The sequence below is a fragment of the Streptomyces sp. NBC_01591 genome (assembly GCF_035918155.1).
In the GTDB taxonomy this organism is placed as follows: domain Bacteria; phylum Actinomycetota; class Actinomycetes; order Streptomycetales; family Streptomycetaceae; genus Streptomyces.
In genome coordinates this window covers 7,649,498-7,706,830 of record NZ_CP109327.1, presented here as the reverse complement: position 1 = coordinate 7,706,830, position 57,333 = coordinate 7,649,498, and the positions used below count along the sequence as shown (strand labels likewise).

Below are 57,333 nucleotides of genomic sequence, written 5' to 3'. Positions count from 1 at the left end.
GTGTCCAAGTACTTGAACACGCCTCATCGCGTGGCCCCGGCGACCTCGGACCGGGTGCGTCGGGCGATCAAGGACCTCGGCTACGTCCGCAACGAGGCGGCGCGGCAGATGCGTACGGGGCGGAGCAACACCCTGGCGTTCGTCGCGCTGGAGCTGAGGAACCCGTTCTTCGGCGAGGTCGCGCACGCGGTGGAACGGCGGGCTGCGGAGAACGGGCTCTTCCTCGTGCTGGCGAGCAGCGACGGCGACCCGGTGCGGGAGTCCCAGTACATCGACATGTTCGTGCAGCAGCGGGTGCGCGGTCTCATCCTCGCGTCGGGGACCACCCGGCCGGAAGACCTCGAACTCCTGGCGGCACGCAGCATTCCCACGGTGCTGGTGGACACCTACGCCCCGTCGGACCGCTTCTCGTCGGTCGCGGTGGACGACGCGCTGGGCACCCGGCGGGCCGTGATCCATCTGATCGAGCAGGGGTGCAGGTCGATCGCCTTCGTCGGCGGGCCGGAATCGGTCCGTCAGATCGGTGAGCGGCTCGACGGTGCGCGGAAGGCCGTGCGGGAGCATCCCGGCGTGACGCTGGAGGTGATTCCCACCGATGAGCGCATCGTGACGGCGGGGCGGCACGTCGGGGAGACCATCGCGGCGCGCCGTCCGGCCGAGCGGCCGGACGGCATCGTCGCGGCCAACGATTCCGTGGCCCTGGGCCTGATGCAGTCCCTCGGGAATCGGACCGGGCTGCGTGTCCCCGCCGACATCGCGCTGGTCGGCTTCGACGACATGGAGTTCGCGGCCACCACGACGGTGCCACTGACGACCGTACGGCGGCCCCGCGACATCTTCGGGCGGACCGCGGTCGATCTGGTCCGGGACCAGGCCGAGGCCGAGGGCCCGCTGCCGGTCCGCACGATCGTGATCCAGCCGGAGCTCATCGTCAGGGAGAGTTCCCTGCGTCGCGGGGTTCCGGGCACGCGGTAGCGGCAGTCGCCGGGGCTTTCGGGCTCCGGCCCCTGCCGCTGCCGCGCGGGCACGGCGGTCGGTCACACGGGGTGTGCCTGGAGTTCGAAGTGCGCGGTGGCACCGGTGTGCCGCAGGTCGAGGCTGTGGACGGTGGTGCCGGTCGCGTCGTGGCGCACATGGGGGTGGTCGTTCACCCGCGCCTGCCATGCGGTCGCGTCGTAGTACAGCCGCAGGGCGGCGGTGTCGCCCTGGATCAGGACTTCGCCGGGTGAGGTCACCGTGATCGGGGCGAAGGAAATGAACCGCTCGGTGATGTCGAGCGGGGCCTCGGCATCGAACCGGTCGCGAAGGGTGAGCCGTCCGTCGGTGAAGGTGAACTCCCGGACGAGGGAGGTGAGTCCGGCGACGGGGTAGGCGCGGGAGATGTCGAGCCGGAACAGGGCGTGACCGGGGGCGTGTTCGGCTGCCAGCACCCGGGCCGCGGCCTGCCGGGAGGCCCGTTGGACGGTGCCGTTCAGCAGGGGGACGCTGTGGCCCTGGGACCCGGTGCACAGGATGTCGTAGCGGTCGGGGCCGAAGTACTGCCCGTTGTAGAAGCCCGTGCCCAGCTCGGCCAGCAGCGGTTCGCCGTCCACGGCCACGATGAAGCTGCCCAGGTCGTTGTGGTTGTGGGGCTCCTCGTTGTGACCGCCCTTCGCGGCGAAGCCCACCTCGCGTCCATCGGCCCGGGTGCGCACGATCATCCACTGCGCGTCGGGGAAGTAGGTCCCGCAGTCGGGCTCGGCGGACGCCGGGGCCGGAGCGGGGAGTTCATTCGCCCAGACCACGTCGCGCAGGGCCGGTCCCCAGCGGCCCAGCCGGTCGACCGGCTCGGTGTCCAGCAGGCGCTCCGGAAGCATGCCGATGCCTGGAAAGCGCCTGCTCAGCCGGGCTACGAGACCTGGCGGGAGGGTGTGGGTCGGCGGGCTGTCGGCGAAGGCGGCGATGGCGGTGCCGGAGAGATGGACGCGGTGGGGGAAGCGGGCGATCTCCTCGATCTTTCCCGTGGGGTCCTCGAACAGGTCGATGTGCCCGCCCGTGCGCCGGTGCAGGGCGTCCGCGTAGATGGCGAAGAAGCCGAAGCCGTAGTTCCAGTAGCTGAGTCCCTCGGGGCAGGCGCCGTCGTCCCCGTACCCGGCCAGGAAGCAGTCCATGGCGTCGATCATCCGGGCGGTGATCTCCACGAGGGCGTCCGCGCCGTCCGGCGACCTGACGCTGAGCGGCGACTCGGTGACGGTCAGCCGCAGGGTCGCTCTCGGCACGGATCCCGCGCCGTTCACCTGGTCGGTGCTGAACGCGCCGGACAGGGTGGAAACGGCCGGCCCGACGGTGCGCGTGGAGCGGGACGGACCGTTCACCCGGTACACGGCGGCGGCGCCCCGTACGCCGCTCTCCCCGGAGGCACTCGTCGTGGAGAGGATCTCCCCGGCCCGCTGGCTGCTGCGTACGCCCGGCGTGTCCGTCGACGAGCTGGCCTCCTTGTGGGCGGACATCGCCTACACGGGCGACCTGTGCCGGATGTTCGACGCCGCCACCGGCACCCTCATCGGCGACGACTACCACCACGGCCGCCCCTGGCGAGTGAAGCTCGGCCGCTTCCGGGACGCGCTGGCCGGCGCGGGCGTGCAACTGCGCGTCGAGCCGCGGTCGACGGCCACCGGGACCGCGGACGCCGAAGGGATCCTCCTCGACAGCCACGAGGACACCACCGGCGCCGCCCTGATCGACGCGGTGCACCTGTCGGCGGAGGTCGGCCTGCGCTTCGACTGCCGGTAGCCGCCGCCCTGTCCGTCAGCCGCAGGTCCGCACCCGACAGCCTCAGCCAGCTCACCGAGACGAGGACATCCGCCATGCCCGCCACCCCCTCCGCACCCGCCCTGCGGATCACGCACCCGACCACCGAGTACGAGCGGAACCCGCTCGGTCTCGACGAGCCCCGCCCGCGCCTGAGCTGGCGTCTGGAGTCCGACGAGCCCGGCCAGGCCCAGACCGCCTACCGGATCAGGGTCGCCACCGATCCCGCCCTGCTCACCGCCCCCGACGTCTGGGACAGCGGCACGGTCGCCTCCGACGCTTCGGTGCTGGTCCCCTACGACGGCCCCGGACCGAGGCCGCGTACCCGCTACTTCTGGGCGGTGCGCGCCTGGGACGCGGCCGGCCGTGCTTCCGAGTGGAGCGAGCCGTCCTGGTGGGAGACCGGTCTGTACGAACCCTCGCAGTGGTCCGCGCAGTGGATCGGCGCGCCCGCCGCGCTCACCGCGGCACCGAAGCTGGACGAGTCCTTCCGGATCTGGCTGCCGGGGAACGGTCCGGCGGGCGGTGACGCCTCGGGGGCCCGCTGGTTCCGCGCCGTCGTCGAGGTACCGGAACCGGCAGCCGTCCCGGGTGCCCGTCTGGTGGTGGCGTCGGACGGTGGCTGCACCGTGTACGTCAACGGCTTCGAGACCGACCACACCGACACCGACGCCCCCGTGGTCACCGGACGTTCACCGCGCGTCGTCGAGGTCGCGGAGCGGCTGAGGCCCGGCGCCAACGTCGTCGCGATCGCCGCGCATCCCCCGGCGGACGGCACCGCGGGTGTGGTCGGCGTCCTGGAGCTGACGACGGCGGACGGTGTGCGGCTGGTCCCCACCGACGGCACCTGGAAGGCCACCGACCGGGAGCCGTCCGGCGACTGGCACTCCCCCGGGTACGACGACGGATCCTGGGCCGCCGCCACCGCCCTGGCTCCCTGGGGCTCCGGACCCTGGACCTCCACCCCTCCCGCCCACGCCCCCGTGACCCAGCTCCGCCACGAATTCCGCCTCGCCGAACGCCCGGTGGCGCGGGCCAGGCTCTACGCCACCGCCCTGGGGCTGTACGAGGCACACCTCAACGGCCGCCAGGTCGGGCGGGACCGGCTCGCACCCGGCTGGACCGACTACGCCCGGCGGGTGCAGTACCGGACGCACGATGTCACCGACCAGGTGCGCCCGGGCCCCAACGCGCTGGCGGTGAACCTCGCGTCCGGCTGGTACGCGGGCAACATCGCCTGGTTCGGCCCGCACCAGTACGGCGAACAGCCCGCGCTCCTCGCCCAGTTGGAGGTCACCTACGAGGACGGATCGACGGATCACATCGTGTCCGCCCCCGGCTGGCGGGCCGCCGGGGGACCGATCACGGACGCGGACCTGATGGCGGGCGAGGAGTACGACGCCCGCCGGGAGGCCGAGGGCTGGACAGAGCCCGGTTTCGACGACTCCGGCTGGCTCCCGGCGGCCCCCGTCGACGGCGTCGGCGCCGAGCCGGTCGCCCAGCTCGACAGCCCCGTGGAGGTCGTGCGGGAGCTGACAGCGCGAGAGGTGACCGAGCCCCGGCCCGGCGTCTTCGTCTTCGACCTCGGGCAGAACATGGTCGGGGCCGTCCGCCTCACGGTCTCCGGCCCGGCCGGCACGACCGTGCGGCTGCGCCACGCCGAGGCGCTGAACCCCGACGGCACGCCGTACACGGCGAATCTGCGCTCGGCCCGTGCCACCGACAGGTACACCCTGAAGGGCGGCGGCGTGGAGACGTACGAGCCGCGCTTCACCTTCCACGGCTTTCGCTACGTGGAGGTGACGGGGTATCCCGGCACCCCGTCCCCGGAGGCCGTCACCGGTCTCGTCATGCACGCCTCGGCACCCTTCACGCTCGACTTCGACACCGACGTACCGATGCTCAACCAGCTGCACAGAAACATCACTTGGGGCCTGCGCGGGAATTTCCTGTCCGTCCCCACCGATACTCCCGCCCGCGACGAACGCCTCGGCTGGACCGGCGACATCAACGTGTTCGCCCCGACGGCCGCGTACGCCATGGATTCGGCGCGCTTCCTCACCAAGTGGCTCCAGGACCTGCGCGACAGCCAGTCGGACGACGGCGCGTTCCCCGACGTGGCACCCCATGTGGGCCCGCTGGGCCGAGGGGTGGCGGGCTGGGGGGACGCGGGGGTCACCGTGCCGTGGGCGCTGTACCGGGCCTACGGGGATGTGCGTGTCCTGGAGCGGAGCTGGTCCTCGATGCTGAGCTGGCTCGATTATCTGGACCGGCACAGCGACGGCTGTCTGCGCCCCGCGGAGGGCTACGGCGACTGGCTCAACATCGACGACGAGACGCCCAAGGACGTCATCGGCACCGCGTACTACGCCCACAGTGCCGACCTCGTCGCGCGGACCGCCGAGGTGCTGGGCGAGGACCCGGCGCCGTACCGCGCGCTGTTCGGCAGGGTGCGGGACGCGTTCCGGGCGGCGTACGTCTCCGCGGGCGGCCGGGTCAAGGGCGACTCCCAGACCGCGTACGTGCTCGCGCTCTCCATGGACCTGCTGGCCGGGGAGGACCGGAGGGCCGCCGCCGACCGGCTCGTGGAGCTGATCGAGGGCCGGGACTGGCATCTGTCGACCGGTTTCCTCGGCACCCCCCGCCTGCTCCCCGCGCTCACCGCGGCCGGCCGCACCGATGTCGCCCACCGGCTGCTGCACCGTCGTACGTTCCCGAGCTGGGGCTACCAGATCGAGCGGGGCGCGACGACGATGTGGGAGCGCTGGGACTCGGCCCGTCCGGACGGCACCTTCCAGGACGCCGGCATGAATTCCTTCAACCACTACGCGTACGGTTCGGTGGGAGAGTGGATGTACGCACATGTCGCCGGGATCGCGCCGGGCGGGCCGGGGTTCAAGCACCTGGTCGTCCGGCCCCGGCCCGGCGGCGGGGTGAACGAGGCGCGTGCCCGCTTCGACTCGCCGTACGGGCCGGTCGGAACCCACTGGAGCACAGCCTCGGGCACCTTCCGGCTGGAGGTCTCGCTGCCCGTCAACACCACCGCCGAGGTGTGGATAGCGGCGGTCGCCGCGACGGACGTGTCGCACGGCTCGGCGCGGTTCCTGCGGATGGAGGACGGCTGCGCCGTCTTCACCGTCGGCTCCGGCACGCATCGTTTCTCCCGCTGAGCGGCGCCCGGTCGACGGGAGGGGCAGGGGCACGCTTCGGTGCTCCTCGCCCCTCCCGGCCGGTCAGCGGGTGACGCCCAGCGCCGGAAGCACCGTCTCCGCCACCCGGTAGGCCTCCTCCAGCAGCGGGTTGCCGGAGAGGATGAAGGTGTCGACGCCCAGCTCCTCGAACTCCTTGAGGCGCTCGACGACCTGGGCCGTCGAGCCGACGACGGCCGTACCCGGCCCCGGGCGGAACAGGCTCATGCCCGGCCACATGTTGGGGTGCACCTCCAGCTCCCGGGCGTGCGCGGGGACCCTGCCGCCGTGCTGGCGGAACTGCCGCTGCCAGCCCACTCCGTCCTCCCCCGCCCGGTCGCCGAGCTGCCGGGCGTACGTCGCGTCGCTCGTCACGTCGAGGAGCCGGTCGGCCGCCGCCCATGCCTCGTCCTCCGTGTCGCGGACGATGAGGTGGAGGCGAAGCCCGATCCTGAGCGTGCGGCCGTACGCGGCGGCCCGCGCCCTGACCCTGTCCAGCTTCTCCTTGAGCAGGTGCGGGGGTTCGCCCCAGGTGAGGAAGACGTCGACGTGCTCGGCCGCCATCTCGATCCCGGGGTCGGACGAGCCGCCGAACCAGAGCGGGATGTGCGATTCCTGGACCGGTCTCAGCTCCTGGAAGGACGCGCCCGCGTTCTTCAGGTCGTAGAAGCGGCCCTTGTGGTCGAAGACCTCACCGGCCGTGAGCCGCTTCACGATCGACCAGTACTCGGCGCTGAGTTCGTACCTCTCGTCGTGCTCCACGTGGAGTCCGTACTCCTGGAGGGACTTCGTCGAGCCGTTGACGACGTTGAAGCGGAGCCGGCCGCCGAAGAGGTTGTCGAAGCTGAGGGCCATCTTGGCGAGCAGGGTGGGCGAGATCAGACCGGGGTGGACGGCCAGCAGGGGCTTGAACGCGGTGCTGGTGGAGGCGGCCAGCGCGCTGCCGAGCGGCCAGACGTCGTACAGGTCGGTGGCGAGCAGCGCACCGTTGTAGCCGAGGCGTTCGACCGTGCCCGCGAGCTGGGCGAGGTAGCCGAGGTCGACCGGGCGCCGCCCTTCGGGCTCCCAGGGGTAGGCGCCTTCGCGCGGGATGACGTACCAGAGGACTTCGGTCGCCATGTCGTCACGCCGCCTGGTCCGCGCCGGCACCGGCCAGGGCGTGGGCGACGGTGACCGGGCGGTCGATGAGGCCGGTGCGGTGGAAGATGTCGGCCGCTTCCTGCTGCTCGGCGATGAAGGCGTCGGTGACGGGCTCGATCCTCCAGGGCAGGGTGCGCAGCGCGGTCTCCCAGTCGTCGGCGGATCCGCCGAGGTCGGCGGCGGCGATCTCGGCCGCCTGGCGGGGGTGGGCCGCCGCCCAGTCGTCGGCGCGCTGGAGGGCGCGGGTGAGCGCCTCGATGACCTCGGGGCGGCTCTCGGCCAGGTCGCGGCGGGCGAAGAAGACGGAGCGGTCGGTGATGACGTCGCCGGTGCGGACGAGGGTGCGCAGTCCGCCGGTGCGGCGGGCCGCGGCGAGCTGGGCGCCCTGGGCCACCCAGGCGGCGATGGCGCCGGTGCGCAGCAGTTCCTCGCTGTTGTCGTCGCCGCGGACGGCGGTGATGTCGTCGGCGTAGGAGAGCCCGGCGTCGTCGAGCGCCTTGGCGATGAGGTGGGTCTGCCAGGAGCCGATCGCGAGGTGGACGGCGGCGCCCTTGAGGTCGGCGACCGTGTGCACGGGGCTGTCCTCGGGGACGAGGAGCGCGCCGTGTTCGGGGCGCGGGGCGGAGACGGCGGTGTAGACGATGTCGTGACCGGCGGCCTGGGCGGTGACCGGCGGCGTGGAGCCGGTGCCGCCGAAGTCGATGACGCCCCGGCTGAGGAGTTCGCCGGTGCGGACGCCGTTGGTGTACGGGTGGAAGACGACGCTCTCGCCGAGCGGGGCCAGTTCCTCCTGGGCGAGGCCGAGCCGGGAGAGGTGGTACAGGTGGTAGAGGGACGGGTTGCTGCTGTGCACACCGATGGTGATGGTCATTCAGATCACTCCGACTTCGGTACGTTCAGGGGTCTTTGCGGGGTGCGGGGTCGTCTCCAGGTCGTCGAGGAGCCGTCGGCGCAGGGCTGCGAACGCGGGGTCGCCGGGCTCGCGCGGCCGGTCGACGGTGACCGGTTCATCGGTGACGAGCCGGCCGTCGCGCAGGACGGCGACGCGGTCGGCGAGCCGTACGGCTTCGTCCACGTCGTGGGTGACGAGGAGGACGGCGGGCCGGTGCTTGCGGCACAGCTCCCCCACCAGGTCCTGCATCCGGAGCCGGGTCAGGGCGTCGAGTGCGGCGAACGGCTCGTCGAGCAGGAGCAGTTCGGGTTCGCGGACCAGGGCGCGGGCGAGGGCGACGCGCTGTGCCTCGCCGCCGGAGAGGGTGGCGGGCCAGGCGTCGGCGTGCCGTTCGAGGCCGACTTCGGCAAGGGCCCGCAGCCCCTGCTCGGAGCGGCCTCGCGGCAGGGCCACCGTCACATTGGCGAGGACCTTCTTCGACGGTACGAGGCGGGGTTCCTGGAAGACGACGGTGCGGGCCTCGGGGACGAGGACCTCTCCCCCGTCGGCACCGTCGAGTGCGCCCAGGATGCGCAGAAGGGTGGTCTTGCCGCTTCCGCTCGTGCCGAGCAGGGCGACGAACTCGCCCCGCGCGATGTCGAGTCGGAGTCCGTCGAGTACGGCGCGGTCGCCGAACTCGCGGCGCAGTCCGCGTACCCGTACCGCTGGTTGAGGAGTCCGGTCGGTCATCGGGTGGCTCCCTGTGGGGTGCGCCAGGGCATCAGTACGCGTTCCAGCAGCCGTACGACGATGTCGGCGGTGAGGCCGAGCAGCCCGTAGACGAGGATGCAGACGGCGAGGATGTCGGTACGGGCGTAGCTCTGTGCCTGGGACATCAGATAGCCGATGCCGGCCGTGGCGTTGATCTCCTCGGCGGCGATCAGGGCGATGACGCTGAGTGTCATGGAGAGCCGCAGCCCGGCGAGCAGGGACGGCAGGGCTCCCGGAAGGACGACTTCGCGTACGAGGGCGAACCGGCCCATGCCGAAGCTGCGCATGGCCTCGATGAGTTTGGGATCGGTGTTGCGCACCCCGCTCGACGTGGACACGTACATCGGGAAGGTGGTGGCGACGGCGATCAGGAGGATCTTCGCGGTCTCGTTGATCCCGAACCAGACCATGAACAGGGGCACCAGGGAGAGGAACGGGATGGTGCGCAGGGTCTGGATGGAGGAGTCGAGGAGTTCGTCGCCGAGACGGGTGAATCCGGTGGTGATGCCGAGGACCAGTCCGGCGGCGAGTCCGATGAGGAGGCCGAGTCCGGAGCGGGTGAGGGAGGTGGTGAGCGCGTCGGGCAGTTGCCCGTTGCCCCACAACTCCCCTACCGCGCGCAGCACTTCGGCGGGCGAGGCGAGTACGTCGGGGGTGAGGACGCCGGTGGCGGATGCCGCCCACCACAGGACGAGGAGGGCGACGGGGCCGAGCGTCCGGACAGTGGCGGAGTAGGTACGGCTGCGGGCCCTGCGCCGCTGGGGGCGGGGCCGGACGAGGCCCGGGTGCAGGCTGGTGTCGCTCATTTCAGCTTCTCGATGTCGAGGAGGTGGGCGGCGACGTCGACCTTGTCCGTGGTGACCTTCTGCTCGGCGTAGAAGCCGGCGACGTCCTCGAAGCGTTTGATGTCCTCGGCTCCGATGGGGTCGACCGTGCCGCCCTTGCGGGTGAATTCGGTCTGGACCTCCTTCGCCCTGCCGGTGACGGCGGTCGGTCCGACGTCCGTGAAGACGTTGAGGTACGCGGCCGGGTTCTGCTTCTCCTTGGCGCTGGCGTCGTGGAGGTACTGGTAGAGCGCCTTGACGATTCCGGGGTGCTGCTCGGCGAAGCCGGTGCGCACGGCGTTGAGGCTGTAGTTGTCGGAGCCGATCGCGGCGCCGTCGGCGACGAAGTGCGCCTTGCCGCTGCCGATCTCGGCAACGGCGTACGTCGCCCAGACGGCCCAGGCGTCGACCTTGCCCGCATTGAAGACGGCGGCTGTCTGGTCGGGCCGCAGATAGACCCGCTTGACCTTGTCGGCCGGGATGCCGGCCTTGGCGAGTGCCTTCAACAGCAGGTACTCGCCGGTGCCGCCCTGGTTGACGGCGACCTTCTTGCCGACCAGGTCCTTGACCGATCCGATGCCGGAACCGTTCTTGACGAGGATGCCCTCGCCGACCGCGTCCGGGTCGACCGCGGTGAAGAACTTGAAGCCGGGGCGCTGGGCGAGCGAGGTGATGCCGGAGGTGATGGAGCCGGTGGCGATGTCGAGCTGGTCGGCGTTCATCGCCTGGGCGGCCGGGGCGAAGGGGCCCGCGCTGCCGGTCCAGCGCACCTTGGCGCCGGCCTTGGCGAGCGCCTTGTCGAGGCTGCCGTCCTTCTTGCCGAGGGCGAGTACACCGGAGTTGCCGGGGTCGGGGATGCGGATGTCCACCGTGCCCTTGGCACCGGAACCGCCGCTGTCGGCCTCGGACGGTCCGCAGGCGGTGAGGGCGAGGAGTGCGGTGGCCATGAGGAGCGCGGGGGCGGCGGCCGTGCGCAGTGGTCGGGGAAGGTTCATGGTGTCGGGGGTCCTCACAACTCAGGGGCAGAAGCGCGGTGGGCGGGACGGGAGGCGGCCAGTGCGGTGGCGCGGCGCAGCGGTTCGGGGTCGGCCCAGGCCGCGATGTCGACGGGTTCGGGCAGGAAGCCGTGGGCGCGCAGCCCGGCCTCCTGCTCGGCGAGCAGGGCCAGGCGGTCCGGGGAGAGGTCGGGGTGGAGGGCCAGATGGGTGCCCGGCCGGTAGGCCCCGGCGACTGAGTCGGCGCCCGCGCCGGTCTCGGCGCCGAGGATCCGGGCGACCTCGGCGGGCTGTTCGGTGGCCCAGTCGGCGGCCCTGAGCAGGACGGCGAGGAAGCGGTCGACGAGGCCGGGGTGGTCCTCGAGGAGCTCCCGGTGGACGGTGATGGGGCGCGGGGTGCCGTTGTTGACGCGGAAGCGGCGGTCGGCCAGCTCGTCGAGTTCGACGGCGACCTCCGCACCGGCCCGCCGGGCGGCCTCGACGGCCGGCGCACCCTTCACGTACACCGCGTCGACGTCACCGCGCCGCAGCGCCGCCAGCTCGGCGGCCCACTGGCCCCGGTGTTCGGCGGCGGGTACGTCGACGAGCGTGGCATCGTCCAGCGCGAGTCCGGCGGCGGCGAGCGCGCCCTCGAAGCCGCGCAGGGCCATGGCCCGCCAGAAGTCGATGGCGATGTCGTGCAAGGGAACGGCGAGCCGCAGCCCGCGCAGGGCCTCGACGCCCCGGATTCCGGAGCCGGGACCGACGAGCACCGCCTGCCGTTCCTCGATCCAGGTGAGACCGATCAGCCGGGTCCGCTCCCCGCGCGAACGGGCCCACAGGGCGGGCACGTTGCCGCCCTCGCGGAACAGGCCCGGCAGGGCGTGGGTGAAGTGGGCGGCCCGGTCGGCACCGGGTGCGGCGTCCTGGAGGGACCGCACCGTGATGCCGTCGGGGGCGAACTCTTCGGTGAGCCACCGGCGGTCGGCGGCGATGCCGGTCGCGGTGGGGACGGGACAGCGGGTGAACCAGAGGGTTCTGGGCAGGACGGCGTGCGTCATGGGGTCTTCCCGAGGGGTCGGCGAAGCGGAGGGTGTCGCGGCGCGTACGCCGGGATGCGGACACCGGGTACGGCCGAAGGCCCCGGCCGCGCCGGAACGCGGCGGAGAGGAAAGGGAAACGCGAAGGGGAAGAGGAAGCGGTCAGCGACAGGCGGCGCTGGAGACCCGCGCCAGGTCGATGTGACGGCGCAGCGTCAGGGCGAGCAGGACCGGAGCGGCATGGTCTGGAGTCGCGATGCGGCGACCGGCCATGGCACTGCTCCCTTCTGCTCATCGGTGCTGACGTGCTGCAGACTGCCACGGACTCGAACCGGCCCACAACTCGCTTCCCATCATGTGGGATTGAGTATGAACGGAGTGTTTCCGAACCTGGAGTCCACACTTCTCAACTCCCGTAATGTGGCAACCACATGCCCTGCAAACCCCTCACGAGCGGAGAGTGGACCGATATGACCGAGGCCGCGGCAGTGCGTACTCCCGGTGGAGCGCAGGCGGTACAGCGCGCCCTGGACGTACTGCACTGTTTCCACGACAACGGCCCCGACCTCAGCGCCTCCGACCTCGCCCGCCGCCTGGGACTCTCCGCCTCCACGGCACACCGCCTGGCCCGCACGCTGCTCGGCGCGGGCTTCCTGGAGCAGGACGCCCGTACGTCCCGCTACCGGCTGGGACCCGCCGTGACCGAGCTCGGCAGGCTCTCGTACCACCAGCGGGGCCTGCATCTGGCCGCCCCCGAGCTGACCGATCTCGCCGAGCGCACCGGCGCCACGGCCGACCTGGCGCTGCGCAGCGGCCCCCATGCGGTGATCGTCGCGGGCGGTTCGGTCACGCCGAAGGTGGGGCTGCGCAGACCGCTGCACTCCACCGCGCTCGGCAAGGTCCTGCTGGCCTGGGCCCGGCCGGGCGAGGGCGGGCCGTCCTCGCTGCCTCCGCTGCCCGCGTTCACCGACCGTACGATCGTCGAACCGGCGGCACTGGAGGCCGAGTTGGCGAAGGTTCGGTCCGACGCCTACGCGCTCAACGACGGCGAGTCGGCCCACGGGGTACGGACCCTGGCGGTCCCGGTCCTGGACGGCGCCGGTCATGCCCGCTTCGCCCTGGCGGTCCGGGCCACGCCGTCCGTGATCACGGACGCGCGCACCGACTGGTTCCTGGCACAGGCCCGCTCCTGCGCACGGGCCCTGGAGGTCCTGTTGCTCTCCCCGGCTGAGCGCCGGCCGCCCACGCCCTGAGCCGCCGGGGCTGTCGGTGCCGCGTGGCACGATAGGAATCGTCCGGGGCAGGAGCCGGGCAGGGCGGCAGCCGGGCTGCGCGGACAGAGGGACGTACATGACACAGGCCGGAGCGACGGAGGACGGAACGCCCACGGGAAGGGCCGCCCGGGAGCTGCTGGCGCGGGCCGAAGGGCTGCTGGAGACCGCGCGCGCCGTGCGGGCCGATCACGCCCGCGCCGCCGAGGCCGTGCACACCGCGCTGAAGCCGCTGCTCGACTCCCTCGTGAGCCGGGAGCTCGCCGCCATCCCGGCCTCCAGGCTCAAGGACGTCACCGAGGGCAGGCTGCGGCTGGGCGCGGTCGAGCAGGCCGGTTTCACCACCGTAGGCCAGGTCCACGAGGCCAACCGCTACGAGCTGCGCCAGATCCCCGGGGTCGGCGCGCAGACCGCCGACCAGGTGCTGGCCGCGGCCGGGCAGATCGCCCACGCGGTACGGGACACGGTCGCGATCCGGATAGATGTCGATGCCCCGGACGACGCCATGACCGCGCTGGTCGTCGCACTGCACCGGCTGGTCGACGCGGGTCCCGACGTCCGGCGGGCCGTGGATGCGGCGGGCCGGCTCGTCGGGCACCTCGAACCCCTGCTGGCGGCCGCGGGACCCGCGCGCGGTCGGCTGCGCATGCTGTTCACCGGGCGGGAGGCCCGCTCCCGGGCGCTGGAGGCCGTCGCCGAGGTGCGGACCGCCGTCGCCGAGGCGGAGGGGCGCGAGCTGCCCCTGCTGTTCGGGCAGGTCTCGGTCGATCTGCTGCGGGACGCGGAGTCGGATGTCGCGGCGTGGGTGGATTTCGAGCTGCGCTCCGCCGAGTACTACAGCCTGCTCGCCGAGATGTCCGGCACCGGCCCGGACCGGGACGCGGCCGAGGGGTTCCTGCCGTCCGGGATGGCGGACCGGGTGCGCGGTCTGCGGCTGGACGACGCCCATCTGCGGGTCTCGCTGCGCGGCTACCAGTCGTTCGGCGCGCGGTTCGCGCTCGCGCAGAAGCGGGTGATCCTCGGTGACGAGATGGGGCTCGGCAAGACCGTGCAGGCCATCGCCGCGCTCGCGCATCTGTCGGCGCGGGGCGAGACGCACTTCCTGGTGGTCTGCCCGGCGAGCGTGCTGATCAACTGGGCGCGCGAGATCCGCGCCCGCTCCACCCTGCGCACCCTGCCGGTGCACGGCCCCGAGCGGCAGTCGGCCTTTGGTGAATGGCATCGCGGCGGAGGGGTTGCCCTCACCACGTTCGACGCCCTGCACACGCTGCCGGCCGCCGCGGACTGCGGCCTGCGGCCCGGCATGCTGGTGGTCGACGAGGCCCACTACGTCAAGAACCCCGCCACCCGCCGCTCCCAGGCCGTGTCCGGCTGGACACAACACACCGAGCGGGTGCTGTTCCTGACCGGCACGCCCATGGAGAACCGCGTCGAGGAGTTCCGCAGCCTGGTCCGTCATCTCCAGCCGGAACTGGCCCCCTCGATACACACCCCCCATGGCGCCGCCGGTTCGCTCGCCTTCCGCAGAGCGGTCGCCCCGGCCTATCTGCGGCGCAACCAGGTGGATGTGCTGACCGAACTCCCGGCGCTGGTACAGGTCGACGAGTGGGAGGAGTTCAGCGCGGGCGATCTCGATGCCTACCGCGAGGCGGTGAGCGCGGGGCAGTTCATGCGGATGCGCCGGGCCGCGTATGCCCGGCCCGCCACGTCCGCGAAGCTGAACCGGCTGCGCGAGCTGGTGGCCGAGGCCGCGGACAACGGCCTGAAGGTCGTGGTGTTCTCCTACTTCCGCGATGTGCTCCACACGGTCGGACAGGCCCTGGAATCACCCGCGTTCGGCCCGCTCTCGGGGAGCCTGTCGGCCGCCCGCCGCCAGCGGCTGATCGACGATTTCGGTGCCATGGACGGCCATGCCGTTCTGCTCAGCCAGATCCAGGCGGGCGGAGTCGGACTGAACATGCAGTCGGCGTCGGTCGTCATCATCTGCGAACCGCAGATCAAGCCGACGATGGAGCACCAGGCGGTGGCCCGCGCCCATCGGATGGGTCAGATACGGACCGTCCAGGTGCACCGGCTCCTCGCGGCCGACAGCGTCGACGAACGGATGCTGGACATCCTGGCCCGCAAGGAGCGGCTGTTCGACCTGTACGCGCGACGCAGCGACGTCGCCGAGACGACGCCGGATGCCGTGGATGTGTCGGACGGGGCGTTGGCCCGGCGCATCGTCGAGGAGGAACAGTTGCGCCTCGCGACCGGAAGAGCCGGAACGGCCGCGACGACCGAGGCGGACGGGGCGGACGGGGCGGACATGGTGGAAGAGGCGGACAGGGCCGCCCGGGAGATGCCGGGGAGCTGACGCCGTCAGGACGTGCGGGCCCGACGGCTTCAGGTCCTGCCGACCGGCGGTGTCAGGAGCCGTGTGCCGCCGTGTCGTGCGCGGCCGTGTCCTTCGCCGAGCTTCCCGGCGCCGCTTTGCCGTGGTCCATCACATGGTGCGGGTCGTACCCCGGCACGGTGCCGTCCGGCTTGGCGACCAGCAGCAGTCCGGCCATGCCCATGTCGGAGTGGCTCTGCACATGGCAGTGGTACATCCAGGCGCCCGCGCCCACGTGTTCGCCCGCGATGACCTGGAAGCCGAAGGAGTCCGCCGGTCCGACGATCTTCGTGTCGATGACCCGGCTCGGGTCGTCGGGGCCGGTGAGCAGGCCGGTCCGGTTGTCCGCCCAGCGATGACCGTGGATGTGGAACGTGTGGTAGTACTCGCCGTGCGTGATCATGACGACTTCGAGCCGGTCCCCCACCGTGGCCTCGAAGTTCGGGCTCTCGTGGGCCGGTTTGTTGTTGATCGTCATGTCGTTGAAGACGATCGTGATCGTCTTGTCCGGCAGGATGTCGCCCTTGCGCCGGACGACGAGCGGGCCGTAGAGGCCCTTGCGGATGCCGCCGGTGCCGTGATCCGTGCCGACGACATGGTCGTGGTAGTGCCAGTAGCCCGCGCTGCCCGGCCGCCAGGTGCCGTCCTTGCGCCGGCCGGGGGCATGGGTGCGCCAGGTGTACGTACGGGTCCCGCCCGGTTCGACGATGCTCTTGTTCATCCGGGTGCCGTCGCTCGCGATGTCGTAGTCGACGCCGTGCGCATGGAGACTGACCGGCACATCCGTCGTGTTCTCGAACTCGATGTGCAGGGTGTCGCCCTCGTTGATCTCGATGAGCGGCCCCGGGACGGACGCCTTCCCCTTCTCCAGCCCGTACCCCATCCGACCGTCCGCCAGCTTCTCGGCGTACAGCTTGAGATGGCGGACCGCACCGCCCGCCGGGGCGGTGTCGAGCGCGGGCTCCGCCGAGTTGGCCTCGATCGAACCGAGGGACAACGATGTCAGGCCGGTCGCGGCCGCCACCCCGCCGCCGACCAGCATCCGCCGGTTGAAGCTCCTTCTGTCCATGCCGAACTCCCCACTGCGCCAAGGAATTTGGAGCGTCGACTCGCCCCGGACGGCCCACACCGTAGCCGGAGGATCTCCGTTTATCCACAGCCAGGACAAAGTTCGTGCAATTGCCGCCATGGCTATTGGCGGACCACGAAAAGAGGTCTAGCTTCATGCGCTGTTGCAGTGACCAAAGAGGGGTGGGTGACCACATGCAGCGCGCACCACATCACAGGTCCAGATCGCGACGCGGACTCGCGGCGGGCCTCGCGGCCGGCGCACTGACCGCTTCCCTGCTCGGCGCCAACACGGCTGAGGCCAGGCCCTATCCGGAGCCGCCCGGCTCCCTGGCGACAACGTTGTCCCTGCCGTCGCCGCCGGGCGGTGCCAACGTCAAGGTGCTGGTGTTCCATGCCTCCGCCACCGATGAGTCCCCGACGGTCGACGCCGGGATCGCGGCGATCGAGAAGATCGGCCTCACCGGCCCGGAGGCCGGCCGGTTCAGGACCGTCGCCACCGACGACCCCGCGGTCTTCACCAACGGCAAGCAGCTCGGCAAGTACAACGCCGTCGTCTTCCTGACCGGCGGCGGCGATGTCCTCGACCCGGAGCAGGAGGCCGGCCTGGAGGCGTACATGGAGGCCGGCGGCGGCTTCCTCGGCATCCATGACGCCGCGCGCACCGAGCCGTACTCGGACTGGTTCACCGGCCTGGTCGGCGCCCGCCCGGCGGCGAACAGCCCGGCCTCCGTGCAGCGCGCCACGGTGGAGATCGGCGACCGGCAGCATCCGGCGACCAAGAACCTCCCGCTGGAGTGGAAGCGCCCCGACAAGTGGCTGAACTGGACGAAGAACCCGTCCGGCGATGTGCACACCGTGGCCCGCGTCCGCGAGATCACCTACAAGCCGGGCGCGAGTGCCAACGGCTGGGACCACCCGGTCTCCTGGTGCCGCGACTACGACGGCGGCCGGTCCTTCTACACGGCGATGGGCGGTACGGTCGACAGCTTCGCGGAGACCGACTTCCGCGACCATCTGCGCGGCGCGCTGAACTGGACGACCCGGATCTCGCAGGCCGACTGCAAGGCGACGATCGACTCCAACTACAAGGCCGAGCGCGTCACCCAGCCCAACCAGCCGGGCCGGAACGACCAGATCGGCGAGCCGCACGGACTGGTCACCGCCCCCGACGGACGCGTGCTGTACATCGGGCGCGGCGGCGCCGACAGCAGCAGGCCGGTCGTCACCGACTGGAACGACCCGGACATCGGCAAGGGTCTGGGGCAGATCCATGTCTACGACCCGAAGACCAAGAAGGTCACCCTCGCGGGTGAGTTGACGATCTTCGGCAACAAGGGCGGCGGCGACGAGCTGATCAAGGTCGAGGAAGGGCTGCTCGGCATCGAACTGGACCCGGACTTCGAGAAGAACGGCTGGGTGTATCTGCACTACACCCCGCACTCGAAGCTGGACCGCGACAAGCAGATGGCGGTACGCCAGGTCTCCCGCTTCACCCTGGACCTGTCCACGAACAAGCTGGATCTGTCCTCGGAGAAGGTGCTGCTCAACTGGCCCGTCCAGGTCCACAGCTGCTGCCACGCGGGCGGCGGGATGGCCTGGGACTCCAAGGGCAATCTGTACATCGCGACCGGTGACAACAACTCCTCCGGCTTCAGCGACGGTTACTCCGGGAACAACCCGCAGCCGAACTACAAGGGCGTCTCGTTCGCCGATGCCCGCCGCACCGCGGGCAACACGAACAACCTCAACGGGAAGATCCTGCGGATCCACCCGGAGGACGACGGCACCTACACGCTGCCCGGGGGCAACCTCTTCACCGGCAAGGAGCCCGACGAGGGCGGTGGCAAGACGCGGGGCGAGATCTATGTGATGGGCGTACGCAACCCGGCCCGGATCTCCGTCGACAAGTCGACCGACACGCTGTACGCGGGCTGGGTCGGCCCCGACGCGGGCTCGCCCTCCACCACCTGGGGCCCGGCCAAGTACGACACGTTCGCCGCGATCACGAAGGCGGGCAACCACGGCTGGCCGTACTGCATGGGCAACAAGCAGCCCTACCGGGACCGTAGTCTGCCGGACCCCACCAAGCCGCTCGGCTGGTACGACTGCGATCACCCGAAGAACGAGTCGCCGAACAACGACGGCCTGGTGAATCTGCCGCCGGTCACCTCCAACACCATCTGGTACTCGCCGCAGGGCGGTGGCGTGGACTACCCGCGCGACGCGAACGGCATCCCGAGCTACAAGGTCGAGGACCAGAAGCAGCTGCTGCCGTGGCTCAAGGGCGGCGGCCAGGCCACGATGAACGGCCCGGTCTACCGGTACGACGCGGCGAGCACCAGCGCCGACAAGTGGCCCTCCTACTGGGACGGCAAGTGGTTCGTCGGTGACTTCTACGACGACACCCAGCCCCGGCACGCCGTGCTCACCGACCCGAAGACGGTCGGCAAGGGCGGTCTGCCCACCCACGCCGAATCCCTGCGGAAGATCATCCCGGTCGGGGCCGACGGCATCCGCAACCTGATGGACTGGAGGTTCGCCCCGGACGGTTCGCTGTACGTCCTGGACTACGGGCGCGGCTTCTTCACCTCCGACTCCAAGTCCGCGCTGTGGCGTGTGACGTACAAGGGCGGCGGTCCGACCCCGGCCGCCGAGGATCTGGCCAGGAAGGCGGCAGTGCGGTGAGACATCGTCCGGTCCTCTCCCGAAAGCGGTACCGTCCAGCCCGATTGTGGCTCGCCCTGCTGGGTTCGTTCCTGATGGTGCTGGGCCTGACCTCGACGGCGGCGTACGGCCGTACGGCGCCCCCCGCCGATGCGGCGGCCGATCAGGTCCTCACCTGGACCGCGGGCGACCCCATCGACCACTATCTGTCCGCCCCGAAGACCGCGGTGGCCGGCAAGGCGACCATCGTCTTCGAGAACAGCGCGGCAACCGGCAACACCACAGGGATGCCGCACACCCTCACGTTCAGCGTCTCGGACCCGGAGTTCAACAACGACGTCACGCTGAACATCCTGGCCAACCCGGGCGACGACCAGGGCGGCAAACACACCGCCGAGGTCACGCTCACCCCCGGCCGGTATTTCTACCACTGCACCATGCCGGGGCACGAGGCGATGCAGGGCATCCTCACCGTGACCGAGGACGGCGGCGGTGAGGACACCACGGCGCCCGGCACCTCGGCGAAGGTGGACGGCGACAAGAACGCCGACGGCGCGTACATCGGTCAGGCGACGGTCACCGTCTCGGCGACCGATGACGGCTCCGGCGTCGACACCGTGGAGTACGCGGTGGGGGCGGACGGCGCCTGGCAGCCGTACACCGCTCCGGTCGTGGTGACCGAGGTCGGTACGCACACGATCCGCTACCGCGCCACCGACAAGGCGGGCAACGCGGCAGCGGAGAAGTCGGTCGACTTCGCGGTCGCCGCACCGCCGACGGACGACAAGACGCCGCCGGAGACCTCGGCGACCGTGTCCGGCGAGAAGGACGACCAGGGGCAGTACCTCGGAATGGCGACGGTCACCGTGACCGCCTCCGACACCGGGTCCGGCGTCAACACCATCGAGTACGCGATCGGGGCGGACGGCGCCTGGCAGCCGTACACCGCACCCGTGATGGTGCACGAGACCGGCACCCACCGGGTCCGCTACCGGGCCACCGACAAGGCGGGCAACGCGGCGGCCGAGAAATCGGTCGACTTCACCGTCGTCGCACCGCCGACGCAGGACAAGACCCCGCCGGAGACCTCCGCGAAGGTCGAGGGCGACAAGAACTCCGACAACGCCTACATCACCAGCGCCAAGGTGACGGTCACCGCGACCGACGCCGAATCGGGCGTGGACAAGGTCGAGTACTCGCTCGACGGCGGCCCGTACCTCGCGTACACCGCCACCGTCATCGTCGACCGCGTCGGCTATCACACCGTCGCCCACCGGGCGACGGACAAGGCCGGCAACACCTCCGTCGCGAAGCAGGTGTCGTTCACCGTCGCGGAGAGCGGGGGCGTACCGGCGCCGAACTGCCCGGAGTTCGACGAGCGGCTCACCGTCATCGTCGGCACGGTGGACACCGGGGTCCCCAACCGCATCACGGGCAACCGCTGCACCATCAATGAGCTGATCGAGGACGAGAAGGACTGGTCGTCGCACGCGCTGTTCCTCAAGCACGTCGACGGTGTCCTGGACAAGCTGCTCGCCGCGGGTGTGATCGACGCCCGCGAGCACAAGAAGATCTACCGGGCGGCCAAGCAGTCGGGGATCGGCAGGCCGGGCCAGGACGAGGGCTACAGGAAGCTCTTCGACGGCACGGCTGAGTCCTTCGCCAAGTGGCAGCAGGTCGGTGGCGGAAAGTTCGGGCTCAACGCGGACGGCACCCTCACCAGCTCCACCGCGGTGGACGGCATGGGCATGCTCTGGTTCTCGGGGCGGCAGTACGGCGACTTCTCGCTCAAGCTCCAGTGGCGCGACGACGCCCCGGGCACGGGCAACGCCAACAGCGGTGTGTTCGTCCGCTTCCCGAACGTCCACGACAACCCGGAGGAGTCGCGTCCGGAGTGGGTCGCCATCAAGTACGGCCATGAGGTGCAGATCCTCGACCGTCCGGACGGCGACATGTACAAGACCGGCTCGGTCTACGGCTTCGACCGGATCGGTCTGGCCGGCGCCGGGGTCACTCCCAAGGGCACCTGGAACGACTACGAGATCCGGGTGGTGGACCAGCACTACTCGGTCTACCGCAACGGTGTCCTGCTGAACGAGTTCGACAACAACGGCGGTCAGGTCTTCGAGCCGCCGCGCGGCGACGACCCGGGCACCGACGGCCGACGGTACGCCTCCGGTTACATCGGACTCCAGGTCCACAGCACCACGGATGTGGTCTCGTACCGCGACATCCGTATCAAGGAGCTGTAGCCCGGACCGGATCAGGTGGCCGTGGCCGCATGCTGAGGCATGTGGTCACGGCCTCCCGGGTGCCGGTGGCGCAACACCCAGAACACCGTGCAGGAGACCACCGCCCAGGCCCCGAGCACCAGATACGGAAAGATCCGCTGGTGGCCCTGGTAGTAGACGGCGGTGTGCTGGGCGTTGACGGACGCACCCGGCGGCAGCCAGCGTCCGATGTGCCCGAGCGCTGACGGCAGGAGCGGCCAGGAGACCGCCCCGCCGGACGACGGGTTCCCCAGGAGCACCATGACGCCCCAGGTCGGGATCATCGCCCAGCGCCCCATCAGGGTGTTGAACATGGTGAAGACCATGCCCGAGGTGAACATCGTGAACGCCAGGATCATCCAGGACTCGAAGAACGGCAGATCCACCGCGCCCAGCCACCAGTCCACCACCGCGGCGATGGTGAAACCGCCGAGCAGCGAGTAGCCGATGGTGAAGGCGATCCGTTCCAGCGGGATCAGCGCGCGGGCGTGCACGCTCAGCTGGATCGCGCCGACGAAGCCGATGATGACGGCGGCGAGCGAGATGTAGAACAGGGCGAGACCGCGCGGGTCGCCGCGTTGCAGGGGCTTGATGTCCCGCACGGCGACCGGCTCCCCGAGCTCGGCCCCCACCTTCACCGCGGACTCCGCGAGCAGTTGGGCGACGGCGGCACCGGAGGCACTCGCGACATCCAGCGACATACCACGGTCGCCGGCCTGGATGATCGCGAAGACCTCCTGCTTCTCCAGTGCTTCGCGTGCCTGTGCCCGGGTCGCGAACACATGGATGTCGAGCGAGGCGTCGAGCGCCTTGTCCATGCCGGCGACGAATTCCTTGCCGCCCTCCGTCGCCGGCCGGCTGACCACGGCGGCCGGAATCCGGTGCGGGGTCGGGTTGGCCATCGCGTAGGTGTAGGAACCGGCGAAGAGCCCCGCGGCGGCGGCGAGGATGAACACCAGGACCGTGGCGGGGAAGTACGGCGAGTCCTTGTACGCGGCCCATTTCTGGGCGCGGGTCAGCGGTCTGCCGTGTGCCCCGTGCGGGGCGGCGGGCTCCAGGTCGGGAGCGCTCATCCCGCGGCGTCCTCGTCGTGCCGGGCCCGGCTCGGCTGGACCCGCTTCGGCTCGCCCGGCATCTTGGGGTACTCCGGCGGGTAGGGCATGTCGCCGAGTCCGCGTTCCCGCTCGTCGCGGTCCGCCAGTTCCAGCAGCCCGTCGAGCCGGAAGGCGTGGTCGTCCATGTCCGCGTGCACATCGCCGGCTTCGGCGTAGCGCTTCGGCATGGTCCTGATGTCGAAGTCACGGGGTTCGGCGTCGTCGATCTCCTCCCAGCGCAGTGGGGCGGAGACCGGGGCGTAGGGGCGGGGGCGTACGGAGTAGGCGGACGCGATGGTGCGGTCGCGGGCGGTCTGGTTGAAGTCGACGAAGATCCGTTCGCCGCGCTCCTCCTTCCACCAGGCCGTGGTCACCCGGTCCGGCATGCGACGTTCCAGTTCGCGCCCGGCGGCGATGGCGGCCCGTCTGACCTCGGTGAACGTCCACTCCGGTGCGATGGGGACGAAGACGTGGATGCCCCGGCCGCCGGAGGTCTTGGGCCAGCCGCTCAGCCCGTGGTCGTCGAGCACGGACCGCAGTTCGTGGGCGGCCCGCACCGCGTCGGCGTAGTCCGTTCCTGGCTGCGGGTCGAGGTCGATGCGCAGTTCGTCCGGGTGGTCGGTGTCGGCGCTGCGAACCGGCCAGGGGTGGAAGGTGAGGGTGCCGAGGTTGGCCGCCCAGATGACGGCGGCGAGCTCGGTGGGGCAGATCTCGTCGGCGGGCCGGCCGCTCGGGAAGGTGATCCGTGCCGTGGGAATCCAGTCGGGGAGGTTCTTCGGGGCCCGTTTCTGGTAGAAGAACTCGCCGTCGACGCCGTCCACGAAGCGCTGGAGGGTGGTGGGCCGGTCGCGCAGGGCGCGGGTGATGCCGGGGCCCACGGCCAGGAAGTACTCGGCCACGTCCCTCTTGGTGTAGCCCTTCTCCGGGAAGTAGACCTTGTCCGGATTGGAGAGCCGTACGGCCCGCCCGTCGGCTTCGAGCTCCACTGCTTTCACCGCTGCACCCATGACGGTCACGGTAGGCCGGGCTCACATATGACGCATATCGGGAGACTTGCGCCCGGTCGTGGGTGAGAATCGGGCCATGGATCTGCCGGTGATGCCTCCTGTGAAGCCGATGCTCGCCAAGTCCGTGTCCAGGATCCCGCCCGGTATGCAGTACGAGGCCAAGTGGGACGGCTTCCGGGCGATCGTGCACCGGGACGGCGAGGAGGTGGTGATCGGCAGCCGCACCGGCAAGCCGCTCACCCGCTACTTCCCCGAGCTGGTCACCGCCGTCCGGGACAATCTGCCGCCACGCTGTGTGATCGACGGCGAGATCGTGATCGCGTACGACGGGCGGCTGGACTTCGACCGGCTCAGCGAGCGCATCCACCCCGCCGATTCCCGGGTGCGTCTGCTCGCCGAGCAGACCCCGGCCAGTCTGATCGTCTTCGACATCCTGGCGGTGGGGGACGATTCGCTGCTCTCCACCCGGCAGTCCGACCGCCGCGCCGTGCTGGAGGCGGCCCTGTCCGACGCGTCGGCCCCCGTCCACCTCGCCCCGGCGACCACGGACCCGGCCCTCGCCCAGGAGTGGTTCGAGCGGTACGAGGGCGCGGGGCTCGACGGTGTGGTGGCCAAACCGCTCGATCTGCCGTACCGCCCCGACACCCGGGTGATGTACAAGATCAAGCATGAGCGGACCGCCGACTGTGTGGTGGCGGGGTACCGCTTCCACAAGAGCGGCCCGGTCGTCGGCTCGCTGCTGCTCGGTCTGTACGACTCCGGGGGTGTGCTGCAGCACGTCGGGGTCTGTGCGGCTTTCTCGATGAAGCGCCGCGCGGAGCTGGCCGCGGAGCTGGAGCCGTTGCGCGTCGATTTCGCCGGCCATCCGTGGGCGGCCTGGTCGGATGCCGAGGCGCACGAGCACGCCCGGCTGCCCGGGACGCAGAGTCGCTGGTCCGGGAAGAAGGACCAGTCGTGGGTGGCGCTGCGCCCGGAGCGGGTCTGCGAGGTGGCGTACGACCACATGGAGGGCGACCGTTTCCGGCACACCGCCCAGTTCCGCCGGTGGCGGCCGGACCGCACCCCCGACAGCTGCACCTACGCGCAGCTGGAAGAGGTGGTGCGGTACGACCTGGCGGAGGTGCTGTCAGCCGGCGGACGCTGAGCCCGACGGAGTGGCGCACGGGTCTTCGCTCGTCGTCGGGTCGGGTTCCGGGGACTCGGTGGTTCCGGCCGTCCCGGTCGGGTCCGGTGACGGCGAGTCCGTCGGGCAGCCGGGGCCCGGCTCGGAGGTGCTGGGGTCGGGGCTCGTACCGGGGTCGGGGGTGGCCGATCCGGTGTCGGTCGGATCGGGAGAGCCGGTGCCCGGGTCGGTGGGGTCCGGGGAGCCGGTGGGGTCCGGGGATCCGGTCGGCGATCCGGAGGGCTTCGGGGTGGCCGACGGGGAGGGCTGGTGCGAACCGCCGGGCTGCGGGCCCACGATGATGCCGCCGTCCGGGGCGCCGGGGCCGCCGACCGGATGCTTCGGCTTGTTCGGTCCGCCCGCGCCGGGGCTCCTGGGAACCGTGCCCTTGCCGTCGGCCACCGGGTGGATGCCCTTGCGGTAGAACTCCAGCCAGGACAGCACGGTGCGCAGATAGGTGTCCGACTGGTTGTAGCTGAGGATCGCCCGGTCCAGATCGGCCTTCACCGACAGATCGCGCGTTCCGGCACAGAGGTAGTGCCCGGCGGCGAGTGCGGCGTCGTAGATGTTGTTCGGATCGCGGCGGCCGTCACCGTTTCCGTCCTTGCCCCAGTGGGCCCAGGTCGAGGGGATGAACTGCATCGGGCCGACCGCCCGGTCGTAGGTCCGGTCGCCGTCGTACGCGCCGCCGTCGGTGTCCGGGATGTTGGCGAATCCCGCGCCGTTGAGGACCGGTCCGAGGATCGGGGTGAGCGTCGTGCCGTGGGAGTCGACCCGTCCCCCGCCCGCCTGGCCGGACTCGACCTTGCCGACCGCCGCGAGCAACTGCCACGGCAGCCGGCATCCGGGGTCGGTCCGCCCGAGTGCGCTCTCCGCCTTGCGGTAGGCGGCGAGCACCGTGGCCGGGATGCCCGCCTCGGACCACGACCGGGCGGCGGCCGGGCTCTGCTTCGCGCCGGCCTTCGGCGGCTTCGGCGACTGCAGCGGCGGCAGTTCGGTGTGGTAAGAGTCGTCGTTGGGTACGTGCGACCACTTGACCTCGTCGGCCTCCGGACGCTCCTTCGGCGTCGTTTCGTGACCGACGAGTCCCGGCGCCTGGGACGCGGTGAGCGCGGCCATCGCGGCGACCGCGACCGCCGTGCCGCTGAGTCCGCGGCGCATCGTGCCGTTGAACCTCATGCGTGCTCCCCTCTCCCCCGGGTCACCGGGTGAACGTATCGATGGCGGAGATCCGCCAGGTGCCGCCGCGGCGAACGGCGTCCACGGCGAACATGGCCGCCGCGTAGGTCGTCTCGTCCGACTTGCCGGTACGGGTGTTGCTCTGGTCGGCGAAGATCAGCAGCCGGGCCCGGTCGCCGTCGAGGAGTTCCACACCGCTGTCGGTGACGGTCGTGGTCAGCAGGAGCTTCTGCTTCTGCCCCTGGGCCCGGACCTGGGCGAGCATGTCCTTGTGCTGCTGCACCGCCTTGCCGACCAGATGGGTCCGGGCCGCCTGTTCGGACTTGCCGGGCGAGGCGTAGTTGTACGAGAACACCGCGCCGACGGCGTCGGCCATCTGGCCCTTCACCTCGCTGGTGCGGCTGATGTCGGTGAGGGCGGTGTTCTGCCGGGACGGGTCGTCGCGCAGGCTGCCGGCCGAGGTGAACGCCCAGGCGGCGAAGGCCCCGAGCAGCACGGTGAGGGCGCAGAGGACGGCGGGCAGCCGGATACGGAAGCGGGACGGCCGCTTGCTTCCCGGTTCCGTGTTCTCCCGGGCCTCTGCCTTCTCATTGGCCTCTGTTGGGTCGGTGTCGTCCGTGGCCTCGTCGTCGGTGATGGTGTCCTTCGCGGACGGGTACGGCACCGGCTCGTCACGGGATGTGTCCGGGGTCTCGGGCCCCCGCGCCGGGGCGGCGGTGGCGCGTTCCGCGGCGACGGTGGCCAGGCGGCGCCGTCGGTTGACGAGGTGACGGGTCGTCGACATGTCCGGGAGTCCTCTCGGTGGCAGGGGTGGGAGTCGGTGGCGTCAGCCGGCCGTGTTGCCGACGGGTGCCTGGCCGAGGGCGCTGAGCTTCCACCCCTCGGAGGTACGGGTGAGCTTGCCGAGCATCCGGCTCTCCTTCACCGCGGGCTTGCCCTTCGGCGCGGTGACGGTGACCCGCAGCGCCACCATGACTCCGGCCTTTCCGGCCCGGTCGTCGAGTTCGGTCACCGCCCCGGACAGGATCTGGGCCGTGCTGACCGTCTTCGCCTGCTGGATCTGCTTCACGAACGCGGTCCGTCCGTCGACGAGTTGCTGGTGCAGATCGCCGGTGGTGGAGTCCTCCCAGCTGTCGAGGCCCTTCGCCAGCTTCCGGTGGTCGAGCGTGTTCATGTTCTGCACGGCCTGCTCGCCCGCTGCCAGCGCCTCGTCGCGGGCCTGCGCGTACGCCGCCGACTCGTCGTGCGCGGCGTCGTACCACGACACTCCGCCCCAGGCCGCCGCGCCGGCCGCCGCGACCGTCAGTACGACCGCCGCCGCCATCAGCGGGTTCCTCGTCATCCGTACCCGTGCCATTGCTGTCTCTCCCCTGCCGGCCGATCCGTACCGAGTTGCGCGAGTGTGGGCGCTGCTATCTGGAGGTGATCTCGACCACGGTCCAGTGGCCGTCCCGCAGTTGGGCGGTGACGGAGAGCTGTGCCGCCGCCGTGGTGGGCGGCTTGCCCTCCCGCTCGTAGACCTGGTCGAGGAAGACCAGCAGGTGAGCGCTGTCGTCCGTCAGCCGGGTCACTCCGGCGCGGACGACATGGGTGGTGAGGGTCAGCTTCTGGTCGGCGGCCTGCTTCTCGACCTGGCCGAACAGGGCCGCGTACTGCTGGAGCGCCTTGCCGGCCAGGAGTTGCTTCGCCGACTCCTTGGTGACGGCGGTGGCCTGCGGGCTGTAGGAGAAGACCTTGCCGAGTGCGTTGCTGACATCGCCCGCGACCCGGGTGGTCGCCTCGCTGTCGGTCAGCGCGCGGTTCGAGGTGGCGGGGGTGTCGCGCAGTTCTCTGCCTTTGGCGAAGAGCGCGCCGCCGGTCGCGAGCAGTGCGACGACCAGGACCGCCGCCACGATGCGCTGCCACCGCCGGGCGGGCCCGGCGGTGGCAGCCGGTCCCGCGTCGGCGGCTGCGCCGGGTTCTTCTCCGGGCTCTTCTCGTTCCTCGACGTCCCGCGTGTCCACGTCCGTGCTCACGACCGCTGTCCCTCCCCGCTGTTTCATGCGCCGCTCCCGACCGGGATCGCCGTGAGCGCCTTGACCTTCCAGCCGTCCGCGGTCCGGGACAGTGTGGCCTCGAAGCGCTTGCGTTCGGTGCCGCCCTTTCCGGTGCGCGGGGTGACCTCGACGTCGACGGTCGCGATCACCTCGGCCGTACCGGTCCGCTCGTCGAGCGCGGTGAGCGCCGCGTCGGTGACCTTCCCGCGTGCGGTGGCACCGGACTTGGTCAGTTCCTTCGCGTCCTTGCTCCGGGTGCGCCCCAGCTGGTCGTGGAGCGGCCCGGTCGAGGAGTCGAGCCAGGCTCCGAGGCCGGCGTCCACGCTCCCGGCGTCCTTGGCGTCGAGGCTGTTCAGCCGGGCGAGGTGGTGCTTCCCGTCGGCCAGCGCGGCGTCACGGTGCTTCGCGTACGCCAGGTTTTCGTCGCCGCGCGCCCGGGCGTACGACCAGCCGCCGAGGGCGCAGACCAGCACGGCGGCGAGCAGCACCGCCCAGCCGGTCAGGGTCCTGGTACGGGATGTCATCGGCCGCCTCCCTGTCCGAGCCCCAGCAGTCCGGCCATGCCGTCGGCGTCCTGCGGGGTCCGGCCGGTGACACCGAGCGCCCCCGGGAGCCGGTCCGCGTCGTCGCCCAGCAGCATCGAGCCGGGCTTCGCGGGCTCGGGCACGGCGCCGCCCTTCGGCGCGTTCGCGCTGCCGCGGACGTTGATGCCGGTGCCGGGCGACGAGGTGCAGCGGGCCTTGGTGTTGACGGGGGGTCCGGCCGTGGTCTCCAGACCGCTGCGGTAGACCGTGCCGCCGTATCCGGCGGTGCAGGGCAGCGGTTCGAAGAAGGTCACCGACATGCCGAACCGGGCGCCGTTCTCGTCGATCGCGCTGGCCCCGGCGGCCGCCACCGCGGGCAGTTTCACCAGGAGTTCCTCCATGCCGCGCTGCCGGGTGACGGCGACCTCGGAGGTGGTGAGGAGGTTGGCGACGACGACGCCGAAGCTCGGGTCGAGGTCCCGCAGCAGCCCGCTGATCTGTCCGGTCGCGTCGGGGGCGACCGCGATCAGCTTGCGAAGATCGGTGTCGGATCCCTTGAGCTGGGCGGCCAGTTCCTTGGCGCCGGAGGCGAATCCCTTGAGCGCCTCGCCCTGTTCGGCCTGGGTGCGCAACACGGTCCGGCCGTCGATCATCAGCCGGGTGTTGACCGGCAGCGCGTCGTCCGCAGCCTGGACGAATTCGCTCCCGGTGTCCAGCAGCACCTGGAGGTCGTCGCCGCGCCCCTCGAACGCGGTGCCGAACTCGTCGACGACCGTGCGCAGGGATTCCAGGTCGACGGAGCCCGCGAGGTCGTTGACGCTGGTGAGGACATCGGTGACGGGAGCGGGGACGGTGGTGTCGGCCTGGTCGATGACGGAGCCGTTCGCCAGGTACGGGCCCTCGGTGCGGGTGGGCCGCAGGTCGACGTACTGCTCACCGACCGAGGAGAGGCTGGCGACGACGGCCTTGAGGCCGTCCGGGATCTTCGGGGCGTCCTTCTCGATGCGCAGTTCGGCCTCGACCCCGTCGTCGGTGAGCTCGATCGGCCCGACCCGGCCCACCGAGACACCGCGGTAGGTGACGTTGGAGTGGGTGTACAGCCCTCCGGTGCGCGGGAGTTGGACCTTTACGGTGTAGTAGCTGCGCAGGCCGATGTAGTGACCGAGGTCGGCGTACCGCACGCCGAGGTAGCCGAGCACGAGCACCGCGATGATCAGGAAGGAGATGTTCTTGAGCCGTATGGCGAGGGTGATCATCGGCTGCTCCCGTTCGTGCCCGCCGTCGGGACCTGGGGAAGGGGCAGCGGCAGTCCCTGCCCGGACCGGCTCGAAGCGGCCCCGGCCTGCGGAGGGGCCGCCGGGACGATCGGAGGGATGATCTGTGTGCCGGGCACGGCCGTCAGATCCAGGTAGACGTTGAGGTAGTCGCCCTTCACCCCGCGCAGCACCTCGTCGGTGAACGGGTAGGTGAGCAGCACCTGGAGGGAGTCGGGCAGGTCGCGGCCGGAGTCGGCGAGCGCCTTGAGGCTGGGGGCGAGGGCCTTGAGGTCGGCGATCATGTCGGCCTTGCTCTTGTTGACCGTGTCGACGGCGACGGTGGAGAGGGTGTCGAGCGAGCGCAGCATGGTGAGGAGCGAGCCGCGCTGCTTCTCCAGGACCTTCAGGCCGGGGCTGAGCCCGGTGAGGACCGTGCCGACGTCCTGTTTGCGGGTGGCGAGGGTGGCGGAGAGCCGGTTCACCCCGTCGAGGGCGTCGGTGATGTCCTTCTTGTGGTCGTCCAGGTTCGTGACGAGGGTGTTGACCCGGCCGAGCATCGAACGGATCTGGGGTTCGCGTCCGGCGATTGCCTTGTTGAGCTCGGTGGTGATGGTTTTGAGCTGGTTGACGCCGCCGCCGTTGAGGAGCATCGACAGGGCTCCGAAGACCTCTTCGACCTCGGGGTTCCGGTTGGTCCGGGTCAGCGGTATCCGGTCACCGTCGGCGAGTCTGCCCTGCGCGGTGCCGCGTGCCGGGGCGGCGAGCTGGATGTACTTCTCGCCGAGGAGGCTGGACTGTTCCAGGTGGGCGTAGGCGTTGGCGGGCAGTTCGACCTTGCCGTTGACGCGCATGGTGACCTTGGCGTTCCAGCTGCCGGAGCCCAGGGAGACCTTGGTGACCCGGCCGACGGCGACATCGTTGACCTTGACCGATGCCTGCGGGGCGAGGCTGAGCACGTCCGCGAATTCCGCGGTGATCTCGTAGGGGTGGTCGCCGAGGTCGGCGCCACCGGGCAGCGGCACCTGGTCGATCCCGGTGAACGCGGGCAGGCCGGAACCGCTGACGACGAGGGCCAGGCCGACGCCCACGGCCAGCACCGCGACGACGCCGGTCGTACGGGCTCCGGGTCTGCGCAGCACACGGCTCATCGCTTCGCCCCCTTCTCTTCCGTGGCGGTCTTCGCCGGGGTGCCGTAGACGGTGCCGACGGCCGGGAGCGGCAGGGTGGGCAGCGCCTTGCGGCGGGCGGCGTCCACCGGGGTGAGTCCGGCGAGGCCGGTGGTGAGCGGTCCCATGGAGAGCTCGTTGAGGTTGGTGCGGCCGTTGAGGGTGCGGTTCACCGGGTCGTAGGCGTTGACGACGTTGCCCGCGGCGAGCGGCAGCGTGTCCATCGACTCGGCGAGCGAGGCCCGCTGGTCGACCAGGGTCTGGGTGAGCGGCACCAGGGCGTCCACGTTCGCCTTCAGGGCGCCGCGGTTCTTCTGGATGAAGCCCTTGACCTGGCCCAGTGCGGTGCCCAGTTCCTTCAGCGCGGCACCGAGGTTCTCCTTGTCGTCGGCGAGGAACCCGGTGACCGAGTTGAGCTGCTGTTCGGCGGCGCGCACATTGCCGTCGTTGTCCTTCAGCACGGTGGTGAAGGTCTGCAGGTAGGACAGCGTGTCGAAGAGGTTCCCGCTGCTCTTGTCGAGGGTCTTGGTGGCCTTGCCGAACTGCTCGATGGAGTCCCCGATGGCCTTTCCGTTGCCGTCCAGGTTCTTGGCGCCGGTGTCGAGGAGCCCGGAGAGCGCTCCGTCGGCGTTGGCTCCCTCCGGGCCCAGCGCCTTGGACAGCTCCGTGATGGAGTCGTACAGCTGGTCCACCTCGACGGGTGTGGCGTTGTTCGCGGCCGGCAGCACGGCGTTGTCCGCGAGCTCCGGTCCGCCGTCGTAGGCGGGGGCGAGCTGGATGTAGCGGTCGGCGACGAGGCTGGGGGCGACGACCACGGCGTGCGCCTCCTTGGGGACCTTGACGCCCTTGTCGACGCGCAGGATCACCTCGACCTCCTTGCCCCGGGGCGTGACCGATTCGACCCGGCCGACCCTGACGCCGAGGATCCGCAGGTCCGATCCGGCGTAGACGCCGGTGGCCTGGTCGAAGTAGGCGGTGACGGTCGTCGTTCCCTCGTCGTCCATGGCCATCACGCCGGTGGTGGCCGCGACGGCCACCACGGCGAGTCCGGCGCCGATGCCGACGATGCGCTTCATTCTCATGTCAGCGGCCGCCTTGCTGCTTGGGTGGCTTGCACTCGGGCCCGGCCGGTGTGCCCGCGGGCACGTATTCCTTCGGGACGACTCCGCAGACGTAGTTGTCGAACCAGCGTCCGCTGCCGAGGGTGTTGCCGACGAGCCGGCTGTACGAACCGGCGAGCGAGAGCACCTTGTCGAGACTCTTGCGGTTCTTCACCAGTACCGCGGTGACCCGGCCGAGCGAGTCCAGGGTGGGCTTCAGCTGCTTGTTGTTGTCCTTCACCAGGCCGGTGAGCTGGGTGCCCAGGTTCCGGGTGCCGGTGAGCAGCAGGTGGATGGAGTCGCGGCGTGCCTGGATCTCGCCGAGGAGCAGATTGCCGTCCTCCAGCAGGGTCTCGAAGCTGCTCTTCTTGTCGGCGAGCGTCTTGGTGAGCTGCTTGCTGCCCTTGAGGAGGGTGGCGAGCTCGGCGTCACGTTCGGAGACGGTCTTCGAGAGGGCGGAGAGCCCGTCGGCCGCGCTCTTCACGTCCGGCGGGGAGTCCTTGAAGGTGTCGGAGATCGTCTCGAAGCTCTTGGCGAGCTGTGCGGTGTCGATCTCGCCGATGGTCTCGCCCAGTCCGTTGAACGCCTGGGTGACGTCGTACGGGGACGTGGTGCGGCTCGCCGTGATGCGCTCGTGCGGGTCCTGCGGGGCGTTGCCCAGCGGGTCGACGGCGAGGTATTTCTCGCCGAGCAGGGTCTTGATGGCGATGCCGACGGTGGAGGAGTTGCCGATCCAGACGTCCTTGACCTTGAAGCTGACCTTCACCTTGGGGCCGTCGAGCGAGACGCCGGTGACCTCGCCGACCTTCACTCCGGCGACCCGCACCTCGTCGCCCTCGCTCAGTCCGGCGGATTCGGTGAAGTCGGCGCTGTAGGTGGTGCCGCCGCCGATGAAGGGCAGTGAGTCGACGCGGTAGGCGCCCAGGCCGATGAGGGCGAGGACGAGCAGTCCGACGACGGCCACGGCGACGGGGTTGCGTTCCCGTACGGGTTTGATTCTCATCCCTGGCACCTCGGCTTCCTGACCTCGATGCCGGTGGGCGGGGCGCTGCCGTCCTCGGTCGTCACTCCGCTGACCTTGGCTTCGCAGAGGTAGAGGTTGAGCCATGAGCCGTACGAGGTGAGCCGGCTGATCGCCGCCATCTTGGCCGGGGTCTTCTGCAGGAAGTTCTCGATCTGCGGCGTGCCCTTGCCCAACTGGTCGGAGAGCCGTCCGAGTTGCTTGATGTCGCTCTTGAGGGGCGCCCGGCCGTCTTCGAGGAGGTCCGCGGTGACGGTGGTGAGCGCGCCCATGGCGGTGACCGCCTGGCCGAGCGGCTTGCGGTCGCCGGCGAATCCGGTGACGAGCTTCTGCAGGGTGACGACGAGGTCGTCGAAGCCTGCCTCGCGGTCGTTGACGGTCTTCAGGACCGTGTTGAGGTTCTTGATCACCTCGCCGATCACCTTGTCCTTCGCGGCGACCGTGCCGGTCAGCGAGCCGACGTGCGAGAGGATGCTGTCGACGGTGCCGCCCTCGCCCTGGAGCACCTGGACGATGGAGCCGGCCAACTGGTTGACGTCGGGCGGGGAGAGTCCTTCGAAGAGCGGCTGGAAGCCGTTGAAGAGCTGGGTGAGGTCGAGTGCCGGGGTGGTGTGGGAGAGCGGGATGGTCTCTCCGGCGTCGAAGCTCCTGCCGACCGGCCCGGCCCCCTGGTCGAGGTCGATGTAGCGCTGGCCGACCATGTTGAGGTACTTGATCGAGGCGGTCACCGACGCGGGGAGCCTGCGCCCCTTGCGGACGGCGAAACCGACCTCGGCGAGCCTCTTGTCGGCCACCTCGATGGACTCGACCTGTCCGACCTTGACCCCGGCGATCCGGACGCTGTCGCCGACGACCAGTCCGGTGGCGTCGGTGAACCTGGCCCGGTACGTGGTGGTGTCGCCGACGCCGGTGTTGGCGATGGACAGTGCCAGCACGGTGGTGGCCAGCACGGTCACCAGGATGAAGACGATCGATTTCGTGAGCGGAGCGGCGAGAGAGCGTCGCTTCACTTGAGCTTCACCTCCGCACCGCGGAAGGCCGGACCGATGAGCACGCTGCTCCAGTCGGGCAGGGTCTGCGGCTGGACTTTCAGTGAGGGAGCGACCAGCTCGTTGACGAGCCGGCTCTCCTGCGGGGAGTTGGGCATGCCGAGTGCGGAGTCCGTGGCCGAGGGCAGGGTGCCGGCCGGTTCGTCGGCGTATGCGGTGCCGGGCGGGGTGACCGCCGTCGCCGTGCGGGCGTCCGCGGTCGGCACGGTTCTGCCCACGTACGGCACGGAGTAGCAGTGTGGTCCGCCGGTCGAGTTGTAGACCGGGGTGTCCTTGCCGGGCACGTACTTGCCCTTCGACTTCACCGACTTGATGGTGACGTGGAGTCCGGGCCGGTCGGTGCCCTTGCCGAGCGCCTTGTCCATGGCGGGCACGAAGCCGGCCATGGTCCGCAGGGTGCAGGGGAATTCGTCGGAGTACTTCGCCAGCAGTTCCAGCGTCGGCCTGCTCGTGGCGGAGAGCCGGATCAGGTTGTCCTTGTTCTCCTGGAGGAACGAGGTGAGGTCCCGCGCGGAGGCAGTCGTGGACCCGTACAGTCCGGCGAGCTGTGCCTGCTGTTCGGCGATGGTGCCGCTGGTGGTGGTGAAGTCGGTGAGTGCGTCGAGGACATCGGGGGCGGCGTCCCCGTACACCTTGCTCACCTTGACGAGTTCCTTGATGTCGGCGTTGAGCGTGGGGAGTTGGGGGTTGAACTTCGCCAGGTGGGCGTCGAGCGTGACGAGGGTGTCGCCGAGCTTCTCGCCGCGCCCTTCGAGGGCCTGGGAGACCGCGCCCAGGGTGGCGGCGAGCTTCTCCGGCTTGACGGCGGTCAGCAGCGGCAGGACGTTGTCGAGGACTTGCTCGAGCTCGATGGCGTTGCTGGAGCGGTCCTGCGGGATGACGGAGCCGGCCCGCAGCGGTTGCGTGGACGGCAGTTCGGGCGGTACGAGGGCGACGAACCGTTCCCCGAAGAGTGTGGTGGGCAGCATCTGGGCGGTCACGTCGGCCGGGATCCGGTCGAGCTTGTCGGGGTCGATGGCCAGGGTGAGCCGGGCCCCGTTCCCGTCGGCCGCGATGTTGCGGACCTGGCCGACGACGACGCCGCGCAGCTTCACATCGGCGTTGTCGTGCATCTCGTTGCCGACGCTCGAGGTGCGTACGGTCACAGTGGCGTCGTCGGTGAAGTCCTTCCGGTACACCGAGACCGAGACCCAGACGAGTACGGCGGGCACGAGGAGGAAGGTGACTCCGGCGAGTCTGCGGCGGACGGTCTGCGTCCGGTGGGAATTCATCAGCCGGCCACCTTCACCGTCGTGGTCGCGCCCCAGATGGCGAGGGAGAGGAAGAAGTCGGTGACGCTGATGAGCACGATGGCGTTGCGCACCGACCGCCCGACCGCGACGCCCACACCGGCGGGCCCGCCGGTGGCGTGGAAGCCGTAGTAGCAGTGGGCGAGGATCACCATCACGCTGAAGATCAGCACCTTGAGCACCGACAGCAGCACGTCGTCCGGGGAGAGGAAGAGATTGAAGTAGTGGTCGTACGTGCCCGCGGACTGCCCGTTGAAAAGGACCGTGATGTAGCGGGAGGCGAGGTACGAGGAGAGCAGCCCGATCGCGTACAGCGGGACGATCGCGACGACCCCGGCGATGATCCGGGTGGAGACGAGGTACGGCATGGACCGCACCCCCATCGCCTCCAGGGCGTCGACCTCCTCGTTGATCCGCATCGCGCCGAGCTGGGCGGTGAAGCCGGCGCCCACGGTCGCGGAGAGCGCGAGTCCGGCGACGAGCGGGGCGATCTCGCGGGTGTTGAAGTAGGCGGAGATGAAGCCGGTGAAGGCGGAGGTGCCGATCTGGTTGAGGGCCGCGTACCCCTGAAGGCCGACGACGGTGCCGGTGAAGAGGGTCATCGCGACCATCACGCCGATGGTGCCGCCGATGACACCGAGACCGCCGCTGCCGAAGGCCACTTCGGCCAGCAGCCGCTGGACCTCGCGCAGATAGCGGCGCAGGGTTCGCGGCACCCAGATCAACGCGCGTACGTAGAAGGTGAGTTGTTCGCCGGATCGGTCGAGCCAGCTGAGCATCGACATCGGTCAGCTCCCCTTCGCGGGGACGATCTGGAGGTAGATCGCCGTGAGGACCGTGTTCACGAAGAACAGCAGCATGAAGGTGATGACGACGGACTGGTTGACCGCGTCACCGACGCCCTTCGGGCCGCCGCGCGGGTTGAGTCCGCGGTAGGCGGCCACGATGCCCGCGATGAAGCCGAAGATGAGTGCCTTGATCTCGCTGATGTACAGGTCGGGGAGCTGGGCGAGGGCGGAGAAACTGGCCAGGTAGGCCCCCGGGGTGCCGTGCTGCAGGATCACGTTGAAGAAGTAGCCGCCGAGCGTGCCGACGACGGAGACCAGGCCGTTCAGCAGTACGGCGACCAGCATGGTGGCGAGGACGCGGGGGACGACGAGGCGCTGGATGGGCGAGACGCCCATGACCTCCATCGCGTCGAGTTCCTCACGGATCTTCCGCGAACCGAGGTCGGCGCAGATGGCCGAGCCCGCGGCGCCGGAGATCAGCAGGGCCACGATGATGGGGCTGGCCTGCTGGATGACGGCGAGGACGCTGGCGCCGCCGGTGAACGACTGGGCGCCGAGCTGCTGGGTCAGCGAGCCGACCTGGAGGGCGATGACCGCGCCGAACGGGATCGAGACGAGCGCCGCGGGCAGGATGGTGACGCTGGCGACGAACCAGAACTGCTCGATGAACTCCCGTACCTGGAAGGGCCGTCGGAAGACCTCCCGGCTCACGGTCACGGCGAGCGAGAACAGCTTCCCGGTCTCGCGCAGCGGGGAGAGCAGCCGGTTCGGGGGCTTCTCCGCCGACTGCTTCGGCGCCGTCGCACCGGCCGCCTCGGCGGGCGGCGGCTCGGGGGGCAGTACCGGCATGGGGGCCGTCACGGACGTTCACCGCCCGCGGCCGGGGTGTAGCTCTTCATGATGGCCGTGCGGGCGGCCTCGGGCAGCCGGCCCATCATCGACAGGACCCGTTCCCGGCGGCGCAGGGCAGCCTGGCGTACGGGCATGCCGGGCGACGGCTCCAGCTGGGGCACGACGGTGCGCGGCCCGTTGGCGGAGCTGATGCCGACTCCGTAGCCGTTCACCTCCTCGGCGGCGAGGGTGGCGGCGTCCTTCTCCTCGGCCATCCCGATGGGCCCTTCGCGGCGCCCCGCGAGGAACTGGGCGACGACGGGCACATCGCTGGTGAGCAGTACCTCGCGGGGCCCGAAGGTGACGAGGTTGCGGCGGAACAGCATGCCCATGTTGTCCGGGACGGTGGCCGCGATGTCGAGGTTGTGGGTGACGATCAGCATCGTCGCGTCGATCTGCGCGTTGAGATCGATGAGCAGTTGGGAGATGTACGCGGTGCGGACCGGGTCGAGTCCGGAGTCCGGTTCGTCGCAGAGAATGATCTGCGGGTCCAGTACGAGGGCGCGGGCCAGGCCGGCCCGCTTGCGCATGCCGCCGGAGATCTCGCCCGGCAGCTTGTCCTCGGCGCCGAGCAGACCGACGATGTCGATCCGCTCCATGACGATCCGGCGGATCTCCGATTCCTTCTTGCGGGTGTGTTCACGCAAGGGGAAGGCGATGTTGTCGAAGAGCGACATCGATCCGAAGAGCGCGCCGTCCTGGAACATGAGCCCGAAGAGTTTGCGGGTCTCCATGATCTCGCGTTCCGGGCTGTTCACCATGTCGACGCCGTTGATGAGGACGCGCCCCTGCTCCGGCTTCAGCAGACCGATGATGGATTTCAGGAAGACGGTCTTTCCGGTGCCGGAAGGCCCGAGCATCACGCTCACCTCGCCGGCGGGCAGGGTAAGGGTGACGTCCTGCCAGATGTTCTGCTTGCCGAAGGACTTCGTGAGGCCCTCGACGACTACTTCGATTCCCATCGGCCCTCCTTCGAAGTTGTTGTGAACGAAGTCATCTGTCAGCGCTCCGGCTCTGAGAAATGCGTTGGCGGCTCGTCACACATGCACCAGGAGGCGCACGCTATGTCCGCCGAAACCGCCAGGACAAGCCGTTGAAAGCGGAAATCGACGAACCGGGCTCTCGGTGTGGATCATTTGTCACCGAGTGACAAAGCCGGATGCGGGCTTTGTCGAAATCTGCGCAAGGTTTCCGGCCCGCGAACCGGGGCCCAGCGGCGGGCGAACCGGAGCCACCGGGGCTCCAGAGGTACCGAACAAGCAGCAGCGGATACGTTTTCCCGCTGCTCAACGGGACGCTACGGCCCGGTAACCAGCCTCCGCAATACCGGTTCGTAAACTTTTTGCACGCCATTCGACGGCCTTTTTGTTTTTGTGAGCGAGTGAGTATCGCGCATCGCCCACTTGTCGATAAGTGAGCCCTTCGGCACACCGGTATGCAAACGCCCGCCTCGCCCGGAAGAATGCGCCGGGCGGGGCGGGCGGCATCGCTGATCTCCGTACTCCACGGAATGAGGTACCGGGGAGGTACCTACCGCGCCACTCCTGCGTGCCAGCTCTCCGAAAGCAGCCGACCGGCGTTGGGCGCCGACGCACCGGGCAATGCCAGGCCCCCGGTGTACGTGGCGGCGTTGTTGAGCACCAGGTTGTTCTTTCCGGCCGCCGACGGCAGCGCCGTCTTCAGGTTGACCGCCCAGTTCAGCTCACCGAGGGTCAGGGGCCCGCAGCCGCTCACCCCGGGGACGGCGAACCCCGCGTCGCCCTGTGCGTTTCCGGTCAGCTCGATGCGGTTGAGCAGACCGCCGGTGTTCGCCGTGCCGTTGGCGTCGAAGCGCTTGCTGGCCACGGCCGGCTGGGTGAGGTTCTGCGGGCGCAGCACGATCGGGTCGGAGGTGGTCCCGATGTAGCACTTCGAACCCAGGAAGGGGTTCTCCAGATGGATGCGGACCGGGATGTCGACGATCGTCTTCCCGCTCTGCATCCCTGCGGCCACGTCGAAATTCCTGGGCGTGCCGGCCGACTGCACGGTGGCAACGACCCGGTTGAGGCTGTTGTCCGTCAACTGCTTGCAGATGTCGGAGACCACCGGAATCCCGCTCGGGCACATGAGGCCGAGCAGACCGCCGGGAATCTCCGTCGGCGCTCCCACGATCGCCCCGCCCGCGGGCGGCACGATCCTGGACTCACCCGTCGCCGTGTTCCGTACGACGCCGAACTGGAGGTCGTTGGCACCGGTCGTCGCCAGGGTGTTGCCGAGCTTGATGGAGCCGCTCTCGGAGTGCGAGGCCACGCAGATCGCGATGTTCGTCTGGCCGTCCGCGGCCACCATGGCCGGGTCGTCGACCGGACACCGGGTGAAGGGCGCCCAGTTGCCGTTCATCTCCTGGGCGGAGGCGGCGCTCGCCGGCGAGGTGCTCAGCGGAATGCCTACGGCGACCGTCATCAGCGCGCCGAGGAGGGCGGGTCTGAAACTTTTCGGAGCAGCTCGCATGATTCGTCCAGCCTTTCTGGGGATCCGGGAGTCAGCGCTTGCGGAACAGCTCTCAGCGTTCGGGCTCGGGCTTCGGCGGCTCGGGACAGTTCGCCGGAACACCTTCGACACACAACGGGGACTGCATCATTTTCGTGTAGTTGCCTTTTCCGGAGACCGAGGCGGTGAAGAGGTTGTCGAGATCCTCCGTGACACCGCATCCGGTGAACGGCGGCACATCCGCGTAACCGGTCAGCGGCCCCCCGGTCTTCACCGTGTAGCCCTCGGGGCCGCCCGCGCCGGACGCCCCCTTGCCGACCAGTTCCAGCGTCATCGGGCTCGCACTGCGGCAGTTGGCGCCGACGTCCAGCGGCTCCCCGTTGACCTCCACGTCGTAGAGGCGCGCGCGCACGGGAGCGATGGCGGTCGTCGTCTCCTTGTACTTCTTGGTCTCCGGGTCGGGGGCCGAGTCGCCCAGCGTTCCGATGTCGATCCTGCCTTCGAGGATCAGTTCCACCTTCGCCGTCGTCGGCATGAAGCCGAAGGTGAGGAAGGTGGCCTCGGCCGGCGGCATCTGGGCCCTGCCCTTGTAGTCGAGCGTGCCGTCGGTGGTCAGCCAGCTCTTCACGCCCGTCGGGCATCTGAGGAAGGAGACGGACGTGTTCAGGTTGAGGCGAAGATGTCCGGGGTCGTTGAACTTGATCGCCCCGGCCAGTTTGTTGACGTTGGAGTATCCCGCCATGTAGCCGTGTGCCGGCTTGGGCACCTGCGGGAGCGGACCGGTCATGACCGTGCAGTCGGCGGGTGGCTGTACGCCCCCCGACGGCAGATCCGCTGCCCGTCCCGCCTTCGCACCGCCGGACCGGTCGGGGGTGGTGCCCCCGGACGGCTCGGGGGCGGCCCCGGAAGGCGGCGTGGTTCCGCTCTCCGGGGGAACGGTGACCGTGGCCAGCTCCGCGCTCTGGTCCGGATCGACCTTGCACGAGAAGGCCAGCGGGGGCGGCGCGTCCCCGGCGCCTTCCGCGGCGCGCGGGGCGAGGCCCACGTCCAGCTGCCCCAGGGCGAAGAGCACGTCGCCGCTGGATCTCGGCGTGATCGTCGGAACCTCGCCCGTCGCCCGGAGCGAGAGGTCGCCCGTGGCGGGGAGCGGGAATTCCGGGATCTCCAGCCCTTGCCAGGGCACATCCGTCGACTCGCCCCGCTGCGAGACCTCGGTCAGCATCCGCGCGGATCCCGAGACGGCCACCGGTTCGGCCCCCGGCGACGCGGAGAGCGCGGAACGCGGGAGCTCGAAGGAGAGGGCCACGTCCCGGAGCCGGATCGCCGTCCCGATGCTCGTGGTCACCGGCAGCTCCGCCGCGATGTGCACCGCGACCGGCTGCGCGCCGGAGGGAAGGTCACAGGTGTAGGCGACGTCCGCCTCGGCGGTCCGGGTGTCGGTCGCGGCTCCCGTTCCCGGCATGAATCCCGCCACGATCGTCACCGCACCGACTGCGGCGATGCGCGCGGCGCGCCGCGGGTCCATGGTCCTTGTTCTCATCTCGGCCTACCTGCCGTCGTCTCGGTGCTCGGCACTCGTGCGTGTATTGCAAAAGGACCTGCCGACGGCGGGCCGCGGAGAGGAGGTGAACCTCCGCTCCGCGGCCCTTCCTTGCCACCGGCTCCGGTCCGGTCCGGTTACGGCGAGGTGATGGTGAGCGGCGCAGCGACCTTGTACGTCGCGTCGAACGTCGCCGAGTCACCCGCGTTGAGCAGCCCCGAGCAGTTGTCGGCACTGTCGACCTTCAGGCCGGTGCCGGTGTTGATGTCGAGTTCGCCAGTGGCGTTGTTGTAGGTCACGTTGCTCACGGACCCGGAGATCACGGCCTTGCAGGTGCCGAGGATGGTGTCACCGGTCAGGTTGACCTTGACCCCGGAGAGGCTTCCCGAGGTGATGCCACCGCTGTAGCTGCTCGCGTCGATGCTGATGACAGCACCCGTTGCGAGTGCGGCCGTGAAGTTCGAGCCGAGCGGTCCCGGGCACGGGCTGGCCGTGGATCCCCAGGCGGCGGCGGTGATCTTCGCGATGCCGACGCCGGTGGAGTACGTGCCGCTCGGAGCGGTGCCGCTGGCAGTACCCACCGAGCAGTCCACCTGCTGGCTGGTGTTGGTGTCGACCAGGGTCGCCACCGTGCCGGCCTTGAGCGAGGCCGTGAAGGTGCCGTTCGCGTTGGGGTTGACCACGGTCCACTGCGCGAGGGTGGTGGCCGAGGCCGACGTGGCGGCGAACCCGAACGCGGCTGCGGCGACGGTCGTGGCGAACAATGCTCGTCTGAGGGTGTTTCTCACGGAACTTACCTCCGGGAAGTGGAGTTGGACGTACCCGATTACCTCGCACCACACCCTGGGAATGGGCCCGGCACGAGGGCGGCTCACATCGTGTAACGCAGAAGTCGATGGACTCGACTGCGTGATCGAACTCCGTGCGGATCGAACGTTACGAGCCAGTAGCCCAACGCGGCAATACCCGGCACAGAAAATCCCCGCACCTCTCAGCAAAAGCATTCCGCCTTAGCGACAACTCAGCAGATCGCCACGATTTTCTGTACGAAAGTGAGTAGTTACGGCCGTGTCATGCGCCACGGCCCCCGCCGGACACTCATCCCAGGCGCAGTCACCGGCGGTGGGCCAGCCCGCCGACCGGCCACGTACCCGCCGGTAAGATCGTCGGGACCTCGGCCGAATGACACCCTGGCGCCCCGCATCCACCGCACGGCCGAACCCCTGCAGGGGGCGTCGCGGAACACCGTCCTGGACCACAGAACACACCGCCGCCGGCGAACCGCCGGCGAATTATCCATTCCGGCCGACCGGTTTTGACATTTGCCCGCCGACCCCAAAGGATTCCCCTTCCCTGAATAACATGTTCCCCTTCTGATTCCGCGGATCAAGAGGCGGCAAATGGCCGCGTCCCGCCACGTTCACAGCGGTCCGGGAACACGCACACCACCGGCACGAATCCGCACCAATCACCCGGGCAGGAATCCGTTACCCACGGTTACTTTCTTGTCGCCGGGAGAGCAGACGTCCGAAAAACATTGTCCTGAAGTGAGCACTGGCGCCCCACCTGCACCGAAGCACCACAACGGGGCCGAGATATGTGCCCCTTGCACTTCGATCTTGTCCAAGTAGTGGGCACAACCGCTCACTTGGTCTATCTTCATCGCGAACTTGGTACGCACCTGTCGGTTCGTGGGAGCGCTTTCCCCACCGCCTGTCCCCCCACCGGGCGCCGGAGAGCAGGGGGGACTGTCATGTCTGAACTCATTCAGCCGTTGGACACGGGGGATCCTCTGGGGCCGCTCCCCCAGGAATTCGCCGCCATCATGCGGCCCGAACTGCCGAGCCTGATCAAGGAGATCGGCGTCGAGGTCACCCGGGCCTACCCGGAATACGCCAGACTGCTCGACGGCCCCAACGGGCAGGCCATCAGGGTCGGCGTGGAGCAGAGTCTCTCCTCCTTCGTGGACCTGGTCGCCGAGCCGTCCGCGCCGACCTCGCTGCGCGACGACATGTGCCGCCGCTTCGGGCGTTTCGAGGCGTACGAAGGCCGCACGATGGAGACGCTCCAGGGCGCCTACCGCCTCGGGGCCCGGGTCGCGCTGCGCCGGGCCAAGAAGGTCGGCCGGACTCACAACTTCTCGCCGGCCCTCATGCTCAGCTTCGCCGACGCGCTCTTCACCTACATCGACGAGCTCGAATCCCTCTCCCGGGAGGGCTTCCTGGAGGTGCAGTCGCAGACCGGCGAACAGACCGAGGCCATGCGCCGGCGTCTGCTGCACCTGATCCTCGCCGGACGCCCCTCGCCCCGTACCGCCATCGCCGAACTGTGCGAACAGACCGGATGGGCGCTGCCCGACGAGGTCACCCTGGTCGCCGTCCGCCCCCCCGCCACCCTGGACCGGGCCGTGGCCGACCGCGATCTACTGGCCGATCTCAGCGCACCGCAGCCACACTTATTGATTCCCGGAGCTTTCGACGACACCCGAAGACGCATGCTGGACGAGGCGCTCCTCGGCACCCACGCCGCGATCGGCCTGACCGTGCCCACCGCCCTGGCCTCGGACTCGATCCGCTGGGCCCGGCGCGTGCTCGAACTCGTCGACACGAACATCATCGACGACGCGCCCGTCATCCTCTGCGAGGACCACCTCATCACCCTGTGGCTGCTCTCCGACCCGGTGCTGGTCGACCAGCTCGCCCAGCGCGAACTGGCCCCGATCTCCGGCATCAGCGCCACCCGCCGGGAGCGGCTGGTCGAGACCCTGCGGATCTGGCTGGACACCCGTGGCACCGCGGCCCACATGGGCGAGCTGCTGGACGTCCACCCGCAGACGGTCCGCTACCGGATGCGCAATCTGGAGTCCATCTTCGGCGAGCAACTGACCGATCCCGAGAGCCGGTTCTCCACCGAGGCCGTGCTGCGGGCGCTCCAGTTGCGGGCCCGCGGGGACGAAACACCGGTCTGAGTCGGCTTTCAGCCGGATCACGGTCCTCACCATGAGTCAACTTACTTACAAGTAAGGCGAAATAGACGGTCACTCTCAAACGGTTGCCACACGGAGACGTTCTCAACGAGAAACCAGGAACTGCGTCCCGTACATATGGAGAAGTCGACCGCCGCACCCGGCGGCCGAGCCGAGAACCACCTCCTGGCCGACCATTCCGAGAGGGAACCCCCATGACCGCCTCACATCTCCTCGTCCCGGTGCCGATCCCGGACCGGGTCGCCGCGCTGATCGGGTCCTGCATCCCGCCGCACATCCTCCAGGCGGAATTCGACGCCGACTGCGCCGCGCGCGAGGTGCGCAGCTTCCGCGGTCCGCGACTCTGCGACGAGGACCGGGCCGACCGCGAGCAGGCGCTCTCCGAACTGGCCCGCGCCAACAAGTTGCTCGCCGCCCATCACCCCCGGCTGGCGGTGCGCCCCGGCAGCTCCTGGTGACGCCCCTCCCCCGCACCCGTCTTGCGGAGGGGCGACACGGCTCCCACCTTACTCGAAAGTAAGTTAGCTTCAGAGTAAGGAGCTGGTGTGGCCGACAACAGCAGCGGCAACCTCACCGCCGAACTGGCCGGGCTCGACTTCGCGGCCGTCTCCCCCGAGGAGTTCGCACGGATCGTCACGGGCCTGTCCGCCAAGCAGCTCGGCGAGATCATGCACGGCGAACTGCGCTCCCGGGTGCTCGGCGAGGTCTTCGGCCGGATGAAGCAGCAGTTCCGCCCGGAGGCGGCGGGGCAGCTGACGGCCCTGATCCGCTGGAAGATCACCGGCGACAGCGAGGCGGTCTACGAGACCTCGATCGGCAACGGCACCTGCACGGTCGGCTAGGGCCGGTCCGAGGCCGAACCGCGTACGACGCTGGTGATGGGTGACGCCGAGTTCCTCAAACTGGTCTCCGGCAACGGCAATCCCCTGACGATGTTCATGATGCGCAAGCTGAAGGTCGCCGGCGATGTCGGCCTGGCGGCGGGACTGACCCGCTACTTCGACATCCCGAAGGCCTGATCCCATGAGCTACTTCTCTCTCGCCCTCACCGAGGAGCAGCAGGATCTGCGGGACTGGGTGCACGGCTTCGCCGCCCAGGTCGTCCGCCCCGCGGTGGCCGAGTGGGACGCGCGGCACCGAGATCGAGGCCGTACGCCTGCTGATCTGACAGGCCGCCTGGATGGCCCGCAACGACCGGACCTTCGACGCCGGGCAGGGCTCCATGTCCAAGCTGCGCGCGAGCGAACTCGCCGTGGCGGCGGCGGAGAAGGCCGTCCAGATCCTGGGCGGCGCCGGGTACAGCAGGGAGCATCCCGTCGAGCGGATGTACCGCGACGCCGAGATCTACACGATCTTCGAGGGTACGAGCGAGATCCAGCGGCTGGTCATCGCGCGGGCGATCTCCGGCCGCCACATCCGCTGACCGTCACATCCGCCGACCGTTCCCTTGCGGGTGCCGGGCACGCCCGTTCGCATGCCCGGCACCGAGGTCGCCGAGGCGGGTGCCCGCGCCCCCGGTCTCAGCCGGCGACCGGGGTGAACCGCACCGGCAGCGACCGCGGGCCCCGGGTGAAGACGCCTTGCTCGGTGGGGGTGAAGCCGTCCGCGAGCCGCAGGTCGGGCATCGCGTCGAGCAGTTGGTTCACCCCCGTCTCCACCTCTGCCCTGGCCAGCAGCGCACCGACGCAGAAGTGCCTGCCGAGCGCGAACGCCAGGTGGTCGGCGGCCGCCGAGAAGGCGGTGGTGCTGGTCAGATCGGAGCGGAAGATGTCGAACCGGTCGGGCTCGCCGTAGCGCGATTCGTCACGGTTGGCGGAACCGATCAGACAGGTGACGGTGGCTCCGGCCGGGACCGTACCGCCGCTGAGCTCCACCTCTCGCGCCGTCTGGCGCATGATCATGTGGACCGGCGGGGTGTGGCGCAGGGTCTCGGCGAAGGCCCGGTCGATGAGGGTGCGGTCCTCCCGTACCGCCGCGAGCTGCTCGGGGTGGGTGAGCAGATTGGCGAAGACGGAGGCGATGGCCTTGTCGGTGGTCTCGCCGCCCGCCGCGAGCAGCAGGCTGCAGAACGCCTTGATGTCCTCGTCGCTCATCCGCACACCGTCGACCTCGGCGGCGCAGAGCGCGGAGAGCAGGTCGTCGCCCGGCTCGTTCCGGCGCCGCTGGATGACCGGGATCATGTACCCGGCGAACTCCCGACGGGTTCGTTCGCCGGCCGCGGCGACTTCCGGGTCGCCCGCCAGATTGCCGAGGAAGTCGATGACGGTGGTGTACCAGCCGTGGAAGCGGTCGTGGTCCGCCCTGTCCAGGCCGAGCATGTCGGCGATGACGAGGACGGGGAAGCGGGTCGCGAAGGCGTCGACGAGATCGGCCTCGCCGGTGTGCCGGAAGGCGTCGATCAGCTCGCGTGCGTTGCGCTCGATGACCGGCAGGAACTTCTCCTGGAGGTCCGTGCCCCGGAAGGCGGGGGCGACCAGGGCCCTGCGGACGGCGTGCTCGCGGCCGCTGAGCTGGAGGATCGTCCTGCCGTGGACGGGTTCGATCTGCCAGTCGTAGTTCTCGGTGGTGAACTCCCCCGCCCGGTCCTTGAACACCCGCTCCACGTCCTCGTACCGGGAGATGATGTAACTGTTCGTGGCCTCGTGCCGGATCAGCGGCGCGCTCTCGCGCATGATCCGGTACGCCCCGTAGGGATCGGCCGCGAAGGCGGGCGAGAGAATGTCGGGCAGTGACGGCGGTTGCGGTGCGACCGGCTCGTGCGGGGCAGGTGTCATGACGCTCCAGGATCGTGAACGGGCAACGCCGTCAAGGTTATTGATCAGCCGCCCACCGACACACCCCCTGGGGGAACGCCATGCCCGCCGGCCCGCGACCGTCCGTCCTGTTCGTCACCGACCTCGCCTACGAGGCGCGCGGCCGCCGCTACTGCGACGAGGACATCCACCTGACGGCGCGGCTGCGGGAGGATTTCGATGTCGCGCTCTGTCACCCCCGGGACGCCGCCGCGCTGCTGGACGGCTTCGACACGGTCGTCATACGCAACAGTGGTCCGGTGCTGTATTACCAGGAGGCATACGACGCGTTCCGCGCACGGGCGCGGGAGCTGGGCACCCGGGTCTACAACCCGCTGCACGGCCGCGGGGACATGGCGGGCAAGCAGTATCTGGTCGATCTGAGCCGGGCCGGGCATCCGGTGATCCCCACGGTGGACCGGGCGGCCGGTCTGGGATCGTTGCCCGAGGCGGCGGAGTACGTGGTGAAGCCGAAGCTGGGGGCGGACTCGGCCGGACTGCGGTTCGTGCGGGAGGCCGCGCTGCCGGAGGGTGCGGACGGCACAATGCTCGTCCAGCCCCGGATCGACTTCCGCTACGAGGTGTCCTTCTACTTCATCGACCACGACTTCCAGTACGCGCTGTACGCACCGGACCCGGAGCGGCGGTGGATGCTGGAGCCGTACGCGCCGGACGCGGCGGATCTGGCGTTCGCCTGTGGCTTCGTGGAGTGGAACAGTCTCGACCACGGCATCCAGCGGGTCGACGCCTGCCGGACCGTGCGGGGCGAGCTGCTGCTCGTCGAGTTGGAGGACCTCAACCCGTATCTCTCGCTGGACCGGGTGGCGGAGCCCGTGCGGGAGGCGTTCGTGACCCGGATGAAGACTTCCGTGCGGGATCTGCTGGCCTGACGACACGTCCGGCCGTCCCCCAACATGCGCGAGGCGCGGGCCGGTGTGAAGGTGCAAGCGTGACCACTGCCAGCGAGACCGCCCCCGCCGCGCAGAGTGCCGCCGCGCCGCCCGTACTCGATCCGCGCCGCCGGAACATCGTCTTCACGACGATCGTGCTGGGGATTCTGCTGGCCGCCCTGGACCAGACGATCGTCGGCACCGCGCTGCCGACGATCGTTTCGGATCTCGGCGGCGCCGCCCATATGTCCTGGGTGGTGACCGCGTATCTGCTCGCGGAGACGGTGGCGACGGTCCTGGTGGGCAAGTTCGGCGACCTGTTCGGCCGGAAGATCATCTTCCAGCTGTCGGCGATCATCTTCATCACCGGTTCGTTCCTCTGCGGTCTCGCGACCAACATGACGCTGCTGATCGTCTGGCGCGGACTGCAGGGCATCGGGGCCGGCGGGCTGATGGTCACCTCGATGGCACTGATCGCCGATGTGATCCCCCTGCGCGAGCGCGGCAAGTACCAGGGTGCGATCGGCGCGGTCTTCGGGGTGTCGACGGTGATCGGGCCGCTGCTCGGCGGGCTCTTCACCGACCATCTGAGCTGGCGCTGGGCGTTCTACGTCAATGTGCCGATCGCGATCGTGGTGGTCATCGCCGCGGCCCGGACGATCCCGTCGGTCAAGGCCGCCGGCCGGCCCGTCATCGACTATCTGGGCATCGCGATGGTCACGATCGGCGCGAGCGCGCTGATCCTGGCGACGAGCTGGGGCGGCAACGAGTACGCGTGGGGCTCGCCCGTCATCCTCGGTCTCTTCGCGGGCGGTCTCGCCGCACTGGCGCTCTTCTGCCTCGTGGAGTTCCGGGCGGAGGAGCCGATGCTGCCCATGCGGCTCTTCCGGAATCCGGTGTTCACCGTCTGCTCGGTCCTGAGCTTCATCGTGGGCTTCGCAATGCTCGGCGCGATGATCTTCCTGCCGACCTATCTGCAGTACGTGGACGGGGACTCGGCGACCCTGTCGGGCGTACGGACGCTGCCGATGGTCCTCGGGCTGCTCGTCGCCTCGATCTTCAGCGGCAACGTGGTCTCCAAGACGGGCCAGTACCGGATCTTCCCCATCGTGGGCTCGCTGATCATGGCGGTGGGGCTGTATCTGCTCTCCCGGATGGGTCCCGGCACCGGGGTGTGGCTGGAGTCGCTGTACATGCTGGTGCTCGGGGTCGGCATCGGTCTGGCCATGCAGGTGCTGACGATCGCCGTGCAGAACACGGTCGACTACGCGGACCTGGGTACGGCGACATCGGGCGTGACGTTCTTCCGTACGCTCGGCAGTTCTTTCGGCACGGCGGTCTTCGGGACGATCTACGCCAACGCGCTGAAGCCCAATCTGACCGAGGGCGTCGCCGCGGCGGCACGGGCCGGCGGCGACCCCGCGACGCTGGCGACGGCCGCGCAGAGCCCGGCGGGGCTGCACGGCCTTCCCCCCGCGCAGTCCGCGCCATTGGCCCAGGCGTACGCGGACACGCTGCACACCGTGTTCCTGTGGACGGTGCCCGTCGCGGTCCTGGGGTTCATCGTGGCACTCTTCCTGAAACAGGTGAAGCTGCGGGACACGGCCCGGGTCGGCTCCACGGACATGGGCGAGGGCTTCGCGCAGCCCGGCACCGGCGACTCGGCCAAGCTCCTGGAATTCGCCGTGGCCAAGATCCTGGGCGGAGCGGGCCCGGACACGGCCCGGCGGATCGTCGCGGACTCGGACACCCGGCTGGACATGGCGGGCGCCTGGGCGGTGATGCAGGTCGAGCTGTTCACCCGCATGGTGGGCCACGCGGGTCTGCGGCTGATCGCGGCCCGGCACCGGCTGCCGCCCGAGGTGCTGGTGCCGGTCTTCGACCGGATGATCGAGGAGGGCTATCTCACCGGCGACGGTCATCTGTTCACGCACACCGCCGCCGGGAGCCGGGAGGCCGCGGCGATCAACGACGCGTGGGCGCGGTGGCTCAACAAGCGCCTGGACGAGCACGGGGCACGCCCGGACGACCGGCAGCTGCGGGCGGCGGTGGACGTGATCGCCAAACGGCTGCTGGCGGAGGACCTGGCGCAGGAGCTGTCACCGGAGAAGGCCCTGGCGAGAACGGCGGGTTGAGTGGGCCGGGCCGCCGCACCCGCAAGTCAGTCGACGGAGACCGCGGTCGAGTACACCCAGGCGCCCTCGTGACGGACGAAGCGGCTCTTCTCGTGGAGCGAGTCCGGCCGCCCGTTGTCCGTGTAGTGCGCGCGGAAGGTGACCGTGCCCGTGGTGTGGAACGGGCTGCCGTCGGTCGTCTCCAGCACTTCCAGGCGTACCCATCGCATCCCGGGATCGAAGTCGACGGCGGGCGGCCGGGTGTCGGGGTGCCAGGTGCGCAGCAGATACGCCTCGTCCCGGACGACGAAGGCGGCGTACCGGGAGCGCATCAGCGACTCGCAGGTCGGCGCGGCGGCGGTCCCCGCGTGCAGGCGACCGCAGCAGTCCGCGTAGGTGGCGGGCAGGCCGCACGGGCACGGCGATTCCGCGGCGACCGCGTGGGTCCGTGCTCCGGCGGTGGTGGGCCGCCCCTGTCGTGTGGTGCGTCGTGACATGCGTCCATTGTGACCCGCGGCGGGGCCGGCCCGGGGGTCCGGGGTGAACCGGCGGCGGTACTCGCCGGGGCGGTCCGGTCAGCCGTCAGTGATGGCCTGGCGCGGTCAGGCCTTGCGGGCGACGCCCGCGTAGCCCGGGATCGGCTCGTCGCCGGGGACCTCGATGACCTCGCCGAGCTCCGGGTGCCAGTCCGCGGAGAGCGCGACCCCGGGGTCGACGAGTTCGAGGCCGTCGAAGAATGTGGTGACCTCGGCGTGGGAACGCAGGCGCAGGGTCATCCCCCGGGCCCGGTACATGGCGGACGCCTTCGCCGCACCCTCGGGGTCGAAGTCCCCGGTGGTGTGCGAGAGCACCAGATAGCTGCCGGAGGGCAGCCGCTCGACGAGACGGTCGACGAGCTCGGCCGCGCCGTCCTCGTCGTCCAGGAAGTGCAGCAGGGCGAGCAGCGACAGGGCGATCGGCTTGTCGAAGTCGAGAACGCTGCCGGCCGCTTCGAGGATGGCTTCCGGCTTGCGGGCGTCGGCCTGGATGTATTCGGTGGCACCCTGCGGGGTGGAGCGCAGCAGGGCCGCCGCGTGGGCGAGGACGATCGGGTCGTTGTCGCAGTAGACGATGCGCGCGTCCGGGGCGGTCCGCTGGGCGATCTGGTGGAGATTCGGCTCGGTCGGTATGCCGGTGCCGATGTCGAGGAACTGGCGGATGCCCTTCTCGGCCAGCCATCGGGTGGCCCGGTGCATGAAGGCACGGTTCACCCGGGCCATGTCACGCCCCCGGGCGTCGAGGGCGAGCAACTGCCGGGCCATCTCTTCGTCGACCGGGTAGTTGTCCTTGCCACCGAGGAACCAGTCGTACATCCGGGCGGGATGAGGCTTGGTGGTGTCGATCTCGATGGATTGGGGTTCGTGCCCGGTCATAGCGCGCTCCATGGGTCCATAGGTCGGCGAACAACAAGAGTGTGGGGCCGGGGCGGCTCCGGCGCTGCGGATTCGGGCAGGAGAGCCGGTCCGGGCGGGTGGGCCGCGGAATCAGGTGAGCAGGAAGTCCGCCTGACCGGACTTGGCCCCCTGGATGAACGCGGCGATCTCACGGGGCGAGTAGATCAGGGCGGGGCCGTCGGGGTCGGCGGACTGGCGTACGGCGATTCTGCCGTCGGACAGCTTCATCGCTTCGACGCAATTGCCTCCGTTCCCACCGCTCCACGGCTTGTGCCAGCCCTCGGAGCCGAGTTCGGCGGCCGGCATGCCGTTGTATATGGGGTCCATCACAGCTCCTTGCGGAAGTCCCGGAGGATTTCCTTCGTGCGTTGTGCAGTTGCGGCCTGAGCCGCCATGCGGTCCATGACTTCGAGGTAGGAGGCCACCTCGGGGCGCGCGTCGAAGTAGACGGCTCCGGTCAGGTACTCGCTGTAGACCATGTCGGGGAGTTCGGGGACACCGAAGCGGAAGAGGACGAACGGGCCGTAGGTGCCCGGATGGTGCCCCGTCGAGAATTCCGCGATCTGCAGCGTCACATGCGGCATCTCGGTCGCTTCGAGCAGCCGGTCGATCTGCTCCCGCATGGCGTCGACGCTGCCGACGGGACGGCGCAGCACCGTCTCGTCCATCACCACCCACAGCTTCGGGGCGTCCGGCCGGGTCAGCAGGGACTGGCGCTGCATCCGCAGCGCCACATGGCGCTCGATGTCCTCGGGTCTGGTCTGGCCGACGGCCCCGGTGCGCATCACCGAGCGCGCGTAGTCCTCGGTCTGCAGCAGACCGGGGACGAAATGCGGCTCGTACATGCGCAGGAGGCTCGCGGCGCCCTCCAAACTGACGTACATGCTGAACCAGTCGGGCAGCACGTCGTGGAACCGCTGCCACCAGCCGGGTTTGTTGGCCTCCTCGGCGAGCTCCACGAAGGCTTCGGTCTCGTCGTCGGCGACTCCGTAGGCCTTCAGCAGCATCTGCACATAAGGGATCTTGAGAGCGACCTCGGCGGTCTCCATCCTGCGTATCGTCGCAGGTGCGACCCGCAGCACCTTGGCAGCCTGGTCACGGCTCAGGCCGACGCGCTCCCGCAGATCCTGCAGGCGCTTGCCGAGAACGACCTGACCCACGGTCGGGGCGGACCGCGGTTCGCTCACTTCAGACCTCCCCATGCGCTGTTTTTGAGCAGTGTGCCATGCGCGGGCCGACCAGAACACAGCCACTCTGAAAATTTCAGAGTGCCCCTTGCCAAGTGTTCACGACAGGGGGAGAGTTGGTGAGTGAACCAGTTCACGAAGTCTCGCCCGCCCTCATTCACGTGAGTGCGCGGAGCGTGACGCAGCCCCCACTGTGAGGAATCGGTTGTGGCACCTGGCAGTGCGCTCATCCCCCGGCTCATGGATCTCAGTCCCGGGACGGAGGCGCTCCGATACTGCTTCGCCCTGCCCGCACACCCCGAATCGGTGGCCGGTGCACGGCGGCTGACCCGGGCCCGGCTCGACCTGTGGCAGTTCGACGCGGACGCCCATGACTCGGCGATCCTGATCGTTTCGGAACTGGTGACCAACGCGGTCGTGCACACCATGAGCGCTCGCGTCGTGTGCGAGTTGCGCTGCCTCGACAGACGGCTGCGGATAGCCGTGCAGGACCAAGGACACCAGCCCGGCGGGCCGCGGCTGTGCCGTACCGCCGATGACGAGCACGGACGCGGCCTGCTGCTCGTCGACGCGATGTGCAGTTCCTGGGGTTCCCGCGACGCGGGCAACGGCTCGGGCCGCATCGTCTGGGCGGAACTGCCGCACGGCTCGGAGCGGTCATGCTGAAGAACGCGATGTCCCATCTGCTCGGAACGCGCCGCCCCCGTGAACTCCGGCCCCCCGCGGGCCCGACGGGCACCGTGCAGTTGCCGCTGCCGCCCGCACTGTCGGCGAGCCTGGGCTGCGACGCGGTGGGGGTACCGGCCCGGTACGGCTTCCGGCTGATGTCCCACCTGCCGCGCACCGGCTGCGTCTTCGCGGACGCCGACCGCTGGTGGTGGATCGTGCCCGCGGGCTCCGATCTCGATCTGGACTGGCCCCCGCAGGCCGCCTACGCGAAGGGGGCGTACGTCCCCGCGGTCCGGCCCCGGCTGATCCATCAGCCCGACAACCGCACGCCCTACACCCCGCCCATCCCGCTCTTCCTGATGGTGTGCCAGGTCACCGGTGTGGCGCCGTCGTGGGCACCGTCGGGCGGCGAGCGCGCCATCTCCACTCCCTGACCTGCTGATTTACCCGCAGGACACCCCGGTCACGCTGCGTTGTCAGTGGCCCGTTCTACTGTGGCACCACTGATCGAACAGCCCGCGGTGGAGCGGGCTGCGTGCGGGAAGGGGGCGGAGCTGTGCGCCGCTGGGAATACGTCGAGGGCACTGCGTCGAAGTTCTGGGAGACCGAGGCCGAGGGCACCGTGGTGACGGTGCGCTACGGGCGGTGCGGGAGCGACGGACGTACGCAGACCAAGGAGTACGCGTCGGCCGAGGCCGCGGCGGCGCAGGTCGTCAAGACGATCGCGGAGAAGGAGAAGAAGGGGTACCGCGAGGTCGGGGCGTCCGCTTCGGTCCCCGCTGCTCCGGACGCCACGGAGGCCGCGACCGCACCTGGTGCGGTTCTGGACGAGGGCGCCCCCGTTCTCCCCGACGAGGACACCTTCACGCTGCCCGCCAACTGGAAGCGGGTGCTCCACCCCCGACGCGGCGGAGTCCGCCGCGGGCCGGGCAAGGTGCGGCAGGAGGCCTTCGACACGATCGAGGCCAGGCTCGCGGAAGAGGCCGCCTGGATCCAGGAGTTCGCGGACGCGCCGCGTTCGGACGACGCGGTGGCCGAGCCGCTGCGCGCACACCTCGGCGGAACCCCTTCACCGGTCGGTGCGGCCGCGCTGAGCGCGATCGTCGATGTTCCCGGATGGGCGGACTTCTGGTCCGAGCGCTACGGCCTTCCGTTCGCCGCCCGGACCGCGACCGAAGTGTTCTCGGTCGACGCCGACTGGCAGCAGAGCGGCCTCAAGCGCGGCGCGCCCAGGCTGATGGCGCTCCCGGGCCCGCGCCACGCGTACTGGGCCTGGCATCACCGATCGCCCATCGACCGGGTCCGTGCACTGCTCGCCGCGGCCGACGAGGAGACCTACCGGGCGGCGGTCGGGGCACTGGCAGAGTGCCGCACCGACACCTTGCGCAAGATCATCGTCTCCTATCTGGTACCGAGCGAGACCGATTGGGTCGACGAGCTCTGTGCGGATCCCGCGGTGCGCGCGGAGCAGGACCGCACCCTGCGTGCCATGGTGTTCAGCTCGCTGAACTCGGCGGACCAGCTGGCGTTGTTGCCCTACCGCCCGGATTTCACCCTCGGTGTCGCGATCATCGCCACGGTCGCCGAGGGAGTCGGGCCGGCCATCGCCCCGGCGCTGGCCGACACGCTCGACGGCAACCACTACTACTCGGACGGCGTGAAGCTCGCCGCCGGCTCGCTGGCGGAGCTGCCCACCGACGAGGCCTTTCTCGGCTTGCTGGCACATGCGGACTCGAAGCATGTCCGCCCCTCGCTCCTCGAAGCCATGCGCCGCTATCCGGTGCGTGCGGTGCGCCTGCTGGCCGCCGAGGCGGGCGGCACTTCGGCTGCGGCTTCCCGGTCCCTGCAGCTGCTCCGGAGTCATGTCGGTGCCCACCGTGAGCTGCTGACGCCGGTGCTCGGTGATCTCGGCCCCGAGGTCGTGGAGATCGTCGATCCGCTGCTCAATCCGGCGGATCTGATCCCCGACGCACCCGTGGACGCCCTGCCGGCCGTGCTGACGGCCCCGCCCTGGTCCCGGCCCCGCACCACCGTCAAGGCCGAGGTCGTGACCGGGCTGACCGCGGTGTCCGAGCCGTCGCTGAAATGGCTGTCGGAGGAGCAGGCCGCCTGGGCGGCCGCCTCCTCCTGGTACACGACCAAGCGCAACAACGGCGATCTGAACGAGTACATCGACGTCCTGCGCCACGGCCCCGCGGAAGATCTGCGTCCGGCGTGGGTGTTCGTCCACGGCGACGAGGAAGTGGTCGCCCCACTGCTCGCCGCCTGGGATCCGGTCGACCTGTGGGACGGCGAGGACACGCTCAAGCCGGTCGCCGCACGCTTCGGCCTGGCCGCACTGCCGTTGCTGCTGCGCGCCGTGCCCAGGCAGCCGAGTTCGCTCGCCCCGCTGCTGCTCCCGTTCGTCGATCTGGACGTCGCGCGGTACATGGCGAACTGGGCGGTCCGGCTCAAGTCCACTGCGACGACCGCCCGTTCCTGGTTCGCCCGGCACGGCGCCGCGGCGGCCCCCCTCCTGGTGCCGGATGCTGTGGGCAAGGCGGGCGCCGCGCGGCGCGCCGCCGAGCAGGCACTGACGCTGATCGCCACGGTGCACGGCGACGACGTGGTGCGCGAGGCCGCCCGGGCGTACGGCCCGGAGGCGGCGGCCGTGGTGGACGGGCTGTTGGCCGCGGACCCGCTGGAGCGGGCGCTGCCCGTCAAGATGCCGGTGCTGCCGGGTTGGGCGGAGCCCTCGCTGTTGCCGCAGGTCGTGGTCCGGTCCGGCGGCGCGCTGCCGGTGGCGGCGGCGCGCCATGCCCTGATGATGCTGGCCCTGTCGAAGCCCGGTGAGGTGTATCCGGGAATCGCTTCGCTGACCGAAACGGCCGCCGCGGATTCGCTCGCCGAGTTCGCCTGGGCCCTGTTCGAGCAGTGGCGGTTGGCGAACATGCCCGCGAAGGAATCGTGGGCACTGCACGCGCTGGGGCTGCTGGGTGACGACGAGACGGTCCGCCGGCTCACCCCGGTCATCCGCTCCTGGCCCGGTGAAGGGGCGCATCACCGGGCCGTGGAAGGCCTGGATGTGCTGGCCTCCATCGGCAGCGATGTGGCGCTCCTGCATCTGCACGGCATCTCGCAGCGGGTGAAGTTCAAGGCGCTCAAGGTGCGGGCCCAGGAGAAGATCGCCGAGGTCGCCGCAGGGCTGGGGCTGACCGGGGAGCAGCTCTCCGACCGTCTGGTTCCGGACTTCGGCCTGGACGCGGACGGCTCGACCGTCGTCGACTACGGCACCCGCTCGTTCACGGTCGGTTTCGACGAGCAGTTGCGGCCGTACGTGCTGGACGGTGACGGCAAGCGCCGCAAGGACCTCCCGAAGCCGGGAGCCCGGGACGACGCGGAACTCGCCCCTGCGGAACGCAAGCGGTTCATGGCGCTCAAGAAGGATGTCCGGACGGTCGCCTCGGACCAGGTGAGGCGTCTGGAGGCCGCGATGGTGACGGGACGGTCCTGGACGGCCCAGGAGTTCCTGGAGCTGTTCGTCGGTCATCCGCTGTTGTGGCACCTGGTGCGCCGGCTGGTGTGGCTGAGCGAGACGGACGGCGCGGCGCGCACGGCCTTCCGGGTCGCGGAGGACCGTACGTTCGCCGACGCCGAGGACGATGTCTTCGCCCTGCCGGACGACGCGACTGTGCGGCTCGCGCACCCGCTGCACCTCGGCGACGAACTGACGACCTGGTCCGAGGTGTTCGCCGACTACGAGATCCTGCAGCCGTTCCCGCAGCTCGGACGCACCGTGCTCACGCTGCCCGAGGAGGAGTACGCGGGGTACCGGCTCACCCGGTTCGAGGGCCTCAAGGTGCCGATCGGGAAGGTTCTCGGGCTGGAGCGGCGCGGCTGGCAGCGCGGGACACCGCAGGACGCCGGGGTGGAGCGCTGGATCTCCAAGCGGCTGGGCGACGACTGCTATCTCGTGATCGCACTGGACCCCGGCATCGCGGTCGGTGTGGTCGACATGTTCCCCGAGCAGAACCTGGAAACGGTCTGGCTCGACAACCAGCCCGATGATCACTGGACGCGTCGCAGCCACTCGCTCCGCTTCGCCGGGATGGACCCGGTGACCGTGTCCGAACTCCTGGGCGACCTGGCCGAACTCACCGAGGGCGTCGCATCATGACCACGAGGGACGAGACCCGTGCCGAGACACCGGGCGGCGGGGCGGAACCGGTGCAGCGGCCCCCGGCCGAGGTGCGGTACGCCGAGGAGCTGGCGGCACTGCGGGCGGACGACCGTGATCCGCGGCCGCCCGGTTGGGAGCTGAGCCTGCGTGCGGCGCGCCGGTTCATCATCGGTGACGCGGAGACGGGCATCAGCCGGAAGTTCGTCGGCAACCCTTCGCTGGTGGACCGGGCTCTGGTGACACTGGCGACGAGCCGTGGACTGATGCTGGTCGGAGAACCGGGC

The 57,333-nt window shown here is 70.0% G+C and carries 49 protein-coding genes and 2 pseudogenes (2 of these 51 only partly in view); 18 read left to right on the top strand and 33 right to left on the bottom strand.

Annotated features, from left to right (window positions below; genetic code table 11):
- Positions 1-975, top strand: partial view of a LacI family DNA-binding transcriptional regulator gene (locus tag OG978_RS35685; RefSeq protein WP_326769187.1) — the 3' portion only. 51 nt of this gene lie to the left of the window's left edge; only the last 975 of its 1,026 coding nucleotides appear in the window; its start codon lies off the left edge, out of view; the stop codon is at positions 973-975.
- 62 nt (positions 976-1,037) lie between these two features.
- Here the strand turns inward: OG978_RS35685 and OG978_RS35680 are convergent, their stop codons facing one another.
- On the bottom strand, positions 1,038-2,180 hold the full coding sequence (locus OG978_RS35680; protein WP_326769186.1) for a heparinase II/III domain-containing protein: 1,143 nt from the start codon (positions 2,178-2,180) through the stop codon (positions 1,038-1,040).
- On the opposite strand from OG978_RS35680, the gene OG978_RS35675 reads away from it, so the two are divergent.
- Both OG978_RS35675 and OG978_RS35670 read left to right on the top strand, forming a co-directional pair.
- On the top strand, positions 2,149-2,772 hold the full coding sequence (locus OG978_RS35675) for a hypothetical protein (protein ID WP_326769185.1): 624 nt from the start codon (positions 2,149-2,151) through the stop codon (positions 2,770-2,772). The genes OG978_RS35680 and OG978_RS35675 overlap by 32 nt on opposite strands.
- 74 nt (positions 2,773-2,846) lie before the next feature.
- Positions 2,847-5,960: an alpha-L-rhamnosidase gene (locus tag OG978_RS35670; RefSeq protein WP_326769184.1), complete on the top strand. Its 3,114-nt coding sequence runs from the start codon at positions 2,847-2,849 to the stop codon at positions 5,958-5,960.
- A 63-nt stretch (positions 5,961-6,023) separates the two neighbouring features.
- On the opposite strand, the gene OG978_RS35665 is transcribed toward OG978_RS35670, so the two are convergent.
- From OG978_RS35665 to OG978_RS35635, 7 genes are all read right to left on the bottom strand, one after another.
- Entirely contained in the window at positions 6,024-7,097 is a 1,074-nt protein-coding gene (locus tag OG978_RS35665; protein WP_326769183.1) for an LLM class flavin-dependent oxidoreductase, read from the bottom strand.
- Positions 7,098-7,101: 4 nt separating this feature from the next.
- Complete coding sequence (locus OG978_RS35660) at positions 7,102-7,989, bottom strand: ABC transporter substrate-binding protein (protein WP_326769182.1); 888 nt, start codon at positions 7,987-7,989, stop codon at positions 7,102-7,104.
- Positions 7,990-8,739, bottom strand: coding sequence for an ABC transporter ATP-binding protein (locus tag OG978_RS35655; RefSeq protein ID WP_326769181.1), 750 nt, complete (start codon positions 8,737-8,739; stop codon positions 7,990-7,992).
- Positions 8,736-9,566: an ABC transporter permease gene (locus tag OG978_RS35650; protein ID WP_326769180.1), complete on the bottom strand. Its 831-nt coding sequence runs from the start codon at positions 9,564-9,566 to the stop codon at positions 8,736-8,738. The genes OG978_RS35655 and OG978_RS35650 overlap by 4 nt, the downstream gene beginning before the upstream one ends.
- Positions 9,563-10,579, bottom strand: a complete 1,017-nt coding sequence (locus OG978_RS35645; RefSeq protein ID WP_326769179.1) for an NrtA/SsuA/CpmA family ABC transporter substrate-binding protein — start codon at positions 10,577-10,579, stop codon at positions 9,563-9,565. The genes OG978_RS35650 and OG978_RS35645 overlap by 4 nt, the downstream gene beginning before the upstream one ends.
- A 14-nt stretch (positions 10,580-10,593) precedes the next feature.
- A complete protein-coding gene (locus OG978_RS35640; RefSeq protein WP_326769178.1) occupies positions 10,594-11,619 on the bottom strand; it encodes an ABC transporter substrate-binding protein in 1,026 nt (341 codons plus the stop codon).
- A 141-nt stretch (positions 11,620-11,760) separates the two neighbouring features.
- A complete protein-coding gene (locus OG978_RS35635) occupies positions 11,761-11,871 on the bottom strand; it encodes a putative leader peptide (protein ID WP_326769177.1) in 111 nt (36 codons plus the stop codon).
- A 197-nt stretch (positions 11,872-12,068) separates the two neighbouring features.
- On the opposite strand from OG978_RS35635, the gene OG978_RS35630 reads away from it, so the two are divergent.
- Positions 12,069-12,851: an IclR family transcriptional regulator gene (locus OG978_RS35630; protein ID WP_326770259.1), complete on the top strand. Its 783-nt coding sequence runs from the start codon at positions 12,069-12,071 to the stop codon at positions 12,849-12,851.
- Positions 12,852-12,948: 97 nt separating this feature from the next.
- Positions 12,949-15,225 carry a DEAD/DEAH box helicase gene (locus OG978_RS35625; protein ID WP_326769176.1) on the top strand — a complete coding sequence of 759 codons (2,277 nt, stop codon included), beginning with the start codon at positions 12,949-12,951 and terminating at the stop codon, positions 15,223-15,225.
- 52 nt (positions 15,226-15,277) lie between these two features.
- Here OG978_RS35625 and OG978_RS35620 read toward each other — a convergent pair whose 3' ends face one another.
- Positions 15,278-16,312: a multicopper oxidase domain-containing protein gene (locus tag OG978_RS35620; RefSeq protein ID WP_326769175.1), complete on the bottom strand. Its 1,035-nt coding sequence runs from the start codon at positions 16,310-16,312 to the stop codon at positions 15,278-15,280.
- A 194-nt stretch (positions 16,313-16,506) separates the two neighbouring features.
- On the opposite strand from OG978_RS35620, the gene OG978_RS35615 reads away from it, so the two are divergent.
- Positions 16,507-18,999, top strand: a complete 2,493-nt coding sequence (locus OG978_RS35615) for a ThuA domain-containing protein (RefSeq protein WP_326769174.1) — start codon at positions 16,507-16,509, stop codon at positions 18,997-18,999.
- A 74-nt stretch (positions 19,000-19,073) separates the two neighbouring features.
- Entirely contained in the window at positions 19,074-21,230 is a 2,157-nt protein-coding gene (locus OG978_RS35610) for an OmpL47-type beta-barrel domain-containing protein (RefSeq protein WP_442817862.1), read from the top strand.
- A gap of 11 nt (positions 21,231-21,241) precedes the next feature.
- Here OG978_RS35610 and OG978_RS35605 read toward each other — a convergent pair whose 3' ends face one another.
- Both OG978_RS35605 and ligD read right to left on the bottom strand, forming a co-directional pair.
- On the bottom strand, positions 21,242-22,321 hold the full coding sequence (locus OG978_RS35605; protein ID WP_326769172.1) for an ABC transporter permease: 1,080 nt from the start codon (positions 22,319-22,321) through the stop codon (positions 21,242-21,244).
- Positions 22,318-23,328, bottom strand: coding sequence for a non-homologous end-joining DNA ligase (gene ligD, locus OG978_RS35600; RefSeq protein WP_442817861.1), 1,011 nt, complete (start codon positions 23,326-23,328; stop codon positions 22,318-22,320). Before ligD ends, OG978_RS35605 begins: the two co-directional genes overlap by 4 nt.
- A 97-nt stretch (positions 23,329-23,425) precedes the next feature.
- Here ligD and OG978_RS35595 point away from each other — a divergent pair, with 97 nt between their 5' ends.
- Positions 23,426-24,493 carry an ATP-dependent DNA ligase gene (locus tag OG978_RS35595; protein WP_326769170.1) on the top strand — a complete coding sequence of 356 codons (1,068 nt, stop codon included), beginning with the start codon at positions 23,426-23,428 and terminating at the stop codon, positions 24,491-24,493.
- Here OG978_RS35595 and OG978_RS35590 read toward each other — a convergent pair.
- The 17 genes from OG978_RS35590 to OG978_RS35510 form a co-directional block, all read right to left on the bottom strand.
- On the bottom strand, positions 24,476-25,690 hold the full coding sequence (locus OG978_RS35590; protein WP_326769169.1) for a lytic transglycosylase domain-containing protein: 1,215 nt from the start codon (positions 25,688-25,690) through the stop codon (positions 24,476-24,478). The genes OG978_RS35595 and OG978_RS35590 overlap by 18 nt on opposite strands.
- Before the next feature lie 22 nt (positions 25,691-25,712).
- A complete protein-coding gene (locus tag OG978_RS35585; protein ID WP_326769168.1) occupies positions 25,713-26,474 on the bottom strand; it encodes a hypothetical protein in 762 nt (253 codons plus the stop codon).
- 42 nt (positions 26,475-26,516) lie between these two features.
- Positions 26,517-27,014: a hypothetical protein gene (locus OG978_RS35580; RefSeq protein ID WP_326770258.1), complete on the bottom strand. Its 498-nt coding sequence runs from the start codon at positions 27,012-27,014 to the stop codon at positions 26,517-26,519.
- An 88-nt stretch (positions 27,015-27,102) separates the two neighbouring features.
- Positions 27,103-27,732 (bottom strand): hypothetical protein, encoded by a 630-nt coding sequence (locus tag OG978_RS35575; RefSeq protein WP_326769167.1) that lies wholly within the window; start codon positions 27,730-27,732, stop codon positions 27,103-27,105.
- Complete coding sequence (locus OG978_RS35570) at positions 27,729-28,250, bottom strand: hypothetical protein (protein WP_326769166.1); 522 nt, start codon at positions 28,248-28,250, stop codon at positions 27,729-27,731. Before OG978_RS35570 ends, OG978_RS35575 begins: the two co-directional genes overlap by 4 nt.
- A complete protein-coding gene (locus OG978_RS35565; RefSeq protein WP_326769165.1) occupies positions 28,247-29,506 on the bottom strand; it encodes an MlaD family protein in 1,260 nt (419 codons plus the stop codon). Before OG978_RS35565 ends, OG978_RS35570 begins: the two co-directional genes overlap by 4 nt.
- Positions 29,503-30,654, bottom strand: a complete 1,152-nt coding sequence (locus tag OG978_RS35560; RefSeq protein WP_326769164.1) for an MCE family protein — start codon at positions 30,652-30,654, stop codon at positions 29,503-29,505. Before OG978_RS35560 ends, OG978_RS35565 begins: the two co-directional genes overlap by 4 nt.
- The gene (locus OG978_RS35555; RefSeq protein ID WP_326769163.1) at positions 30,651-31,754 is read right to left on the bottom strand and encodes an MCE family protein; all 1,104 of its coding nucleotides are present in this window, start codon (positions 31,752-31,754) and stop codon (positions 30,651-30,653) included. Before OG978_RS35555 ends, OG978_RS35560 begins: the two co-directional genes overlap by 4 nt.
- Before the next feature lies 1 nt (position 31,755).
- Complete coding sequence (locus OG978_RS35550; protein WP_326769162.1) at positions 31,756-32,775, bottom strand: MCE family protein; 1,020 nt, start codon at positions 32,773-32,775, stop codon at positions 31,756-31,758.
- Positions 32,772-33,803 (bottom strand): MCE family protein, encoded by a 1,032-nt coding sequence (locus tag OG978_RS35545; protein ID WP_326769161.1) that lies wholly within the window; start codon positions 33,801-33,803, stop codon positions 32,772-32,774. The genes OG978_RS35550 and OG978_RS35545 overlap by 4 nt, the downstream gene beginning before the upstream one ends.
- Positions 33,800-35,113: an MCE family protein gene (locus tag OG978_RS35540; protein WP_326769160.1), complete on the bottom strand. Its 1,314-nt coding sequence runs from the start codon at positions 35,111-35,113 to the stop codon at positions 33,800-33,802. Before OG978_RS35540 ends, OG978_RS35545 begins: the two co-directional genes overlap by 4 nt.
- Complete coding sequence (locus OG978_RS35535) at positions 35,113-35,916, bottom strand: MlaE family ABC transporter permease (protein WP_326769159.1); 804 nt, start codon at positions 35,914-35,916, stop codon at positions 35,113-35,115. Before OG978_RS35535 ends, OG978_RS35540 begins: the two co-directional genes overlap by 1 nt.
- A 3-nt stretch (positions 35,917-35,919) precedes the next feature.
- On the bottom strand, positions 35,920-36,780 hold the full coding sequence (locus OG978_RS35530; protein ID WP_326769158.1) for an MlaE family ABC transporter permease: 861 nt from the start codon (positions 36,778-36,780) through the stop codon (positions 35,920-35,922).
- A complete protein-coding gene (locus tag OG978_RS35525; protein WP_326769157.1) occupies positions 36,777-37,772 on the bottom strand; it encodes an ABC transporter ATP-binding protein in 996 nt (331 codons plus the stop codon). Before OG978_RS35525 ends, OG978_RS35530 begins: the two co-directional genes overlap by 4 nt.
- A gap of 568 nt (positions 37,773-38,340) precedes the next feature.
- On the bottom strand, positions 38,341-39,300 hold the full coding sequence (locus OG978_RS35520) for a hypothetical protein (RefSeq protein WP_326769156.1): 960 nt from the start codon (positions 39,298-39,300) through the stop codon (positions 38,341-38,343).
- A gap of 52 nt (positions 39,301-39,352) precedes the next feature.
- A complete protein-coding gene (locus OG978_RS35515) occupies positions 39,353-40,819 on the bottom strand; it encodes a DUF6801 domain-containing protein (protein ID WP_326769155.1) in 1,467 nt (488 codons plus the stop codon).
- Positions 40,820-40,956: 137 nt separating this feature from the next.
- Complete coding sequence (locus OG978_RS35510) at positions 40,957-41,607, bottom strand: hypothetical protein (RefSeq protein ID WP_326769154.1); 651 nt, start codon at positions 41,605-41,607, stop codon at positions 40,957-40,959.
- 965 nt (positions 41,608-42,572) lie between these two features.
- On the opposite strand from OG978_RS35510, the gene OG978_RS35505 reads away from it, so the two are divergent.
- From OG978_RS35505 to OG978_RS35490, 4 genes and pseudogenes are all read left to right on the top strand, one after another.
- Positions 42,573-43,787 carry a helix-turn-helix domain-containing protein gene (locus tag OG978_RS35505; protein ID WP_326769153.1) on the top strand — a complete coding sequence of 405 codons (1,215 nt, stop codon included), beginning with the start codon at positions 42,573-42,575 and terminating at the stop codon, positions 43,785-43,787.
- A gap of 212 nt (positions 43,788-43,999) precedes the next feature.
- Entirely contained in the window at positions 44,000-44,263 is a 264-nt protein-coding gene (locus tag OG978_RS35500) for a hypothetical protein (protein ID WP_326769152.1), read from the top strand.
- An 87-nt stretch (positions 44,264-44,350) separates the two neighbouring features.
- Positions 44,351-44,824: pseudogene (locus OG978_RS35495) on the top strand (SCP2 sterol-binding domain-containing protein).
- A 116-nt stretch (positions 44,825-44,940) separates the two neighbouring features.
- A pseudogene (locus OG978_RS35490) lies at positions 44,941-45,228 on the top strand (acyl-CoA dehydrogenase family protein); the annotation flags it as partial.
- 97 nt (positions 45,229-45,325) lie between these two features.
- Here OG978_RS35490 and OG978_RS35485 read toward each other — a convergent pair.
- Positions 45,326-46,579 carry a cytochrome P450 gene (locus OG978_RS35485; protein WP_326769151.1) on the bottom strand — a complete coding sequence of 418 codons (1,254 nt, stop codon included), beginning with the start codon at positions 46,577-46,579 and terminating at the stop codon, positions 45,326-45,328.
- Positions 46,580-46,659: 80 nt separating this feature from the next.
- Between OG978_RS35485 and OG978_RS35480 the strand changes: the two genes are divergently transcribed.
- Together OG978_RS35480 and OG978_RS35475 are read left to right on the top strand one after the other, a co-directional pair.
- Positions 46,660-47,487: a hypothetical protein gene (locus OG978_RS35480; RefSeq protein WP_326769150.1), complete on the top strand. Its 828-nt coding sequence runs from the start codon at positions 46,660-46,662 to the stop codon at positions 47,485-47,487.
- A gap of 59 nt (positions 47,488-47,546) precedes the next feature.
- A complete protein-coding gene (locus OG978_RS35475) occupies positions 47,547-49,622 on the top strand; it encodes an MDR family MFS transporter (protein WP_326769149.1) in 2,076 nt (691 codons plus the stop codon).
- Positions 49,623-49,648: 26 nt separating this feature from the next.
- Here the strand turns inward: OG978_RS35475 and OG978_RS35470 are convergent, their stop codons facing one another.
- From OG978_RS35470 to OG978_RS35455, 4 genes are all read right to left on the bottom strand, one after another.
- On the bottom strand, positions 49,649-50,098 hold the full coding sequence (locus tag OG978_RS35470; protein WP_326769148.1) for a YchJ family protein: 450 nt from the start codon (positions 50,096-50,098) through the stop codon (positions 49,649-49,651).
- 105 nt (positions 50,099-50,203) lie between these two features.
- On the bottom strand, positions 50,204-51,013 hold the full coding sequence (locus OG978_RS35465; protein ID WP_326769147.1) for an SAM-dependent methyltransferase: 810 nt from the start codon (positions 51,011-51,013) through the stop codon (positions 50,204-50,206).
- A gap of 111 nt (positions 51,014-51,124) precedes the next feature.
- Positions 51,125-51,361 carry a DUF397 domain-containing protein gene (locus tag OG978_RS35460; RefSeq protein WP_124720717.1) on the bottom strand — a complete coding sequence of 79 codons (237 nt, stop codon included), beginning with the start codon at positions 51,359-51,361 and terminating at the stop codon, positions 51,125-51,127.
- A complete protein-coding gene (locus OG978_RS35455) occupies positions 51,361-52,221 on the bottom strand; it encodes a helix-turn-helix domain-containing protein (RefSeq protein WP_326769146.1) in 861 nt (286 codons plus the stop codon). The genes OG978_RS35460 and OG978_RS35455 overlap by 1 nt, the downstream gene beginning before the upstream one ends.
- Positions 52,222-52,428: 207 nt before the next feature.
- Between OG978_RS35455 and OG978_RS35450 the strand changes: the two genes are divergently transcribed.
- From OG978_RS35450 to OG978_RS35435, 4 genes are all read left to right on the top strand, one after another.
- The gene (locus OG978_RS35450; RefSeq protein ID WP_326769145.1) at positions 52,429-52,887 is read left to right on the top strand and encodes an ATP-binding protein; all 459 of its coding nucleotides are present in this window, start codon (positions 52,429-52,431) and stop codon (positions 52,885-52,887) included.
- Positions 52,881-53,324 carry a hypothetical protein gene (locus tag OG978_RS35445; protein WP_326769144.1) on the top strand — a complete coding sequence of 148 codons (444 nt, stop codon included), beginning with the start codon at positions 52,881-52,883 and terminating at the stop codon, positions 53,322-53,324. The genes OG978_RS35450 and OG978_RS35445 overlap by 7 nt, the downstream gene beginning before the upstream one ends.
- A gap of 122 nt (positions 53,325-53,446) precedes the next feature.
- The gene (locus OG978_RS35440) at positions 53,447-57,046 is read left to right on the top strand and encodes a DUF4132 domain-containing protein (protein WP_326769143.1); all 3,600 of its coding nucleotides are present in this window, start codon (positions 53,447-53,449) and stop codon (positions 57,044-57,046) included.
- Positions 57,043-57,333, top strand: the beginning of a protein-coding gene (locus tag OG978_RS35435) for an ATP-binding protein (protein WP_326769142.1). The gene runs 846 nt beyond the window's last position; 291 of the gene's 1,137 nt are visible here — the first part of the coding sequence; it begins with the start codon at positions 57,043-57,045; its stop codon lies off the right edge, out of view. The genes OG978_RS35440 and OG978_RS35435 overlap by 4 nt, the downstream gene beginning before the upstream one ends.

Coding starts and splice junctions, on each gene's coding strand:
- OG978_RS35675 (WP_326769185.1), top strand. CDS start 2,149: ATGGCGTCGATCATCCGGGCGGTGATCTCCACGAGGGCGTCCGCGCCG.
- OG978_RS35670 (WP_326769184.1), top strand. CDS start 2,847: ATGCCCGCCACCCCCTCCGCACCCGCCCTGCGGATCACGCACCCGACC.
- OG978_RS35665 (WP_326769183.1), bottom strand. CDS start 7,097: ATGGCGACCGAAGTCCTCTGGTACGTCATCCCGCGCGAAGGCGCCTAC.
- OG978_RS35660 (WP_326769182.1), bottom strand. CDS start 7,989: ATGACCATCACCATCGGTGTGCACAGCAGCAACCCGTCCCTCTACCAC.
- OG978_RS35655 (WP_326769181.1), bottom strand. CDS start 8,739: ATGACCGACCGGACTCCTCAACCAGCGGTACGGGTACGCGGACTGCGC.
- OG978_RS35650 (WP_326769180.1), bottom strand. CDS start 9,566: ATGAGCGACACCAGCCTGCACCCGGGCCTCGTCCGGCCCCGCCCCCAG.
- OG978_RS35645 (WP_326769179.1), bottom strand. CDS start 10,579: ATGAACCTTCCCCGACCACTGCGCACGGCCGCCGCCCCCGCGCTCCTC.
- OG978_RS35640 (WP_326769178.1), bottom strand. CDS start 11,619: ATGACGCACGCCGTCCTGCCCAGAACCCTCTGGTTCACCCGCTGTCCC.
- OG978_RS35635 (WP_326769177.1), bottom strand. CDS start 11,871: ATGGCCGGTCGCCGCATCGCGACTCCAGACCATGCCGCTCCGGTCCTG.
- OG978_RS35630 (WP_326770259.1), top strand. CDS start 12,069: ATGACCGAGGCCGCGGCAGTGCGTACTCCCGGTGGAGCGCAGGCGGTA.
- OG978_RS35625 (WP_326769176.1), top strand. CDS start 12,949: ATGACACAGGCCGGAGCGACGGAGGACGGAACGCCCACGGGAAGGGCC.
- OG978_RS35620 (WP_326769175.1), bottom strand. CDS start 16,312: ATGGACAGAAGGAGCTTCAACCGGCGGATGCTGGTCGGCGGCGGGGTG.
- OG978_RS35615 (WP_326769174.1), top strand. CDS start 16,507: ATGCAGCGCGCACCACATCACAGGTCCAGATCGCGACGCGGACTCGCG.
- OG978_RS35610 (WP_442817862.1), top strand. CDS start 19,074: ATGGTGCTGGGCCTGACCTCGACGGCGGCGTACGGCCGTACGGCGCCC.
- OG978_RS35605 (WP_326769172.1), bottom strand. CDS start 22,321: ATGAGCGCTCCCGACCTGGAGCCCGCCGCCCCGCACGGGGCACACGGC.
- OG978_RS35595 (WP_326769170.1), top strand. CDS start 23,426: ATGGATCTGCCGGTGATGCCTCCTGTGAAGCCGATGCTCGCCAAGTCC.
- OG978_RS35590 (WP_326769169.1), bottom strand. CDS start 25,690: ATGAGGTTCAACGGCACGATGCGCCGCGGACTCAGCGGCACGGCGGTC.
- OG978_RS35585 (WP_326769168.1), bottom strand. CDS start 26,474: ATGTCGACGACCCGTCACCTCGTCAACCGACGGCGCCGCCTGGCCACC.
- OG978_RS35580 (WP_326770258.1), bottom strand. CDS start 27,014: ATGGCGGCGGCGGTCGTACTGACGGTCGCGGCGGCCGGCGCGGCGGCC.
- OG978_RS35575 (WP_326769167.1), bottom strand. CDS start 27,732: ATGAAACAGCGGGGAGGGACAGCGGTCGTGAGCACGGACGTGGACACG.
- OG978_RS35570 (WP_326769166.1), bottom strand. CDS start 28,250: ATGACATCCCGTACCAGGACCCTGACCGGCTGGGCGGTGCTGCTCGCC.
- OG978_RS35565 (WP_326769165.1), bottom strand. CDS start 29,506: ATGATCACCCTCGCCATACGGCTCAAGAACATCTCCTTCCTGATCATC.
- OG978_RS35560 (WP_326769164.1), bottom strand. CDS start 30,654: ATGAGCCGTGTGCTGCGCAGACCCGGAGCCCGTACGACCGGCGTCGTC.
- OG978_RS35555 (WP_326769163.1), bottom strand. CDS start 31,754: ATGAGAATGAAGCGCATCGTCGGCATCGGCGCCGGACTCGCCGTGGTG.
- OG978_RS35550 (WP_326769162.1), bottom strand. CDS start 32,775: ATGAGAATCAAACCCGTACGGGAACGCAACCCCGTCGCCGTGGCCGTC.
- OG978_RS35540 (WP_326769160.1), bottom strand. CDS start 35,113: ATGAATTCCCACCGGACGCAGACCGTCCGCCGCAGACTCGCCGGAGTC.
- OG978_RS35535 (WP_326769159.1), bottom strand. CDS start 35,916: ATGTCGATGCTCAGCTGGCTCGACCGATCCGGCGAACAACTCACCTTC.
- OG978_RS35525 (WP_326769157.1), bottom strand. CDS start 37,772: ATGGGAATCGAAGTAGTCGTCGAGGGCCTCACGAAGTCCTTCGGCAAG.
- OG978_RS35520 (WP_326769156.1), bottom strand. CDS start 39,300: ATGCGAGCTGCTCCGAAAAGTTTCAGACCCGCCCTCCTCGGCGCGCTG.
- OG978_RS35515 (WP_326769155.1), bottom strand. CDS start 40,819: ATGAGAACAAGGACCATGGACCCGCGGCGCGCCGCGCGCATCGCCGCA.
- OG978_RS35505 (WP_326769153.1), top strand. CDS start 42,573: ATGTCTGAACTCATTCAGCCGTTGGACACGGGGGATCCTCTGGGGCCG.
- OG978_RS35500 (WP_326769152.1), top strand. CDS start 44,000: ATGACCGCCTCACATCTCCTCGTCCCGGTGCCGATCCCGGACCGGGTC.
- OG978_RS35485 (WP_326769151.1), bottom strand. CDS start 46,579: ATGACACCTGCCCCGCACGAGCCGGTCGCACCGCAACCGCCGTCACTG.
- OG978_RS35480 (WP_326769150.1), top strand. CDS start 46,660: ATGCCCGCCGGCCCGCGACCGTCCGTCCTGTTCGTCACCGACCTCGCC.
- OG978_RS35470 (WP_326769148.1), bottom strand. CDS start 50,098: ATGTCACGACGCACCACACGACAGGGGCGGCCCACCACCGCCGGAGCA.
- OG978_RS35465 (WP_326769147.1), bottom strand. CDS start 51,013: ATGACCGGGCACGAACCCCAATCCATCGAGATCGACACCACCAAGCCT.
- OG978_RS35460 (WP_124720717.1), bottom strand. CDS start 51,361: ATGGACCCCATATACAACGGCATGCCGGCCGCCGAACTCGGCTCCGAG.
- OG978_RS35445 (WP_326769144.1), top strand. CDS start 52,881: ATGCTGAAGAACGCGATGTCCCATCTGCTCGGAACGCGCCGCCCCCGT.